Raw genomic sequence first — 57,671 nt, forward strand, 5'->3', positions numbered from 1 at the left:
CGCGTCACGAATCTCCCCAAGAATCTCTTCCCTCCCCGTAAAAAACGGATTCCTCTCAAGCGGAATGTTCCAGACTGTATTTCGCTGTTCACTGGGTCTCTGATTAGCGGAAGTGTTGGCGTCGGAGAAAGTTCTTGGACGACCAGACGAATGCCTTTAGCTACGTCGGTCCAGGCTTCATCTTCTATATTCCAACTGGTAACTGGTTTCCCGTCTTGAGGCAGGGCCTGGATCTTAGCGAATGGGGCTGTGCTCCAGTCAACCGAACGAATGATAATGGGGATGATCCGGGCTTCCCCATTATGATGTTTTTCCAAGGCCCGAGACATTTCTTTGTCGTAGCAATAATCCGAGGCCAGAAAGTCAGAACTGATTAGCAGTAGAATAATCGATGCCTGTTCCAGGTTTTTATCTATTTGAGGAGCCCATTCCTGCCCTGCCATAATTTTTCGGTCGTGCCAGACTTCAATAACCCCATCTCGCTTCAGCTGAGCCAAATGGGAAACCAAGTTGTTCCGATGACCCTCGTCCTTATGGGAATAGGAGATGAAAACTTTCATATGGGTTTTGAGGAGGTTGAACTCGTATGTTTAATTCTTGCTCCATCAGATGTAAGACTTTTTGAATGGCCTTTGAGCATCCCAAGAATTTCCTAAATGTTCAAGAGGTTCTTGCGAATGGGCTGACAGATCCATACTGTGGAAGTTTTTTAATTGAGGTCTTTCTTCCTTAACATATTGCTGGAACCCGATGGAAAGGCTATCATTTCTTTTTTGATCCAACCGCTGGTTCAATTTTTCCTCTTCTTTATAGATTCATAGAAAGGATTCTGCATGGCTCAAAAGAAATCTGTTCGTCGCGTGGCTTCAAAGCCTTCTTCGAAGAAACCATCCGTAACCAAAAAAAAGACCGTGGCTTCTAAATCTGCTGCAATGAAAAAGTCGGCAAAAACCGGGTCAGCGCTAGGGAAGAAAAAGACTTCCCTCAAGGGCCCTTCTGTAAAAAAGCCGGTTGTCGCTAAAAAATCACTACCAACGAAAGCCAAATTAGCTTCCTCTAAAAGCGTTTCTGCAAAAAAGACGGGTACGCCAAAAAAACCTGTGGTGAAGAATACTAAGACCCGTACCCCCACAAAAAGGAACGTGGTGAAAGCCGTTTCCACCCCCACAGCCAAAAAGCCCGCTGCTCCAAAACGGTCGCCTCTCAAGAAGAAGGCTCCGGTTGTGAAGAACACAATCGTTGCCCCACGGCCTTCCGCCACGAAATCTGTGGTCACCAAGAAGGAGCCTTCGCTTTCTCAAAAGAAGGTTGTGACGGCACAAACGAAGAATCCACAGGCCAGGACTCCAAGTCGATCAGCTCCATCCCCTACCCGTTCAACCGGGACAAAGACCGGAGGAGAACTCCTTTCTTCCACGGAACGCTATAATCTGGGTGGTCTGTTCGTCTGCGCGATTGAACGAGTGAACGATCCCGAATTCAAACGGCTTCGTGCCGTCTTTCGTCATTTGGATCTTCCCTCCCAAGAAAAAGATAACCTTCTTCGCCTGTCCCAAGGATTGACGATACCGAAATTGTTTGCGGATGGCGTAGGACAGGACAAGGTCAGTGGAATCCTGTCGAGTTTAATTTTGTTTGCGTCGGCTGAAGGGGGCTATGAGAAGAAATGGCGGGATGAAATCAAACAGGTTGGGATATGGTTGGGGTATTTTCCCCAGCAGTTCGAACAGATTGAAACGAAGGTTTTAGCGAAACGGTAACGGGGTGCTGGGGCTACCCGAGATCGCGGCGCCCTTCAATGGATTTGAGTAGAGTGACCTCATCGGCATATTCGATATCCATGCCGACCGGAATGCCATAGGCGATACGGGAGACTTTGACCCCCAAGGGTTTTAATCGCTTGGTTAGGTAAATGGCGGTGGCCTCTCCTTCAATCGTGGGGTTGGTGGCCACGATGACTTCCTTGAATTCACCGTTCTGGACCCGGTTTTCCAGGTCATGGGTGCGGATATCTGCCGGCCCAATGCCGTCCAGCGGTGAAAGCGCCCCATAGAGCACGTGATAGAGGCCTCGAAAGGCCCGGCTTTGTTCGATCGCATGGAGGGTGCTGGGTTCTTCCACCACGAGGATGGTCGTGGTGTCCCGTTTCGGGTCCAGGCAAATTTCGCAGAGGGGACCTTCGGCAATATTCCGGCATTGGGTGCAGAAGGAGACCCCTTCTTTCACGTCACGAATGGCATCGGCCAGGCGAAGCGCCTCTTCCTTGTCCGTTTTCATGAGATGAAAGGCCAACCGTTGAGCTGTTTTTTGCCCAATACCGGGCAACCGCACGAGTTCCCGGCTGAGACGAGCGACCAGCCCCTGAGGTTGGCTATTGGCCCTGGTATGTTTGGTCGGAGTGGTTTCCAGCATGATAAACCTCGTTTGATGATTAGAACATGCCCGGAATGCCCATCCCTCCCGTGAGAGATTTCATTTCTTCAGCCATGAGTTCTTTCGCCTTTCGCAAGGCTTCATTGGATGCGGCGACGATTAAGTCTTGCAACATGTCATGGTCACCGGATTTCAGCACTTCCGGATCGATGGTCAGCTTGGTTAATTGCATGGCGCCGTTGGCTTCCACGGTCACCATCCCGCCTCCGGCTGAAGCCTCGACGGATTTCGTGGCCGCTTCCTCTTGAATCTTTCCCATTTTTTCCTGCATGGCCTGGGCTTGCTTTAAAAGATTGCCCATATTAGAGAATGGATTTTTAGACATTAGCGTACCTCCTCCTTTTGCGGGGTTCTTTCTGCCGATACGACTTCCCCCCCGAATAGTTCCAATGCTTGTTTCACCAAAGGGTGGGCCTTCACGTTTTCAATCAGATCCTGGTCCTGCTCAAGTTTTTTTTTTGCTCGTAATTCACTGGTTGACGGCGGGTAAGCCTGCCCTTCTTGAAATTCAATGACTTGGACTTTTACCGGGCGGCCGGCGAATTCCTCGCATATTTGACCGATCAGCACGCGATTTTCCGGTTTGTCCGTCCGCCAGCGAGCAATCGAATCTTTTTTGGAATAACCCAGGACAATGGAGCCTGCGCTCATGGACACGACACTTCCCTTCTCCAGGAAACTCCCGATATTCGGATGGTCGTTAATCATGCGCTCCACGACGAGTTCCCAATTTAACGTCATAGGTGAGTCTGACGAATGCTGGGCAGCCGAGTTGGGGCTGGCCTTGGGCTCGCCATTGTCAGATGACACTGTTGTTGAAGCCGCCTTTTCCGCACCAGGTGGTGTTGAGGAAGGAAACATCGTCGTGGCGCCGCCACTGGGCCTGGATCGGCTTGGAGGAGCCACCGTTTTTTCCGCAGGTACTTGGACCTTAGCCGGTTGTGCGGGAGACGGAGTCGATGCTGCAGTCGGCAATACTTTTGCGTGGGAAACAGATGGGGCGGGTGCATTGGCCTTCTGTTCTGTTGTGGTGGAAGTCACTGTCACAGGATCAAGAAGTGCTGCTCGTACTACTGCAGCTTCAATCAGGAACCGTGGATGAGAACTTCCTCGGAGTCCGTCCTCTGTTCGCGAGAAAATGGCAAACAGAGCCTGTAAATAAGGCTCGGAGAATTGTTGGGCTTGCGCGATGGCCTGATCGACTTCCTCATCTCCCAATTCAAGAAGGGTTTGCACTTGTGAGCGTGAGGGCACCACGCAAGCTACCAGCAGATTGCGGCAACGCTCCAACAGTTCCCGGCAATACACCCGAACATCAAACCCTTGGTCGACTAACTGACCCACGAGAGACATCGTTTGGGCAGCCTGGTGCCCAAGAATGGCGTCAATCATGAGCCGGACGAGTTCGTCCGGCACGGACCCAATCAGCATTTCCAAATCGCTATGCTGGATGCGTTCTCCACCGAAGGAGACGGCCTGATCCAGCAGACTCAACGCGTCTCGCATACTGCCTTCGCTGGCGCGAGCCAGGGCCGATAGGCTTCGATCTTCGACAGTCACGCCGGTTTGAGTGGCTACGTGGCGTAGTTGGGCGATGATTTCTAAGCGAGAAATGCGTCGAAAGGTGAAGTGCTGACAGCGCGAAAGAATGGTAGCGGGAATTTTATGAACTTCCGTTGTGGCAAAAATAAAGACACAATGATTCGGCGGTTCTTCCAGTGTTTTGAGGAGGGCGTTGAAGGCCGAGTTGGACAACATATGTACTTCGTCGATGATGTAGACCCGGTATGTGCCATGAAACGGGGCAAACTTGACGTTTTCCCGAAGTTCCCGAACATCGTCCACGCCGGTATTGGAAGCACCGTCAATTTCAATGACATCGACAGAATTGCCTCTGGTGATTTCCACGCAACTTGGGCAGGTTCCGCAGGCGTGGCTGGTCGGGCCCTGTTCACAATTAAGGGATTTGGCCAGGATGCGCGCAACGGTGGTTTTGCCGACTCCCCGCATGCCGGAAAAGACATAGGCGTGGGCTACCCGCTTGCGGTCGATCGCATTGGTAAGTGTTTGCACGACATGAGATTGCCCCAGGACTTCTTTGAAGTTAGTCGGGCGGTATTTCCGTGCTGAAACCTGAAATTCCATAATGTGCGTTAACCAGGAAAAGGGTTTTTCCTTGAGCACCCTCGAAGACTGACCTCTGGTATCAAGATACGGAGAGGCAGCCCATAAAGTTAGTCGGGGCCAGGTGATCCTGCGGCACACAGACTAGCCCACGTACCGTTGCTTCCTTCCGGACCTGGCGGGGTTTGCAGGATTCTGTCGCACAGGGCCCAGCCCCTAAATGCAGTCTCGATGGTCCATCGCCTCACGGACTGGCTCAATCCTCCTCTGAGGATTTCCTGATTCTCGCGACGGACCAAATATGGCGGAGAGGGTGGGTTTCGAACCCACGGTACCATTGCTGGCACACGTGATTTCCAGTCACGCCGATTCGGCCACTCTCGCACCTCTCCGCGAATGGGTATCTACTTTGCGGCGATTGAACCTCTGATGAAGCCGTTTGTCTTTTGGAGGGGATCTATCAACCCCATCTTTGTTGTCTTCTTCACCGAGGATCTGTTTGGTGAAAGGTTGCCATCTTACCATGGGGGTCTGAGAGCGACAAGCAAGTGAAGGGAATAGTTAGAGTAGAGCGAAGAGGGATAAAGAGCGCGTATCCACCCTGCCTCTGGCTCCTCACTCCTTATGTTTCATGCTATCTTCTTCCTTTCTTACTTAGGAGATTCGGGATTGGAACATCCGTTGGCGTCGGGAAGATCGATGCAGGGCGGCAAATAAATGGCCTCGAAAGAGGAGCGTGAATACCGTCACAATGGGAGTAAGTCCGAGGACGATAACAAAACTCACATCGGAAGACACCCCCAACAAAGAGAGCCACTCGGATAACACGGAAAATGGCAACGTGATGAGATGCCAGAAGTCTAACCCCCCACGCCTTCCCGCCTGACTGGACATTTGAAAGAAAAATGTCAGGCCGAATGGTCCGAAGACGATGGCCACGGGTAAAAACCATTCGATCCAATTTTCGACGACAAATTCATAACTTTCCCGGACAACCTCGAGGGCGGATCCGTTCCGGCTCTGGTAAATTACTTCCGGTACTGGATTGAGTAGCACAAAAATTAGGAAAAATACGGCTGTGGCAATCAGTGGTTGGTAGGGATTGGTCTGGAGACCCATTTCGAGGAATAACAAGGGAAACCACACCATAAATCCAACAGAAATGACTTCCCAAAAATATTGCCCCATACTTGGCAGGATATCCGGCCAACTCACACGACGCGCCCCCAGGACAGCCTGTTCGGTTAGACTAAGGGTAGATCCGATGACAAGGGCATTGAGGGCACCCAGGATAAACCCTCCGATCATTCCAAGGGGAGCAATGAGGGAGGTGACCAGAATGAGGCCTAGGGCATAGGCAAGGAGGACGGGGATCAAGATCCATGCGCGCGTGAGGGACTGGATCGAGGCGAACAGGGCTTGGTGGTAAAGGCGACCTGTGGCCTGAATGAAACTCTGCATGAAACGAGAAGATGCTCCGCGGATCTTACCGGTTGGCTGGAGGCGGGGATTGAATATTGATAATGTCCTGTTGCCGTTGATCTCGGTCTTGCCTGATTTTTTGTAGCCGACTGGGACGATTCAATGTCCACCATTTGATGGTATCCGCAAAAGTGGGTGACGGCGGAGTTGCGGACCCTACCGGGGACTCTTGAAAGTCATACCCCTGATGATCATCTTTTTTTTCAAGATATTTCTGATAAATATCTTGATAGAGCTGTTTTAAGTTCATAGAGTGTTACCTTACCCAACTCATTCGAGCCGATCAAGAGGGGTTATCCATAGGAGGGTTGGGAAATCACCTCTGTAGCGTTCGTTTCCTTTGAGGGTGCGCGGGTGGTCTTTTGTCTGTTCTAATATAATTATTGGGGCTATGATTTGGTTTGAGGGGGGTTCTGGTGAATCCTTCATCATCATATCCATCGGAATATTTCCCCGCTTGATCCGGGTGTAAGTTGCGGCGCTCTCCGGAGGACTGTGTTCTTTACCTGAATTTTAGGATGGCCTGAAGGAGATAGACGTTTTATAATAGGGAGGGTCCGTAGAAGACAGGATCTTATTTCCCCTGATCATTCCAGAGGAAGAACATCTTATAGAAGCTATGGAGTGAAGCAAAAACGGTTACGGGCGAGAGTGGCGGAATGGCAGACGCGCGAGACTTAGGATCTCGTGGGTAAACCGTGGGGGTTCAAGTCCCCCCTCTCGCACCAGTTCTTAACATCTATAATCTTTATTGTGCCCTTTTACAAGGATGAATGGTCTTATGAAGTTAGAAATGACAGAGCTCGGGCCGGTCAAGCGGTCGTTAAAAATCGAAGTTCCCGAAGAAGCCGTTAAAAGCGAATTTCAAAAGGTGTATGCCCAGTTGAGGCGTGAAGCCAAAATTCCTGGATTTCGACCAGGGAAAGCGCCAATAGCCTTATTAGAAAAACGGTATGCCGATCTCGTGGAGCAGGATGTCGTGCAACGGTTGGTGCCCGATTATTACCAGCGAGCGGTGAAGGAAGCCGGGGTAGTTCCTATCCTCGTTGATATTCCCCCACTGGAACGCATGAAAGTGAAGTCCAATAGTCCATTTACTTTTACGGCGACGGTGGAAATAAAGCCCACTATTCAATTAGGCGACTATCGACCACCGAATCCTATTTCCTTGAAACGGGATGCACGGACGGTCACAGATGATCAAGTTGATAAGGCTCTCCAGAGCCTACGGGAGCAACATGCCCAGCTTGACGTGGTTCCTGATGGAACGCCTCTTCGTGAAGGATTGCATGCGGTGTTGTCTATTGAGGGGTTTGTGGAGGACCAGCCTTTGGAAGGGACCCAGAAAAAGGGGCATCTTCTTCACATTGGGTCCAAGTCCCCGATTCTGGGTGTGGAGTTGGATGAGTCTCTCATCGGAAAACAGGCCGGGGATATGATTGAAATCCCGCAACCCTTTCCCGCCAATCATCCTGATTCGCACCTTGCCGGAAAGACGATGGTCCTCAAGGTGACTGTTGATGCCGTGAAAGAGCAGAAACTCCCGGAACTGGATGATGAATTCGCCAAGGATTGCGGCGACTACGATTCACTGGAACACCTCAAAACCACCATCAACACCCAATTGGATAATTTCCTGAAACAGGATCTTGAAGAAGGGTATAAAGATCAGGTGATTGAACGCTTGTTGCAGATGCATCACTTTGAAATTCCCGAGGTTTTGATTGAACGGGAGCTCCAGACGCTCATTCGTCAAAAAATGCTGAAAAACCATCGACATACTCATCGTGAAGATGATGTGGAAGAGCCATTACGATTACAAGAAGAGGCCAAGCGACTCCAACAAGAATTGCATCCGGAAGCCAAACGGCGTGTGAAGCTGAGTTTGGTTCTGGATGCGATCGTCCAGAAAGAAGGACTTCATGTGACTGAGGATGAGGTGAACGCCGAAATTCAAAAACTGGCAACCTCCTTAAAGCTCCCGGTTGGTGAAATTCAACGCATGGTCGAAGCTGGAGGGCAGGGGGCTCAGGAGGAATTTCGTGAGCGGATGAAGGCGGAAAAAGCCTTGCAGTTTGTCTATCAAAATGCAGTCATTCAGGGGTAACGCGTAGTGCGATCCTTCTGAATACACCTGTTTTTGATATCTGTATTTGATACCTATTTACAACACGAGGAGGTCTCAGGGAATGCTCATTCCGATGGTTATTGAACAAACGAATCGAGGTGAACGGTCATATGATATATATTCGCGCCTCTTAAAAGATCGGATCATTTTTGTTGGAGCGCCGATCGATGATATGTTTGCGAATGTCATCATCGCTCAACTGTTGTTCTTGGAATCCGAAGACCCGGAAAAGGACATTCATTTGTATGTCAATTCACCTGGCGGAAGTGTGACGGCTGGGATGGGTATCTATGATACGATGCAATATGTGAGATCGCCCATCAACACCATCTGTTTAGGCCAAGCGGCAAGCATGGGCGCCTTGTTATTAACAGCAGGGACTAAAGGTAAGCGTTTCGCTCTTCCCAATGCACGGGTCATGATTCATCAACCGATGGGAGGATTTCAGGGCCAAGCGACGGAGATTGATATTCATGCCCGGGAGATTTTAAAGATCCGCGAAAAATTGAATGAAATTATGGCCTTTCACACAGGGCAGCCTCTGGATAAAATTTCTGTAGACACGGAACGGGATTATTTTCTATCAGGGGAAGAAGCCAAGGCGTACGGATTAATTGATGAGGTCATCGTCCGAAGTCAGGAGAAGGGGCACAAGGACGACACGAAGTCAGGTTCAAAAAGTAAGGATTAAGGGCAAAGGAGGCACTTTTTATGGCGAGACAAGCGAAGTCCGAAGCCAATCTTCGTTGCTCCTTCTGCGGCAAGAACCGTGATCAGGTTCGAAAACTCATTGCGGGGCCGACGGTCTATATTTGTGATGAATGCGTTGGCTTGTGCAATGAGATTATTTCCGAGGATTGGCAGGAGTCTCGCCAGGAGATTTCCGCCAAGCTGTGCAAGCCGGTGGATATCCACCAACATCTTGATCAATACATAATCGGACAGGACAAGGCAAAAAAGGTTCTCTCGGTTGCGGTCTATAACCATTATAAACGTATTTCAGCAAATGAAATCGGGGATGTCGAACTTCAAAAAGGCAATATTCTGATTGTCGGGCCGACGGGGACGGGAAAAACCTTGTTTGCCCAGACATTAGCCCATTACCTGGATGTTCCGTTTACGATTGCGGATGCGACGACGCTGACAGAAGCCGGGTATGTCGGTGAAGATGTTGAAAATATTATCTTGAAACTTCTGCAGGCTGCCGACTATGAAGTTGAGCGTGCAGAACGGGGAATTGTGTACATTGATGAAATTGACAAAATTACCCGCAAGGCCGATAGCCCTTCAATTACGCGGGATGTCTCCGGTGAGGGTGTTCAGCAGGCGTTGCTAAAACTCATTGAAGGGACCGTAGCCAATGTTCCGCCTCAAGGGGGAAGAAAACACCCTCATCAGGAGTTTATTCAAGTCAATACGACCAATATTTTATTTATTTGTGGCGGGGCATTCGTAGGGTTGGATTCTATCATTGAGCGGAGGTTGAACCAAAAGCGGATGGGCTTTGGCGCCGATGTGCAGATACGCGGGCAACATAAAATTGGTGACTTATTCTCTAAAGTGGAACCGGAAGATTTGCTTCAATATGGGCTAATTCCTGAAATTATCGGTCGCCTGCCGATTATCGCGGCTCTTGATCAATTGGATGAACCGGCATTGGTCCGCATTCTAACGGAACCCAAAAACGCACTGATCAAGCAATATCAGAAGTTATTGTCCTTGGATAAAGTGAAATTGAAGTTTGCCGATGGGGCGCTATTGGCGATTGCCAAAAAAGCTCATCTACAAAAAACCGGGGCGCGTGGACTTCGGGCGGTCTTAGAGTCGGTGATGTTGGACTTGATGTATGAGCTGCCGTCGCAGGCCGAGGTGAAAGAGGTGTTGGTGACCGAAGAGTTTATTCACGGCAAAGGTGAGCCTATCAAAGTCTTTGAGCATCAGAAAGGGATCAAGCCCGCCGTCGGATCCTAAGCTGTCTGTCTTCTGGTTCTTCTCCGTTGTGCCGCTATCTCCTCATACCCCATTGTGACAGAGTATTTTACTTCCCGTTTGTTTCCTGATTTTTTCAATTAAAAATTGAGCCAGGTTGTAGTTTTGCATTCAGGGAAATGAGAGCAGGTCAGGAAGTTTCCAAATCGGCCGGGTTCCGCGATATTTCATCAGCGGGGCTTGAGTTTTTTGTCCGTACGAGCTGGTTTCTTAGCAGTTGATTTTTTTGCCGCCGGTTTCTTAGTCTTAGTCTCGGCATTCTTCTCGGCCAACTTTTTGCCGCTCGCGCCCTGATCGTCGCCGGCCTTGGGTTTACGGGCCTCAAATTCGAAGCCGACTTTCCCGTCATCCCCGCGTTTCAGGTAAGCCTTGAACTTGCGACGTGTTCGTGATGAAACAAAGCCGGTCAGCAATTCGGTTCTGCCTTCGCTCAGCAATTTTCTGATTTGAGGGGGTTCGATTTCCTGTTGCAGTATGACTTTGCCCGTTCGAAAGTCGCAAGTCTTGTTCGGGCCGACCGCCTTTTCACAGGTATAATTCATTCCATGTTCATAAACCGATGACTGACACTTCGGGCAACTGCCCAGTGATTCCTGGCCGTGAAAATCAATCGGTTCACTGTTTTCATCGTCATCATTTTGACCGAAGTCAAATTCAAGCTTGTGTTCATCGTTCAGTTTGAGGATTGCCGCAAACGGTCGGCCCAGCCGACTGCGAAATCCCTGCAACGGACCAATTTTGCGTTCGGCAATCAGAATTTCTGCTTCGGGTACTTCCAATTGACGACTGCCGGGAATTTTCGTAATTGAAAAATCGCACTGTGTGCAGGAAAACCGTTTGTAGTTTTCTTTGACCAGGCCGCCGCATTTGGGGCAGGGTGATTGCAATGTTGAGTAATCGCCTGGAACGGTTGTTGCGCCGTAGTTTTTGGCCCTCGCAACAATTTGTTCAACTATCTTGCTGATTTGTTGCATGAACGCTTTGCGGTCCAACTGCCCTCGTTCTATCTGCGAAAGCTTGCTTTCCCATTCGCCGGTTAGTTCCGGCATCGTAAGTTCGGTCACCCCCAGTCCGCGCAACAAGGTCAACAATTGAAAGGCCTTGGTGGTGGGCATCAGTGACTTGTCTATGCGCAATAGATAGTTCTCACTAATCAAGCCTTCGATGATTGCTGCGCGGGTTGCCGGTGTGCCCAAACCTTTCCCGGACATAGCTTCGCGCAAGTCATCATCATCAATCAGCTTCCCGGCGCCTTCCATCGCAGAAAGCAGTGTGGCTTCGGTATATCTGGCCGGTGGTTTGGTTGCCATGTCGCGAACCTCGATAGCGCTGGCCGTGGCTTTTTCATTCTCCCCAACCGCTACGAGTGTGCCCTCACCAGCAATGGCTTCACGGCCGTAAATTGCCAACCAACCCGGCTTGACCATCACCTTGCCTTCAGTCTTGAAGTGGTGCCTGCCAATTTGGGAAATGCGGGTGGTGTTTCGAAACTCTGCAGGTGGGAAAAAGGCCGCCATGAATCGACGCACGACCAGGTCGTATATCTTGGCTTCGGCTTCGCTAAGGTTCTTGGGTGCCTGCAATGTGGGAATAATGGCGAAGTGATCAGAAATTTTCGCGTCATTGAAAATGCGCTTGTTCGGTTGGACCCAGTCATTGCTCAGAATTTTTGCCGCATGCGGTCCTATCGGATTGCCGGCGCTGCCGCCGGTCATGGCTGACAAACGCTCACTCGACTCATCACGCAGAATGGCCAGTGTATCTTGCACGGTAGAGAGATAATCTTCCGGCAGCGCGCGCGAATCGGTTCTTGGATACGTCAACACTTTGTGGCGTTCATAGAGCGCTTGCGCCAGCGATAATGTTGTCTTGGCCGAAAAGCCAAACCTGGCGTTGCCTTCACGTTGCAGACTGGTCAGGTCAAACAGCATCGGTGCGCTTTGCGTCGTCGGCTTGGTTTCTTCAGTGACCACCGCCTGCTGATTCTGGCAGGCCTGCCTGATTGATTCAGCCTGATTGCGGTCCCAAAGTCTCTCTGCGCGCCGTTCCGCATCTTCGTCATTCTTTTTGAACTCCGTATCAAACCAGCGACCTGAATACTGTCCGGCCTCGACATCAAACTGGGCATGCACTTCAAAGTAGGGTCGCGAGACGAATTGCTTGATCTGTTCCTCGCGCTCCACGACGATGGTGAGAGTGGGTGTTTGAACCCGGCCAACGGTGGTGAGGTAAAACCCTCCGTCTTGGGAGTTGAACGCCGTCATAGCCCGGGTGCCGTTAATGCCAACCAGCCAGTCTGCTTCTGCTCGGCAGCGGGCGGCATCAGCGAGCGGCTTCATTTGTTCATCATCGCGCAGTTCCTCAAACGCTTCGCGAATGGCCTTGGGTGTCATGGACTGCAGCCAAAGCCGGCTTGTCGGTTGCTTGGCCTTCGTGTGCTGGACAATCAGCCTGAAGATCAACTCGCCTTCCCGCCCGGCGTCACAGGCGTTGATAATTCGGTCGATATCTTTGCGGCCGATCAACTTGGCAAGCAACTTTAGCCGGTCCTCGGTGCGGGCGATTGGGTTCAGGTCAAAGTGATCGGGAATGACCGGCAGGTTGGCAAAAGACCACTTGCCACGTTTGACCTCTACGTTGTCAGGCGCTTTGATTTCAAGTAGGTGTCCAACGGCTGAGGTGACAACATAGTCGTCATCTTCAAAATAATCCTTCTCACGTTTCAGTCCGCCAAGCGAATGCGCGATGTCGGCTGCAACAGAGGGCTTCTCGGCAATTATCAGCGATTTACTCATTAGCAACCCCTACCGGGGAAGGCTCCTTTGCATCTTTGATGTAAGGGTAACTGATACTCACACGTGTAAGATTCACTACAAACTCAGGGTAAAAATGGCGCCATCACAATCCACCTGCCGCGATGCGACAGGATTTTTCGCGTGCTCATCATAATGATGGCGTAGGGTAGAGGCAAGTTAGGCTGGGTGTTCAAGTCATTTTTTCCAGCGGGCGCAGCCGTTTCAGTCAGCCGCCAAGGCTAGCCTGCCGACGGTTCTGTCGCAAAAAATGTTTTTGATGGCGATAAGGGGTTGTAACTCCGTGTCTGACGGATAAAAGTTGCGAATTTTACTAGGGGTTTTTTAACTTGGTCCAACATGAAAATCAGTGGCATATCTTACAAATCTATTCTTTTCGAGAGCCCCGTCAAAATGGTGTTCGAGGTCAATGCCCGGTTTACACTTCCGTGCGCATGTAAGATGGGCCCCCACCGATGCCAATGCTTGGTTATGGCGTCCAAGATATTTGGATAGTGGTTTGATGGGCGATTCGACCATGACGAGTGATCTAGTCATAGACAGTGATGAAAATCATGAATCGTTTACGAGCACAATTGACCTGTTGAAGTACTATCCAATGCTCATCCTGAGATACTGTAGTCCCGGTATCTGCTTTATAAGCCCTTTGATCTCCAAAGACAAGAGAATGCTCATCACTTCAGGTGGGGCATAGGAACATTGATTAATTAAATCGTCCAGGGAAACAGGCTCCAGTGAAATGCAATCAAATAGATGTTGTTCCTCTGCTCCTAGTGCAGGCGTGGGCGGTTGAGGCTGAAACCCGCCTTGTTGTTTCTCGAGTTGATCCCGGAAGGAGGGTTCTAACATAGGAAGAATTTCTTCTACAACATCTAAAGAATTTTCGACTAATTTCGCTCCCTCTTTAATGAGGCGGTGAGGGCCACGAGTCAATGAATTTGTCACATTTCCTGGTACGGCAAAGACCTCACGATTTTGGTCTAAAGCCATTCGAGCGGTAATGAGGGACCCGCTCCGCGAGGTGGCTTCGGTGACGATCACACCAAGTGAGAGTCCACTGATAATCCGATTACGTTGAGGGAAATGGTAAGAATGTGGAGGGGTTCCCATCGGAAATTCAGAAAGAACGGCCCCATGTTGTTCAATGCGTTGTCGTAGCGGATCGTGCTCAGGCGGATAGGTTTGATCGATGCCACATCCAAGCACGGCCAGGGTTCTCCCGGATGTGGCCAGTGCTCCTTCGTGAGCTGCCGCATCAATTCCTCTTGCCATGCCGCTCACAATCGTAAAGCCCAGTGCAGCTAAATCGCCACTCAGTTGTCGCGTGAATGTCCGTCCGATGTGGGAGCCTTTTCTTGAGCCAACTATGGCAAGGGCCTGTTGATCGCGGTCCTGGAGTTGGCCTGTATACCAGAGTAACGGAGGAGGATCTGTAATGGTTTTTAATCGTGGCGGGTAGAGTGCGTCCATGAGTGTCAGGATGGAGAATCGCCCATCCTGAACGGCCTGCAATTCTTTGGCAATCTGATTTTGTGTATCGGTAGATATAGGCTGATGAAGAGCCCTGGCCAATGAGGGAGAAATTTCCCCGATTGATTCGAGTGTGTGGGCGGTCGAGGAGCGAATGGCTTCAGGCGAGCCGAACCGGTTGATGAGTCTGGTGTAAGTGACAGGGCCAAGTCCTTTGACTGCCAAAAGTTCCAACCATCCTTGTAAGGGTGAGGTCATTCAGATTCTCTGTGAGGATAGGGAGTATGCGTCTGGAGACCACCGTCAGATGGTTCGTCCGCATGGCTCTCTACCAAGAAATTATTCCACCTTCGACTCCGGATGATGGAGTGTTCCGGATTTTTCAAGAGTTGAAGGAGGGATTTGGGTCTCCTCTCCTTTCTGTGCATGGAGGCAAATGGTACAGTTAACAGAGTAGACTCCTAGGATGCGGTCCGAGATTCGGCGCGTGACGCCAATTTCCCTACTACAACAATGTCATATTGTTCAAGGTGCAGTAATGGATCTGCCTCAAATAATATTTGTTGTTGGAATTCCTGTTCGAGTTGCTCAATGCTACTGTGCTCGGTTTCGAAAATGAGCTCAATGACTTTGGGGTTGGCACCGACCACAATTTGTTGGGGTTGTCCCCGAGTAATTCCAATGCGCCGGATATCCCGAAAAATTTCATACGCAACGGTCATGGTAGATTTGGTGTACCCTCTTCCCTCGCAGTCACCACAAATTTCCGATAACGTCCGTAAGAGATCTTCACGGACTCGTTCACGGGAAATTTCAATGAGCCCAAGATCGGAAATACGTGAGATACGGGTTTGAGCCTTATCCCCCGCCAGAGCGTCCAATGTAGCCTGGTACACTTTTTCACGGTTCCGTTCCCGTTCCATGTCAATGAAATCAATAATGATAATGCCGCCAATGCCGCGTAATTTTATCTGGTAGCCAATCTCTTTCGCGGCCTCCAAATTGTTTTTTAAAATCGTTTCTTCCTGGTCGCGTTTCCCCACAAACCGTCCCGTATTGACGTCTACCACAGTCATGGCCTCTGTGTGGTCAATGACAATGTGCCCTCCGGATTTGAGCCAGACTTTCCGGCTTAGGGCTCGGGTAATTTCCAATTCGATCCCCAAGTGATCGAATAACCCTTCCTGCTTCTTGTCATAGAAATGTACGCGGGAGGCTTGTTCCGGAAGGTAACGCCGGACAAAGTCTTTGACTTCTTCAAAATCCGGTTTTGCGTCAACTAGCAGACGGTCGACTTTTTTGGTGAATAAGTCCCGTACCACCCGGAGCGGGAGGGAGAGATCCGTATGCAAGAGGGACGGGGCTGGTTGTTTACCGGCAGCTTTGAGCGTGTCTTCCCATAATGCTGTGAGGAATCTCACGTCGGTTTGGAGATCGTCCTCCGGTACATCTTCACACACGGTTCTGACAATATATCCATATTCGGGTTTCCGGATGCGCCGCATGAGGTCCTTCAAACGATGTCGCTCTTCTTCTTTTGTAATTCTTCGCGACACGCCAATATGGTCGACATTGGGCATGAGGACCAAGAATCGTCCGGGAAGGGAGACGTATGTGGTAATCCGAGGTCCCTTGGTACCGATGGGGCCTTTGGAAATTTGCACAAGAAGTTCCTGGCCTTCTGTCAACAGGTTTTCAATGGGGCGTGCAGTTTGGCGTCGTGGACGCGGGAGGTCTTGACTTCGTTCATCCTCTTCACTATCCACGAGGGTATCCCCGGGTTCGGTTCCGACCGAAAGATCGGATACGTGGATAAACGCGGCCCGATCCAGTCCAATATCGACAAAGGCCGCTTGCATACCAGGCAGAACTTTAATGACCTTGCCTTTGTAAATGTCTCCCACAAAGTCTTTTTTTCTTGGACGGTCGACATACAATTCTGTTACGACACGATTGTCGAGCACGGCAACCCGTGTTTCTTCACGAGTGACACTAATCGCAATTTCTACTCCCATAGTGATCTCCCTACATTCTCAGAAGGGACCAGAAGCTATTCCTCGACACCTCTTTGGTGAAGAGATGTTCCTGGTGTGGCGGAGCCAGTTTGTTGGATCTGCCTGTCAAAATCTGAGATAGCTTCGTGCCCCTTCTGGTAATAATTGTAATTGAGTACTGTATGGAACCAACTGAAGATGGTTCTGTGTATACACTTCCTTGTTCCTGCAAGTGTGGGAAAAATCCACGGATTTGGGATTTTCTGAATTGAATTATTCGCTGTTTTCCTCTTTATGCGATAATCAGTCCAACACTATCAAAATCAAAGCGCAGGGTACATGATACCTAAAGCAGAGACAGGCGTCTCCGTTTTACGTTGAGCAAGAGCCCCAAAGCTGTGAGATTCACCACCATGGCGCTGCCTCCATAGCTCATGAGGGGGAGTGGAATGCCCACTACAGGAGCCAGCCCTGATGTCATCGCAATATTTACCACAACTCCAAAGGCCAACATGGTCACCACTCCGACAGCCAGGAGTGCTCCGATGATGTCCTTGGCTTTGAACGCGATTTCTAAACCCATCAAAAACAAGAGAATATATAAGGATAGTAAGACCATTGATCCAATAAAGCCCCATTCTTCGGCAAAAACCGCAAAGACAAAATCTGTATGGCCTTCGGGAAGAAATTTAAATTGGGTTTGGGTGCCCCCATATAAGCCCTTTCCCAGTATTTGGCCGGAACCGATAGCGATGCGCGATTGAAGCCCGTGATAACCCTTGCCTCCCGGGTCAGAATTGGGATCGACAAAGCTGAGAATCCGATCCTGTTGGTACTCGTGAAGGGAGCCCCAGACCCCGCCCCAGGCAAACGGGAAAAGCATGAGGGCCGCCAATACGATAAACCCAAAGGCTTTGGATTTCATCCCCACCGTGAGAACGACGACAAGAAAAATGGCCAGAAAGCCCAGGCTGCTTCCTAGGTCTGGTTGCTTAAGGATGAGTAGGAAGCCAGGAAGCACGATGAGTCCGGGGATGATCAATCGACGCACCCAGCCTTCGCGGGTGGTTGTCCCATAATAGGTAGCCAGCATGAGTAGCAAAGGAATTTTAATGAATTCTGAAGGCTGCACCGCAAAGGGGCCAAGTGGAATCCATCTTTGAGATCCTCGACTGGTTTTGCCTGCGATTAACACGAAAATAAGTAAGATCAGCCCGATCCCATAGAGCAGATATGAAAAACGAGCGAGTTTGCGGTAGTCAATACCTACCGCGACCAAAAAGGCTAAGGAGCCGACGACCATCCATGTGGCTTGCTTGAGATAAATGGGGATTCCAGTTGCCTGGGTATTGGTGACGCTATAAATAGATATGATGCCCACAGAGATGATGGCCATAATGACACCCAGGAAGCACCAATCGAAGGTATCCAGGCCTCGGCGGTTTACATTGTCGTTCATCAATGACATAAGTTGAGTCGTTCTCCGTCCCTAAGGGATTGGGTTTCTGAGAGAGGGAGCAGGCTGTTGAGTGGTCTCATAGCCCATATAGGCTTCAATGAGGGTCTTGGCTAAGGGAGCGGACGCCGAGCCTCCATGCCCCATATGTTCAACTAATACCGCCACCGCAATCTTTGGATGTTCTACGGGTGCAAACGCCACAAACCAGGCATGGTCTCGAAATTCCTTTTGAGTCTCCTTGTTCTTATCTTTGTCCCCATCAGGTTTCAGTGCAACGACCTGAGCTGTTCCAGTTTTACCCGCAATGTTCACGAACTCTGATTGGGCCAGTTTGGCTGTTCCTCTGGTGACGACTGCAGCCAATCCCTCCTTGATATGCGCAAACGTTTGGGGAGAGATGGCTAATTGGCGAATGGGTGGCTCAGGAACTTCTTTAAGATTGCCGGTTCGTCGAAGTCGGGAGGCTTTGAGCAACCGGGGTTGGACCACTCGTCCATTGGTCGCGATGATGGAAGACACTTTCGCCATCTGAAGGGGGGTCACGGTTAAAAATCCTTGCCCGATGGAAATTGAAATGGTCTCTCCGGGGTACCATGGTTCCTGTTTGACTCTTTTTTTCCATTCCGTGGAAGGGACGAGGCCAGACCGTTCTGAAGGGAGCGCAATGCCTGTCTTTTCACCTAATCCGAACTGACGGGCAAAGGTGGAGATGGGATCAACCCCCAATTGATTGCCGGCCTTGTAAAAGTACACATCACAAGATTCCGCAATGGCTTTGGTTAAGTCGACTTGACCATGCCCTCCGGCTTTCCAATCACGAAAGACCCGCCTTCCAAAGGGAAATGTTCCATGGCAGGGGATCATTTCCTGTGCGCTGAGCGTTTGAGTCTCCAGGAGGGCTGCTGCCATAATGATTTTAAATACCGACCCCGGTGGATATTGGCCTTGAATGGCGCGATTAGTGAGGGGGTGGCGGGTATCTTTGAGAAATCGTTGCCAGTCTTTGGCGCTAATCCCTCCCGAGACATCATTGGGATTAAACCCAGGTTTGCTTGCCAGCGCCAGGACGTCTCCATTCCAGGGATCCAGGGCGACAATGGCTCCGGCCTCCCCTCCCAATAGGTCTTCTGCGAGGCGTTGAAGTCGAATGTCGAGAGTCAGGTATAGGTCATCCCCAGCCAGGGGACGGCGAACGGAAAGTGACCGTTTCGGATACCCCAGGGCATCGACTTCAATGACTTCTTCTCCAGTTTCTCCTAGAAGATATTCATCAAATGTCCGCTCCACTCCATTTTGCCCGATGATGCGTCCTCCCTGAAGATCGGAAAATCCCGGCTCCTTAAGCTGGGATTCGGAAATCTCACCCACATACCCCAGGACATGTGAGGCGTAATTCTCAAGTGGATAGTGACGTTGATATTCCGGCTGAATCACTACCCCGGGAAGTTCCAGCCGGTGCGATTCGATGAGCGATGCCTCTTTAAGGGTAATATCGGCTTTAATTTTAACTCGGCCTCTTCGACTCTTGAGTGCTAGTTTATGGGAAAGCTCTTGTTGGTCAATATCGACGAACTGAGGTAACTGAGCCAGAAGGGCTTCACGATCCTGTAGGTCTTCCAAAGAAAGATACAATTGGAAGCTGGGGATATTATTGGCAAGAAGTTCGCCGTTCCGATCATATAGAAGCCCGCGAGCCGGTTCTAAGACAATAGTTCGAGTGCGATTGTCGCGGGCGAGGTCTTGGTAGTGCAATCCGTCCCGAACCTGTAGTTGCCAAAGACGGAGCCCCAATAACACCAACAGCATCAGAAAGCCGATCTTGACGAAAATTAGTCGGTTTTGAATATCGGCAAGTTCATTGGCTTGGCGGGAAGTGTCCAACATTGTGTGGGTCTTATCGAGGTTTCTGGCCTAAGTGTACCATATTCACCGATTGGCCAATGAACTTGATTAACCAGAACATCACCAGGGTTAGTAGGCTGTTGTAGAGGCCTTGTGGGATCAGTCCTGAGGAGAAGGCATGTAAGAGGTCGAGGCTATTTAGTTCCGGGTATGCCACGACGAGAGAGGCTAATCCACACCCTAACGACAACGCGAAGGTGATGAGCAGAACTGAGGCACTGGTGACTGTGGAAAATGTGTGGGTTGTGATGCCGGCCAAGCCACCGGCAAGTGCCTTTATGACCATATTGAGCCCAATTCCGCCTGGAGTGAGTAAGTCTTGAAATAGTCCCACCGTCAGTCCGATCATCAGTCCTTTGTATTCGCCTGAAAGAAACCCGATTAAGCAGGCCAAGATGAAACATAAATCAGGGTAAATCCCTTTGACGGAAAGGATGGTGCTAAAGACGGCTTGGGCCAGAACCACTCCAAAGCACAGAACAATGTTGAGAAAAATCGCCACGTGATTACATCAGGGAGAAGGAGAGACCGCCGGTTTCGGTAATGATGGAGGGAGCGCAGGCTGAAATGAGGTAATCACCAGGACCGCTTCCAGTTTGGTGAAATCTACAATTGGCTCAATTTCCCCCAATTGAAATAAATCGGTATCGGCTTTGGTGACCTCGTGAATCCGGCCAATTTGGAGTCCACGAGGAAAATCATTTGTTAATCCAGATGTGACCACTGGATCTCCTGGTTGAACGGGGGAAAGAGGAGGCAGATATTTCATATGAATGGTTCCTTGAGGGGTTCCCTGTACCAGCCCCTCATCCCGGCTTTTTTGAATCATCCCGGTGATTGCGACATTGGGGTCGGAAAGAAGAAGCACGATGGATGTCGTGGGGTTGACTCGTACGACACGTCCTACCACTCCGGCATCAGTGATGACACCCATTTCCCGATGAATGCCGTCTTGACTGCCTTTATTGATGATTATGGACCGATACCAATTGGACACATTTCGGCCGATGATTCGAGCCGGAAGGGTCGTCATGGGCGTGGTTTCCTGATACGCCAGTAATTCTTGAAATTGCGTGGCAATAATGGCCTTTTCTCGAAGGAAATTCTTCTCTCCTTGTAGGCGCTGAACTTCCTGCCTTAGCAGTTGATTTTCTTCCCAGGCATCTTGTAGTGCGATGTAGTGGTCCCACGCTTGACGGATAGAATTCTGTACTGAGGCTACAGCATGCAGGGGGACCTCCAATATTCGTGCGAAAGGTCCTCCTACATGACTTAACCATTCCTGAGATTGTCGCGGCAGAAACAGCAGGAGTGCGAGGAATAGAATGAAGATAACTCCTAGAACTCGACGGATACTTGTAGGTATGGGAAAATTCGGCTCTGATCGAGGCATGCAAATAGAGGGAAGCTCAGGGATTCAGCCTGGAATGCGAAGAAATTTTCCGAAGGAGGCTAAATTCCTCGAGAGTTTTTCCTACTCCTAAGACGACCGAGGTTAAGGGGTCATCGACAGTAACAATGGGTAGGGACGTTTCTTCGCGTAGTCGATTATCCAGCCCTTGAAGCATTGATCCGCCTCCGGTCAGCACGATCCCTCGGTCAATTATATCTCCTGCCAATTCCGGCGGAGTGTTCTCCAAGGCTAGACGAATGGCTCGGATGATCGTGGTGAGGCAATCATGTAAAGCTTCTCGTATCTCATTGTCGTCGACAAGAATCGTTCTGGGGATGCCGGATACCACATCTCGCCCCTTGACGGCCATTTGCTTTTTTTCAGGCAGAGGGTAGGCTGAGCCGATTTCCATCTTGATGCGTTCTGCCATATGTTCGCCTATTAGCAAGCTGTATTCCCGCTTGAGATAGTTTGTGATGGCTCCATCTAATTGATCGCCCGCAACCCGGACTGATTCACTGTAAACGATCCCTCCCAGGGAGATCACGGCAATATCGGTTGTGCCTCCTCCGATATCCACCACCATGTTGCCGGAAGGCTCGGTAATCGGCAATCCCGCTCCGATTGCAGCGGCCACCGGTTCTTCGATGAGATAAACTTCCCGTGCACCAGCCAATTCGGCTGATTCCTTAACGGCACGTTGTTCGACTTGCGTGATTCTGGATGGGACGCCAATAATAATTCGTGGCCTGAGCAGAGTTCCCCCGCGATGAACTTTTTGGATAAAATGGCGCAACATGCGTTCTGTCATGTCAAAATCAGCAATAACACCTTCTCTCATGGGACGAATGGCAGTGAGATTGCCAGGGGTTCGCCCGATCATTCGCTTTGCTTCTTCCCCAACCGACAGAAGTTTTTTTGAGTTTGTCTCAACTGTCACCACGGAGGGCTCGTTCAAGACAATCCCTTTGCCCTTGATATAAATTAATGTGGAGGAAGTTCCTAAATCGATGGCCATGTCTTGGGAAAAATGGCTAATGAAATAATTGAATATACCCATGAGAAGTGTTGAGACCTATCAATTTCAGAGGGTGGGCGACAATGGCGGAGTCGGAAATAGGATTGTTAGAGTCTTTACGTGCTACAGGGGAAATAGATCAACTTTACTTTTCTATGTCTGATTTTCCGGTTAACCTTGATATTCGACGTTGAGTCGTTCTTCGCCGCTGGCCGGAAACCCTTTAGATTGGTTCGGGGCTGGATGAATGATAGCCGGTATCCACTTATTTCCACCTAAGTATCGAGAAGGTGAAAGTTTCAGATTGGATTGTTCACTGTCGTAGGGAAAAGTATATCAGAAGTCTTAAAAGACCACAAAGAAAAGGCGGATCTGAAACCAAATCTGGAAAAAGCTCCTCCTGGCACTTGCCAGAAGGGAGCAAATGTAGATAATTAGAGTCCGAAATTTTCAAAAAGAAAGAAGGATGTATTCCATGGCAAGCAAAACATTGTTTGAAAAGATTTGGGATCAGCATGTGGTTCGTGAAGAGCCAGATGGGACAACCTTATTGTATATTGACCGACACCTCGTGCATGAAGTGACTTCCCCGCAAGCCTTTGAGGGACTCCGGTTGGCTGGCAGGAGGCCAAGGCGTCCAACTGCGGCGCTCGCTGTTCCCGATCACAATGTTCCAACCACCGATCGGTCGCAGGGCATTGCCGATCCTATGAGTGCCTTGCAAATTTCAACCTTGGAAAGCAACTGTGCAGAGTTTGGAATTACCTATTATGGGATGGAGGATATCCGTCAAGGTATTGTCCATGTCATCGGACCTGAACAAGGGTTGACGCTACCGGGGATGACGATTGTGTGTGGAGATTCCCATACATCGACTCATGGGGCGTTTGGAGCCTTGGCGTTTGGCATTGGCACCTCAGAAGTCGAGCATGTGTTGGCGACGCAATGTTTGGTCCAGAAACGACCCAAGACTATGGAAATTCGGGTGGAGGGCACGCTTCCTGATTATTGTTCTTCCAAAGATGTCATACTGGCGATTATCGGGCAAATTGGTATTGGTGGTGGAACCGGGTATGTCGTGGAATATACGGGTTCGGTGATCCGATCGTTTTCAATGGAAGGCCGGATGACCCTTTGTAATATGTCTATTGAGGCGGGAGCGCGTGCTGGTCTGGTCAGTCCGGACGAATTGACGGTCGCATATGTGAAGAATCGGCCGCTTAGTCCGAAGGAGGAGGTGTTTCAGCAGGCGAAGTCGGATTGGTTGAAATTGAAAACAGACCCTGGAGCTCGGTTTGATAAGGTTGTTGAGCTGCGAGGGGAGGATATTTCACCTCAAGTGACTTGGGGGACCAATCCCGGAATGGTGACTGATGTGAATGGTCATGTGCCTGATCCGGCATCCATTCCGGATGAAAAACTGCGGATGGCAACAGAACGTGCCTTAGCGTATATGGGGTTGCCAGGTGGTATCCCTATATGTGACATCCGGGTCGATCGAGTTTTCATCGGGTCCTGCACCAACTCACGAATTGAGGATTTACGGGTGGCGGCACGGTATGCCAAAGGAAAGCACGTTGCCCAAAGCGTCAAAGCCATGGTGGTGCCTGGATCAGGGTTAGTCAAACATCAAGCGGAGGAGGAAGGTTTGGATCGGATTTTTCGCGACGCGGGTTTTGAATGGCGTGAACCAGGATGCAGTATGTGCCTCGCCATGAATGCGGACGTGCTCACACCGGGAGAACGATGTGCCTCAACCAGTAATCGAAACTTCGAGGGGCGTCAGGGAAAGGGTGGACGGACCCACTTAGTATCCCCTGCTATGGCTGCTGCTGCTGCTGTTGAGGGACATTTTGTTGATATTCGTGATTGGAAGATGTGAGATCAATAAGGGAATTCTTTTGCCTTCAAGAGATCATCTGCTTCCACTACATTTAAACGGGAGATAGATATGCAAGCGTTTACCATATTGACCGGAACGGTTGCTCCATTAAATCGTGGCAATGTTGATACGGATCAAATCATTCCGAAACAATATTTGAAAACGATCCATCGCACCGGCCTCAAAGAGGGGTTATTTGCCGATTGGCGGCGGCGTGCGGATGGGTCTCAGGATCCTGAGTTTTTTGTCAACCAATCGTGCTATCAACAGGCCACGATTCTATTGACCCGTGAAAATTTCGGATGTGGATCCTCAAGGGAGCACGCTCCATGGGCTTTGTTGGATTATGGCATTCGTTGTATTGTGGCTCCGAGTTTTGCCGATATTTTCTACAACAATTGTTTTCAGAATGGGATTCTCCCCGTCGAGCTTCCAGGAGAAGTCATCCAAACATTGTTTGACCGAGTAGCTCATACTGACCAATATCAGATCACAGTCGACTTAGCTCAGCAGATTGTCATTCTTCCCGAAGGGGAGAAGTATTCCTTTACCCTGGATCCTTTTCGCAAGGATTGTTTGTTGAAGGGATTGGACGGAATTGGACTCACGCTTCAACATGAATCCGCGATTACTGCCTATGAAAAGCGCCGGGCTCAGGAGGCTCCCTGGCTCTTTCAGGATTTTTCCTCTTCAGTCCACTCGTAAAAGGCTATTAATTTTCTCAATTGATCGGGATGGGTCTGGAATGCCCCATCTCGATTCTCCCCTTGATCCTTCTTCCTCCCCTATCCGTAATAGCATGGTTCTATCTCAGATGAGTGGGACAAAGCGAATAGTAGACATTTCCCTCGATCCGAGGGATGATGGGTGTTTGAAATCCACCCAAACTTCTTTATCGTGTCTATGTCAGGTATGGGGAATACGCTGAATCCCTGCCATCGCCGCCCACTCGACTTATGAGTGAAGTCCACATCCTACGAGATGTCCTCATTATTTTTTCTATCTCCGTTCTGGTTGTATTTGTTTTTCAAAAAATCCGGCTACCGGCAGTTGCGGGATTTTTAGTTTCTGGCACCTTAGTGGGTCCCCATGGGTTGAACCTCATTTCTGATCTGCACCAAGTCGAAACTCTTGCCGAAATCGGTGTGGTGTTGTTGTTGTTTACCATTGGCTTGGAAACCTCTCTTTCTCGCATACGGGCTTCCAGAAGGCTGTTATGGGTTGGTGGTCCCCTGCAGATTTTGAGCATGCTCAGTGGCGTAGTGCTTGGGGGATGGTTATTGGGTCGATCCTGGGAGGAATCGGTCTTCTGGGGTCTGTTGTTGTCGTTGAGCAGCACCGCCATTGTCCTCAAGATTCTGGGAGATCGAGGGGAAATGGATGCGCTACATGGGCAAGCAACTATGGCGATTCTTATTTTCCAGGATCTAGCCGTGGTGGCTATGATTTTACTGACTCCGGTACTGGGGACAGGTTCCCAAGGGGAGACAGGGGTTATTGTCGAAACGCTTGTGAAATCCGTCATGGTTGTGGGGTTAATTGTGCTGGCTGCACGGGTTTTGGTCCCTCATGTTCTTCATCTTATTGTGGGGACTCGAAGCCGAGAGCTATTTCTCTTGTCGATTATCGTGTTGGGGCTGGGAACGGCTTGGTTGACCTCTCTCGCGGGGCTGTCATTGGCTCTTGGTGCCTTTATCGCGGGCCTCGTGATTTCTGAATCTGAATATAGTCATCAGGCGCTCGCCGAAGTCATTCCCTTTCGGGATAGTTTTAATAGTTTATTTTTTGTCTCAGTGGGGATGCTAATGAATCCCTCGGTCATCTTTGAATTTCCCCTCCTGGTGATGGGGATGTTGGTGCTTGTAGTTTTGGGAAAATTCCTTACGGGAACCGGAGCAGTGTTCCTAGCTGGGGCTCCCGTGTCTTCTGCATTATTAACTGGGGTGGCCTTAGCGCAGGTGGGAGAGTTTGCTTTTATTCTTGCACGAGTGGGTCAGGGGGAAGGGTTATTGGACACGCAAGCCTATAATATTTTTCTTGCAGTATCGGTGTTGTCTATGACGATTACGCCCTTTTTGATTCAATGGGCTCCCCGTCTGGCTAGACGGACCGAGGCGCTTGACCGCCTGAAGCATTGGTTTCCTCGACGTCAGTCCCATGCGTCACAAAGCACCAAAATCAAAGTCAAAGATCATGTCATCATCGTGGGCTATGGTTTAAATGGGCGGAATCTTGCACGGGTCTTAGGTGATATGGAAATTCCATTTGTTGTGCTGGACGTTAATCCTGATGTCGTGCAGGCTGATCAAAAAGGCCGAGGCACCATTTTCTACGGGGATGGGACGAATCCCAGGGTGCTGACTCAGGCCGGGATCATATTGGCAAGAGTGCTCGTGGTCGCGACCTCTGACCCATTTGGAGCGCGCCGGATTGTCCAGCAAGCACGACAGCTGAATCCCACTCTTCATATTGTCGTACGAACACGATATTTAAAGGAATTGCAGGATCTCCAAGAGTTAGGAGCCAATGATGTCGTGCCGGAGGAATTCGAAACATCCATTGAGATTTTTGCCTTGGTTCTTCGTACCTACCAGACGCCGAAGGCCATGATCCAAGACAAAGTTGAACAAATTCGTAGGGAGGGTTATCTCCTGCTTCGGCGAGGGGAGCTACCTGAGTTAGCTCACCATCTACGTGCTGGAACATTGGCTGATGTGCAAGTCGATACCTGTCGGGTGGAAAACGATTCTCACGTGTTGGGGAAACCATTGAGACAGTTGCATATCCATGGACGGACGGGCGCTTCTGTGATTGCGATTACCCGGAATGGCGTAACACAATCAAATCCTTCTCGCGAAACGATTCTGGAGCCAGGTGATGTCCTCGTCCTTCTTGGTGCGCGTGAGCAAATCCGCAAGGCCATTGCCCTCCTTGTGGATGCTAAAATGTGAGAGGTGTAAGCTCGTCCAGGAGAATTTTGACGACCGGTAATCCGTTATTTGTATTTCTCAATAAATAAGTACACTCAATACCTATCGTTTTTTTCTTCAGGTATAGAACGTGGCTTGTCTGAATGTCCTATTTTCTTGAAATCAGGGTTGCCTGTCATGAGCGCTGCATGCTGGAAATAGCCTGAATCCCAGGTAGGCACGGAGCGCTACTTGGGAGGAAGGCTGCCATGCGTCTGAAAGAATGGCTTGCGACGGGGTCATTTCGGTTCCCAATCAAGAGGGCTGCGTCAAGAAAGGAGCGTGAATTTACTTACCGGTCACGGCGCCGGGCGCATGCAAAAAAAACCTGGCAATTGGCCCTTCAAGAACGATCATGAAGGGGCGTCAACTGCCATGAGCCTGCTCCAACCTCCCCTGCCTGCTTCCTGCCTAAAGGCTTTTGGGTATCCACCGATAAAAGCCCGTGAAGTCAAGAGAGCCGGTGTCTGCTCACATTCAAGAGAGAGTTTTCATTATTCAAAAGAAGATGGCATAACAGTTTGTAAAGCGGTGGCCTCTTTCCGATAAAGGCAAACCCATTGTGAAGTGGGGACGCAAAGCCACGGGTCAGAATTTCTGATAGCCGGGTTACCGAAGAAAGGGAGACGTGCGGGAATGGGGCCTCTGTATGTGTTCGAAGGAGGAGATCCCATGTCCGACGTTTGTACAGTGAGTCGTCTGAGAAGGTGTATTGCGTGGTGTGTGTTCGGCAGTTGCCTCCTTGTTCTTCCGACTGGGGCGCAATCTGCGACCAGTGATTCGGCCACCCTCCAATGGTCCCCAATCAAGAGACCAACTTAGCGGGGTATCGGATCTATCGAGGAACCAACCCGGGGGTCTATGGGGTTCCTACGACGGTCGGGAAGAAGATCACGACCTACCAATATGCCAACTTACTTACGGACAAAACGCACTATTTTACGATTACGGCGTTTGATGCCTCGGGCAATGAAAGTCTTCCCTCCCCCGGAGGTGAAGAAATATATCGCCAATGCTTCCACCTCTTCCGGGGCTTCTAATCCGCCGCCCCCTCCTCACTACTCATTTCGAACCTGACCGTGGCCAGTGGGTCAGCGTATGGGGTGTCGGCCATCGGTCTCCAAGCGGGGGATGGTGTATCGCGATCGCACCTATCGGTTTACGACGGTGCCCGCGAGCGTGCAGGGCGCGGCGTATATCCAAACCGCCAATAATGATAAAGCGGCGACGACGGCGGCCTTCCTGCGCTTTACGGTGAATCAACCGGTGTCCGTGTCAGTGGCCTATGATGTCCGGCTCACGCCGAAACCATCGTGGTTGAACCCCTTTACCGATACGGGCAAGAATCTGGTGACCTCGGATACGACCCTGCGGCTCTTTGCGCGGAGCTTCCCGGCCGGCACGATTACCCTTGGGGGCAATGCCAGCGGGGGCGGGAGTATGTATGCCGTCATCGTCCAGCCAACCGGCCCTTCTCCCGATATTACGCCCCCCACGGTCACTCTGGTATCTCCGCAAAATGGGACGTCTCTAAACGGTACAATTGCGCTATCCGCTACTGCCACGGATAATGTTGGGGTGGTGGGCGTCCAATTCCGACTCAATGGGAATAATCTGGGGGCGGAAGATACCACCGCCCCCTTCTCATTAACCTGGAACACTATTGGAGCGGCTCCCGGGAAATATACCTTTACGGCAGTTGCACGCGATGCAGCGGGCAATACGACAAGTTCAGCCCCAGTGACCGGGACGGTTCTACCACCTCCCGACCTCACGCCCCCCACGGTCACTCTGATATCTCCGCAAAATGGGACGTCTCTAAACGGTACAATTGCCCTATCCGCTACCGCCACGGATAATGTTGGGGTGGTGGGCGTCCAATTCCGACTCAATGGGAATAATCTGGGGGCGGAAGATACCACCGCCCCCTTCTCATTAACCTGGAACACTATTGGAGCGGCTCCCGGGAAATATACCTTTACGGCAGTTGCACGCGATGCAGCGGGCAATACGACAAGTTCAGCCCCAGTGACCGGGAGTGTCCCGAATCCAACCGTGTCCCCATTAACTATTTCGAACATGGTGGTTGCTAGTGGGCAAGGGTATGTGGTGCCTGTCTCTGGCCTCCGAACCGGGGGCACGGTGTATCGGGACCGCGCCTATCGATTTACGACGGTTCCCGCCAGCGTGCAGGGCGCGGCGTATATCCAAACTGCCAATAATGATAAAGCGGCGACGACGGCGGCCTTCCTGCGCTTTACGGTGAATCAACCGGTGTCCGTGTCAGTGGCCTATGATGTCCGGCTCACGCCGAAACCATCGTGGTTGAGCCCCTTTACCGATACGGGCAAGAATCTGGTGACCTCGGATACGACCCTGCGGCTCTTTGCGCGGAGCTTCCCGGCCGGGACGATAACCCTTGGAGGCAATGCCAGCGGGGGGGGCGGGAGTATGTATGCCGTCATCGTCCAGCCCTCAGCGGCCGGTACCAGCACGGTCCCTTATCCACCCACGCCTCCATTAAGCGTTTCGGACCTGACCGTGGCCAGTGGGTCAGTGTATGAGATGTCGGCCATCGGTCTGCAAGCCGGGGGCACGGTGTATCGGGACCGCGCCTATCGATTTACGACGGTGCCCGCCAGCGTGCAGGGCGCGGCGTATATCCAAACTGCCAATAATGATAAAGCGGCGACGACGGCGGCCTTCCTGCGCTTTACGGTGAATCAACCGGTGTCCGTGTCAGTGGCCTATGATGTCCGGCTCACGCCGAAACCATCGTGGTTGAGCCCCTTTACCGATACGGGCAAGAATCTGGTGACCTCGGATACGACCCTGCGGCTCTTTGCGCGGAGCTTCCCGGCCGGGACGATAACCCTTGGAGGCAATGCCAGCGGGGGGGGCGGGAGTATGTATGCCGTCATCGTCCAGCCCTCAGCGGCCGGTACCAGCACGGTCCCTTATCCACCCACGCCTCCATTAAGCGTTTCGGACCTGACCGTGGCCAGTGGGTCAGTGTATGAGATGTCGGCCATCGGTCTGCAAGCCGGGGGCACGGTGTATCGGGACCGCGCCTATCGATTTACGACGGTGCCCGCCAGCGTGCAGGGCGCGGCGTATATCCAAACTGCCAATAATGATAAAGCGGCGACGACGGCGGCCTTCCTGCGCTTTACGGTGAATCAACCGGTGTCCCTGTCAGTGGCCTATGATGTCCGGCTCACCTCGAAACCATCGTGGTTGAGCCCCTTTACCGATACGGGCAAGAATCTGGTGACCTCGGATACGACCCTGCGGCTCTTTGCGCGGAGCTTCCCGGCCGGGACGATAACCCTTGGAGGCAATGCCAGCGGGGGGGGCGGGAGTATGTATGCCGTCATCGTCCAACCTCTGGGCCAATGATGTTGTGCCGGAAGAATTCGATCCATCCATTGAGATTTTTGCCTTGGTTCTTCGTACCTAACAGACGCCGAAGTCCATGATCCAAGACTTGCATTGCAGGTGAGCCCTGGGGATGTCATGGGAGGCAGGCTGCCATGGGTCTGAAGGAACGGCTTGCGACGGGGTCATTTCGGTTCCCAATCAAGAGGGCTGCGTCAAGAAAGGAGCGTGAATTTACTTACCGGTCACGGCGCCGGGCGCATGCAAAAAAAACCTGGCAATTGGCCCTTCAAGAACGATCATGAAGGGGCGTCAACTGCCATGAGCCTGCTCCAACCTCCCCTGCCTGCTTCCTGCCTAAAGGCTTTTGGGTATCCACCGATAAAAGCCCGTGAAGTCAAGAGAGCCGGTGTCTGCTCACATTCAAGAGAGAGTTTTCATTATTCAAAAGAAGATGGCATAACAGTTTGTAAAGCGGTGGCCTCTTTCCGATAAAGGCAAACCCATTGTGAAGTGGGGACGCAAAGCCACGGGTCAGAATTTCTGATAGCCGGGTTACCGAAGAAAGGGAGACGTGCGGGAATGGGGCCTCTGTATGTGTTCGAAGGAGGAGATCCCATGTCCGACGTTTGTACAGTGAGTCGTCTGAGAAGGTGTATTGCGTGGTGTGTGTTCGGCAGTTGCCTCCTTGTTCTTCCGACTGGGGCGCAATCTGCGACCAGTGATTCGGCCACCCTCCAATGGTCCCCCAATCAAGAGACCAACTTAGCGGGGTATCGGATCTATCGAGGAACCAACCCGGGGGTCTATGGGGTTCCTACGACGGTCGGGAAGATCACGACCTACCAATATGCCAACTTACTTACGGACAAAACGCACTATTTTACGATTACGGCGTTTGATGCCTCGGGCAATGAAAGTCTTCCCTCCCCGGAGGTGAAGAAATATATCGCCAATGCTTCCACCTCTTCCGGGGCTTCTAATCCGCCGCCCCCCTCCTCACTACTCATTTCGAACCTGACCGTGGCCAGTGGGTCAGCGTATGGGGTGTCGGCCATCGGTCTCCAAGCGGGGGGGATGGTGTATCGCGATCGCACCTATCGGTTTACGACGGTGCCCGCGAGCGTGCAGGGCGCGGCGTATATCCAAACCGCCAATAATGATAAAGCGGCGACGACGGCGGCCTTCCTGCGCTTTACGGTGAATCAACCGGTGTCCGTGTCAGTGGCCTATGATGTCCGGCTCACGCCGAAACCATCGTGGTTGAACCCCTTTACCGATACGGGCAAGAATCTGGTGACCTCGGATACGACCCTGCGGCTCTTTGCGCGGAGCTTCCCGGCCGGCACGATTACCCTTGGGGGCAATGCCAGCGGGGGGGGCGGGAGTATGTATGCCGTCATCGTCCAGCCAACCGGCCCTTCTCCCGATATTACGCCCCCGACTACCAATGTGCTTTGGCGCAATACGAGTAGTGGCGAAGTGGCTGTTTGGCGGATGAATGGGTTGACCATTATGTCGGTCGGTTTCCCTGGAAGTACCTCAACCGAATGGAAGATTAGGCAGGTGGGAGATATCAATGGTGATGGTGAAGGAGACATCCTATGGCAGAACACCGTAAGTGGGGTTGTGGGTATTTGGCTTATCAAGGAGGGGAAAATACAGTCATCTGGCTTTCTCGGAGGTGTTTCAGGCGAATGGGTAGTAAAGGGAATTGGGGATGTCAATGGTGATGGCCAAGGGGATGTGATCTGGCGCAATTCTGATAATGGAATGGTGACTGTATGGTTTATGGATGGGCTGTCGATCAACTCAGTTGGACATCTTGGAGGCACTCCCACAGTGTGGGAAATAGAGCAGGTGGGTGATATCAATGGAGATGGCAAGGCCGACCTGGTTTGGCAGAATCGGACGAATGGCACAGTGGCGGTTTGGTTAATGAATGGGTTGACCATTACGTCGGTGGGATTTCCCGCAAGCACTTCGCTGGATTGGGAAATTCAAATTCTTGGAGATGTCAATGGAGACAGTAGGAGGGATGTGATTTGGCGTAATAGGAAAAGTGGCATGGTGTCGGTGTGGCTAATGAACGGGGCGATGACACCTTTGTCAGGTTTTATAGGAGGTATACCCCCCGAATGGGAAATTAAGCAGGTGAGTGATGCGGATGGCGATGGGAAGGGAGACGTGATCTTGCAAAATCGGACGAATGGCAAGGTTGCGGTGTGGCTGATGAATGGGTTGAAAATCAATTCTGTGGGGTTTCCGGGCAGTACCCCGGTGAACTGGGAAATTCAAAAATAGGATGGGTTGTTAAAACATCACAAGTCGCGTCAAATTACAAAGAGTGTCGAAGTAAATGAAACAAGAAATGCTTCAGCCCCTGAACCCATAAGGGCGAAACGAATGCTTTCACCAGCGTCTTGCATTTATCGGCAGGCCAGACTGCTCTAAATTTCAGGGAGAAAAGGCAGGACTATTACACAAGAGTATTGAGCAGTGAGTTCGTTAAATTCAGGGAATGATTCATGCTGATTAGGGCGGACCTCTCCTATTGAGAATTTCCTATGGCTACAGGCAAAGCCTGCTTTCTCTTCCTGCCATGTCGAAATTCTGACTTTGAGTATGAGTTCGTGCTGCTCTGGGCCAACTCCCTTTTCCCTTTAAAGAAGTCTTGAAAATTCTGTAAGTAGTGTTCTGGCCACCTAGACCTGCTCACGTACTCCTCAGAATTCTCAGTTTGTCCCATCAGACGTAGTCTTGCTGGACTTGCCACTTTGAACCCTCCATCTTTCTCTTCTGGTTGGATTTCGAATACGTTCTGTCTATGCTTCGGAAAAGTCAGGGGCAAAGTTGATTGGAGGAAAGAGGGAAGTTCTGAGTTCTCAGGGAATGATGCTCACCAGCAACATGGCGGAAGTCTGGCCGTATTGGGTTTGAAAAGAAGAGGTGTTAATTTGCTGGTTGTGGGCGATTTTGAGGCTGAGAGTTTGCTGGCGATGGTTTAGATGCAAGTAGTCACGCACGTCTTTTTTGAATAACAGCGAAACGTCGTAGATTTGAGGATTGACAGGGGTATTAGAGCGTTGGTTGAGAATATATTGCCCGAGAATGGAAACATCCAGGGAGTCATCCATAGCAAGGTAAGCATACCCAAGTTTGGCGGCAAGCGTGTCAGTACGAAGAGCGGCATATCGATTTAGGTCTCGGGCGAATTCAACTCCCGGTTTAAGAGTCGAAGTTGGGGAAACTCGAAAGCTCGAACCAAGCTTGGCAAAAAAGCGATCGTTTGCCATAGTCCCTCGGGAATTGACTCGCCGAGTAAACCCCCACTGTGGTGTGAGATCGACCGGCTCCAATAAATTCAAGGTGCCACTCATTCTTGTTCCGATTTCTTCTTCCGATCCATTGTCTACAAACTCACTTTGAGAGGTTTTATAATACGAGGACCAATCCCCTTTACCCGCGCCGTGTAGAAACGACAGATTCGCCGAAACAGATTCTGTGGTAATGGCATCGGAGAGAGGGCCCTCAGGTCGAGTAAAGATGTCTGTCTGCCGCCGGGCATACCCAAGGGATAGGCTGGGCCAATTGGGAGGAGCCAGAAGCAAAGAAAATTTTTGCTGGTTAGCGACAGTTTGAGAACGAGACAGATCTCCCTCCACATTACTCGTGAATCGGCTGAGTTCAATTTGGGGAGTCACGAACGGAAGGTTCCATTCCCACGCCAGTTTTCCTCCTACACGATCATTGGGTGTGGTAATGGAAGTGTTCCCGGTTTCTTGCCCGGAGTAGCCATACTGAGCCTGGTACTTCATGCTGCCTGTTGTCCCCTTGAGGACGATTTGAGCTCCCATGCGGTTGGTAAAGGGTGTCGCGGAGTTGTCCGTTTCCCATGGATCTCGATACACCATCTGGATTCCAGCGGTCAGGGCTTCATGAAATAGAGGAATAACATTTGATGCTTCATAAATATTACTGCCACCTTGCCTCGCAAGCGAAGGTATATCTCGAGCGCCCTGAAGGTTGAAAGGTTCACGTTTTTGGGTAAAGTTGAAACGAGTGAGAGAATATTCACCCGTGGATTCATTACAGGGAGTGCTTTGAGAGAAAAAATGGGAAGAACGTCCTAATGAGGAAGAGGTAGGGGAACCACATACATTGGAATGTGAGCCCGTTCGCAGACCTAGGCGATCACCCAGCGGGATCGAATCCGCAGAAAAGGCTGAGCCACTCACGAATGGGAGAAGCAAACTTCCAACAACCAACCAGAGAACAGTCCGCACCATCACCTGCCCCCTTATTTATGATTTTTTCTACTATTCCTTATCGGTAAGCAACCTAGATGCCGTAGTGCAAAACGGGCAAAAATTTCCTCCATAATTGTTGATTTTTTTCAGAAGAAAAAGAAAAGAGTTGATCTCATTACTAATATTCCCGATGGTAACAATCTCAGGAGCTGGAGGAATTTTCCTATGTGGAAAAATCTTGAGTGAATCTGCGTGATTCCAAGCACAGGTTCCCTGTGCGTTTATAACCACAGAGGAATTGTGGTGAAATAAGAACTAAATAAGGTGTTGGCAGGCAGCCGACCCATCTGAAACTCAGTAACTCCGGTGCCTATTTCTGATGAGCAAGTGTTGAAATTATCGAATATCAGTATCCAAAAGTCACAAAGGATACCCAAAATGATACAAGTGAGGACTGTGGCCATTCACTAGGAATCAGGCCATGTAACGCAATTCAGTGTATTGAGACTAAGGAGTAATCCTATCTTCATGGGAATAAAGATATTTTGCTTAACTAAGAGGCCGATAATTCTTGAACGAAGGGGTGAAAATCTGGAGGTACTAATGAAGCGGGTACTATCTCATTTATTCAGTCTAGGATTGGTGGCACTGTTGATAGGGGGAATGACAGTCATCCATCATGGAAATCTTGCCGCCGAGGAAAGTCAATATGCCAAGGCTACATTTGCAGGAGGTTGCTTCTGGTGCATGGAAGAAGTGTATGAAAAAGTTGATGGCGTGGTATCGGTTGTTTCAGGGTATACGGGAGGGCAGTTGTCCAATCCAACATATGAACAAGTTTCGGCCGGAGGAACGGGTCATACTGAATCCGTTGAAGTGACCTACGATCCTACCAAGGTCACGTATCAACATTTATTGGAGGTGTTTTGGCATAATGTTGATCCTACAACCCCGAATGCCCAGTTCTGTGATCATGGTAATCAATATCGGACCGCAATATTCTACCATGACGAAGGGCAAAAAATGTTAATTGATGAATCCAAAAAGGCGTTAGAAAGTTCAAAGTCCTTTCCCCAACCAATTGTGACCGAGATTGTTCCAGTTTCGGTCTTCTTCTCCGCTGAAGCCTATCATCAGGATTTTTATAAAAAGAATCCGGTCCGCTACAAATTTTATAAATGGAATTGTGGTCGTTCACAGCGTTTGGAAGAGTTATGGGGAAAGTCATAATCTTTTTGTAGTCATCCCGCCCCACCCCCTTTCTGGACATTGTTTTATAGTCTTGGGACTGAAAGGGGGCTAGGCTGCCTTTTGATTCAGGGGACTCTTCGCAAGAGTACTGCCAAAACTCCATGAGACTCCTCCCCCCTCGTCGTTTTGTCCTAAAACCACTCTTTAGTTATTTTCTTCTATGGGATAATGGGGAGGAGGTAGAGGGGATGAAAATGTCATTTTCTCGTTGGGCTGTTTGATCGGGGTTCTTCCACCCTCGTCATTGCCACAGAAACGATTCCTGTCCGACATCTTCTGATGTGGTCTGATATATTCCATCACTGTATGAAGATTCGATTGCATTGTTCCTGCCTAAGCATTGCATCTATGAAAAACTCTTTCAGTAATCCAGGATCGAAAAAATTATGTCTCTTTACCCGTGTGGGCCGGATGATGTTTGTGTTGAGGTGGGTGGGAGTGGTGGTTTCTCTGTCTATTTTGGGTTGTCAGATGAAAGAGATACAAACAACATTTAAGGATGAATGTGGGATTCTTCGTTCCAACGTTGATTGGTCTAATCGGATTAAGGTGTTGAATCTCTTAAGTCTGGCCTTTTCCCAAAAATGCGATGCCGCAGTCATTGAGTACACGGAACAAGCCCAATCTGGTTTTCGCGATAAGACTTTTTCTTTTTCTCGGGAAATGGCCGGGGTTTTTTTATCAGATGGGGTACTTACGGAGTATGTATTGGAATCATATGAACGGGCGTATTTAAGTGTTTTGCTTGCTGCGAGTTATCTGAGGTCGGGACATGTTGAGGAGGCCAAAGTGGAATTACGGCGATTGGACCATGAACTATTCGCCCCGTTGTATAATTTTGGGGAAGACCCCGTCAATCTTGTGCTTTCCGCTGTGCTATGGGAAGTCCTGGGTGAACCAGGAGATGCCAGAACCGATTGGTTCAGGCTGGCGGAGCCCACCAGTTCTTTTCTTCTGCATGTACCTCCTGCTCTTCAATCGTTTGCCCAAAAGCAGGTGATCAGGCTGGATCAGGGTGCTCGTCCGACCACCCGGTGGGAGGTCTATGGGATTGGTCGCTTTCCTGAGGTCGATTGGGATTTCAAATTGTTTGGCGCTCCGAATGGATACTTTGTGATTCAACCCAAGCCGCCTTTTCAGGGGTTGTGTGTTTCTGAAACGGGCCTACGTCTTTCAACGGAAAGTTGGTTTGCAAAAATCGCGCACAGGCATGACCATGCTTACCACCCTCTTTTGAACATTCAGAGTTGGATTCGTTTGCCTGTCGGCGTGGTTTATGGATTAGTGCCCTTTTCTCTGGGGGTCGGTGTGGCTATTGGTGGCTGTGCGGGTGCAGCGTCACTTGGAGGAAGAGGCAGCGATGATTTGTGTGCCTTGTCCATTCTGGGTGGCGCGCAGTTAATGCAAGTTGCTCCCACAGTGTTTCAGAATACCGTACGTCCGGATTTGCGTCATTGGGAACTTCTCCCTGAAGCGATTGTTGTCACTCAGGAGTCCGATTTGGGATCTGAGCCCTGTGATAGTCATCAGGCGAGGTTGCACCATTTGGTGACTCGTGCTCCTGCCCTCCTTTAAGTTTTTAGAAATTGGAATTTTCTTCAGAACCCTTTCATTCAGACGGGATTGCCTCCTTCCGGGTTAGTGGTCCATGCCAGTCCAAGTAAAATGGATAAGGGCGAGATTTATTTAATTGGTCATGAGGCATACGGAAATTTTGAGAGCCAATGGTCCAAAGGAAAATGGCCCCCGAATGAATTGGTTACTAGGGATTTTATCCAATTAGATACAATGTGTATCGAAAAGGGAGAATGGAGAAATAGCCAAGGATAAGGTGACAGATCGGCAAAGAAGAATCCGCGTTGGATATTCCCTAGGTTTTTTCTTCGCCCCCCGTGTATGTCATACTGCATTATCATGGGAATAGGTCTTGCTTTATGAAAGGAATAGGTTATGACATACACACCATCGGAGGATGCTCGACTGTTTCCTTTTAGGCGAATCGGATCAATTGGGTCTCTTAGACTTGTCCTGACACTGTTGGTGATGGGGGTCATGATGATGGGGGGCAGCAAGGGATGTGCAGAGGCTAAGCCTCCGGAAGCCCTAGCTCCTGCCCCACAAAGTATTTCTGTTTATGCTCTTTCCCGCGGGAAAGGGGTACCTGATCAGGCCAGGGAAGTGCTAGCCCAATCTCGCACCCTTCTCAAGTCTGCCCAGGAACGCGGGGAGGTCCGGCGGATGGTTGAGCAACTTATTGGCATAGAAGGAGAGACCAGGCTCTGCGCGGAATTTTCTGATACGGAATCGGCTCATTCAATGATTGAACAAATTCAGCTATTAGGTCAGGGAGTGGATTTGATCAACGTAAAAGTTGAGCCGTGTTCCCCATGACCAAATTCTATACCCCACGAATTTGTTTTGCGGTATATGCCATCTAATGGTTTCCCAGGCTCCCGTGTTAATCAGCAGGGAGGTTCATCATTACATTCAAAGGAGCTGAATTATGAAAAGTTATCGATGGTATTTCACGCGGGCATTCATGGCGGTAGGAATGGTCATCGGATTTGCTGCCTGTTCACAACTCCATACAACTCGCCTGCCAGTGGTTGACAATGGGCCAAAAAATTCACCAGACCAGGGCAAACAAATTTTGTCGGATAACGCAAAACAAAAACGGGACGAGTGGAACATCAAACCCTTTGAGGAGTTTAAAGCCCAGACGTATAAAGAACCATTTGAAGGCGGGAAATATATTGTGAATGGAGATACACCGATTCTCAATGAAAAACTCCTACAGGAATTTTTTGAAACCAGGATAAAGGAGTCGATCAACTCTCGCGAAGGGGTTCGAACGAAATTAACCGTTCATCAAGTCAATGGTCAGGACGCAGTTTGGAATTCAGTAGAAAAACGACAACTGACCTACTGTGTCAGTAAAACTTTTGGCGCGAATTATGAGAAGATGAAATCCGACATAGAGGCGGCCGGCAATGCATGGGAGGCGGTGGCTGCGGTTGATTTCATTTATGTAGGGGGAGAGGATGACTCTTGCACGGCGTCTAACCAGAATGTGGTTTTTGATGTGCGCCCGGTTAACGTGAATGGCCAATACCTGGCCCGAGCCTTTTTCCCCAATGAACCACGCTCCTCACGAAATGTCTTGGTGGATAATAGTTCATTTCAATTGGATCCAAATGGCAAGCTATCGTTACAAGGAATATTGCGGCATGAATTAGGACATACGCTTGGGTTCCGGCATGAACATACCCGCCCGGATTCGGGTGCGTGTTTCGAAGATAATAATTGGCGGCCGTTAACCAGTTACGATGCCTTCTCGGTCATGCATTATCCGCAATGTAACGGCAAAGGGGATTGGGCGTTGACCCTGACCAACATCGATAATAATGGGGCAGCGTGTTTGTATGGCCCTGCGCAGGGATTCACCATGGATGCCTCGATTTGTCAGGGGCCCGACGAACCGTCGGGGCCCATAGCCTGCGGACCCAAAACGGAAACTGTTGTCGGACAAAGTGTGGCCAAGAATGCAGAGCAAATCTATGGTCCCTTTGGGGTGGTTCCGGGAACATTAGTGGAAGTGGTTATGCATGGAGAGGCAAACCCTGGTGATCCAGATCTCTATGTTCGGTTCAATCAGGATCCGACAACGACTGCTTATGATTGCCGTCCCTATCTGTCGGGTGCGGAAGAAAAGTGCGTCCTGGATGTGCCAACCAACGGGACTGCGGTTCATGTTAAGGTGCGGGGATATTCAGCCGCGCATTTCAATCTTACCGTGACTCATACGCCAGCACATTAATAGCGCACTCAATTTGATTTAGGGCAGAGAGGCTTTTGTCTCCCTGCCCTGATTCTGTTGAAAATCTAGATTGACCAGGCTTCTGGGAAATTGATGAGGAAATGAACTGTGTTAGGGGTGGGACTGAGCACAGCGGAAACCGATGTTCGCAGAACGTTCTTCTGGAAAGGCCCCTCCTCGAGTCGCTGCACGCAACATGACGGGCCGGCTTTTCCATGAGCCCCCGCGCACAACCTTATAGCGCCCCATTTTAGGACCAGGCGGATTCTTTTCTGGCATGATGGGGTAATAATCTGGTCCCAGCCAATCATTAACCCATTCCGCGATATTGCCAGCCAAATGCAATACTTTATAAATACTTTGGCCATCCTCGAAGCTATCCACGGCAGCAACCAGAGGAATTTCATGGACGTGGTATTGCCCGAATACGGCTAAGTCCGCTGTCGGGTCCATCTCACCCCAAGGAAAGATGCGGGCAGATTCCCCTCTTGCGGCTTTCTCCCATTCAGCTTCCGACGGCAGTCTCTTGTTATGATGTTCGCAAAATGCATTGGCTTCCTCCCATGTGATGTAGAGGGCCGGCCATGAAGCGAGTGCCTGATCCGGGATGAAATGCACGCTATGGAGGTGCCAAATGAGTTCCCGTAATTCCTGAGAGACCTGCCTGTTGGTTGTGAGTAGAAATGCCAAGTATTCGCCTAAGTTGACTTCATAGCGATCCATGGAAAATCCATCTACCCAAATGGGACGTTGAGGAAATTCTGTGTCATCATAATGCATTTCAAGGCTATGGCGAATATCGTCTCGACGATTGGTTCCCATCAAAAACATCCCTTCTGGAATCGGAACTTGTGGAGAGGGTTTGGCCAAGTCGGCGATATGTGCAATATGCTCATCAACTTCGTCGGGAGGTGGGTGAGTCTCTCCAATTGCCAAACAGGACAGTCCAAAGAGAAGCCCTATGGCAAGGAAGACAATCAAAAAACGATAATGGGAGAGTCGAACTGCTGTGACCGGCAGGAAGAATATGTGGAGCATGTTTTTTGTCGTTTCTGAGGACAGAAAGGAAGTCAGTCTACGTGAAGGGCACTTTGGGAGCAAGCCGACAATAGCGGGGGATGCAATAGGATGATAGAGTTTTGGGGATGATAATATTCAGAATTCCCCTGTTAGCAGGGTTAGGGCAATCAGAGATCCGGGCAATGACCACAGCTCATCCTTGTGGAGGGAAGCAATGTAGTGAACTGCAGGCGTGAGATACGAGCATGACAGAAATTGCGATGGGAGAGGCCAAGGCATCAGTCGTATAGGAATCAATACCCCAGGCATTTTGATGGCTTGGCAATATGGCGAAAGTCGTCCGCACGTCGGCAGCAAGGCTCGCGACAATCCCGTAAATCAAGTATTTATAAACGAACATTATTGTTAATTGGGTTGTTAATAGTCCGCTTACATGTTCCTGCATGACCTTTATTAAATCCTGATGATGGGGTCATTGTATTTGGGCTGTATTATGGCGATCACCTGAGTACATTTCAGGCATCCGCCATTGCGCCCCGGTTGATTTTTTAAAGTCAGGAGTGAGAGTTGCAGATTTTATGAGGAGTAAAAGAAGCGTTGACTGATCGAATCATAGCCTTAGTCGTCAATAATCGCGGCAATCCATCCGGCAAAGTTTGAACTGGGTAAGACGTGGAGAGTCTTGTGGTCTTCGCCAAATAGTAAGACTTGCTGATTTTTACGGACGAGATCCTATCGAGGATGCCTGTTGGAGGGGGGAAAAATAAGGTGACCATTGTTGTATCTGCGAGGAAAACATGAACAACGATATTTCCAATTCTGGTTCTGGCATGAAGAGGCGTGTCTGGTTGAAAATGTTCTGTGCCCTACTCATGGTAAGTACCCTTTCCGCATGCACAGGAGACAGGTATCAGCAACAGGCGGATGTCATTAAAGGCCATGTGGAAATGTTCTATGGCCATTTGCAATCCCATCAGCCTGCCCAGGCTGTGGCAGATAATGAACAGATCGAGGTACTGGCACTAAGAAGTGAAGAGCGCTTGCTCCGTCGTGTGGGCCAGATGAGGCAGGGTGAGAGAACGCAGGAATGGAAAATTATCAAAACAGCAAAAGAGACAGCTGCGGAGAATTGGTTAGCCTTGGCCCGTTACTTTTCGGAATCCCAACAGTACAACAAAGCCCTGGGTACCTACCAACGGATTATTGAAACCTACCAAGGCTTGGCCTACCAATTATATGTCGATCGTGCGAAAACGGGAATGCAAGATGTGGAAGCCATCCTGGATTCCGGAACTCGGCCTGTTGGGCCTGCAAGGTAGCCTTCCCTAATACTGAGAATTTTTTAAATTTCCCTTAATGTATAGAGTAACTCCTGCTGTGGAATAGACAGGTTTTCTTATAATGTATTTACTAAATGTTTTTATGTAGCATGAAAATAGATGGGTGTTTCTGGGAAGACAAAGGATGGTGAAGATTTATTGTGCATAGAAACTTTCTCCTTCTAGTGGTGGGCACCAAGCCTTTACGATTTGAATATTCTCAATTGTACAAGGGGAAAAACTGGTGCAATATACTTGAGGAGCCACAGCAGTCATATGTGACCCCACTTTGGAATCAGATGCAGGCCCCTCAGGCCACGGAGCGATACCAAAGGCCCACTCTCCTTCCAGGCTTCTCGTGTCTTCATAATACACGTTAAAGCCAATGTACCCTCTCCCAGATGTTGTACAATAAACATTGTAGGGCGGTAATTGAATGTCCACATGGAAAATGTAGCCATCTTCCACCCAGGAATTCCCAAACTCGATATGTAGTTCATTTGCCGAGACTGAGTTTACCAGGCTCAGGGAACAGAAAAGGACCAGAAAAACGACATTCCTCAGGGATAAATACTTCAATGATAGGGAGGTCTTTCTGTAAAAAAAATAAATTGATGATAAGGCGCGTATATTCATTAGGAAATCCCCTCACTTTCGTATAAATGGATAAGACAGAACAGGTTCATTTCATCTGACTCATGGCCTGTTTGTCAGTTTTCCCTACTATACCGATTATTTTTCGGATACCGTCAATACAGCAAAGGAAGGGGAGGGAGGGGTCGGTTATTTTTTTACAAACGTGGGAGAGGGAAAGTGAAAGTTGTATAGATTAAAGGTAGGAGGGAAGATCTGGTCAGATGCCCATCGAAAAGAGATTAGGATTTTCTCCAAAATGTTGCAAAGCTTTTGAGGTGATTTGTCGGCCTCGGGCCGTTCGATCCAGATATCCGGATTGAAGTAGAAAAGGTTCGTACACATCTTCTATGGTGGATTTTTCTTCTTGGATCGCTGCGGCCAAGGCGTCGATGCCAACCGGTCCCCCTTTAAACTTTTTAATTATGGTCAATAGTATTTTGCGGTCCATTTCATCAAAGCCCGCATGGTCGACGCCTAGCCATTGTAAAGCTTCCTGTGCGACCGATCTCGTGATACGTCCTTGGGCTTTGACTTCCGCGAAGTCACGCACACGCTTGATTAACCGATTAGCAATACGGGGAGTCCCACGAGCCCGGCAGGAAATTTCCCCTGCCCCCTCATCATCAATGTGGACGCCGAGCAGTCTAGCGGAACGCACAATGATGACCTGCAGCTCTTCAGGTAAATAATAATCCAATCGATAAACTAGTCCAAAGCGTTCTCGCAGAGGAGAGGTGAGTGAGCCCGCTCGTGTGGTGGCTCCAATGAGTGTAAAAGGCGGGAGATCTAATTTCATGGTGCGCAGTGAGGGGCCCTGTCCAATCACCAAATCGATTTGGTAATCCTCCATGGCGGGATATAAGACCTCTTCGGCTGCTGGCGGTAATCGATGAATTTCATCGATAAACAGAACATCCCGTGGTTGAAGATTAGCCAAAATGGCGGCTAGGTCTCCCGCATGGGTGAGCACCAGCCCGGAGGTAGAACGAATCGTGCCTCCCATTTCTTTGGCGATGATGTGAGCGATGGTGGTTTTACCCAATCCCGGAGGCCCATAGAAAATGGCATGGTCTAAGGCTTCTCCTCTTCCCGTCGCCGCGTCAATACAGACCCGAAGCGATTCTTTCATCCGCTCCTGTCCGATATATTCCGTTAAGCGTTGAGGCCTAAGAGTCCCCTCAAGGCCTTGCTCTTCTTCTATGAGATGGGTGGTAAGAATTCGGTCGTCCATAAAGGGAATCAGTCTAAACAGAAAAATTAAAAGAACGGCATTCTTGACGACGTTGGGAAAACAGAAGAGGGAGGACGAATTCCTCCTTTGGGAAATGACTTAAAAATTGAAAGCAGATTGAGACTTAGGAAGTGAGATGAAACTGCAGCCCCCAACAGGGTTCCTAGAATCCTGAAAATAGATCCTGACAGCCAAGACAGAATTCAACATTTACTTGCCGTTCAAGGAAATTCACGAGAAACCCTTGCTTTTCATACAAGAGTTTGGCGCCCATTAGTGTTTCATTGGGGAAATCCTCTGGTCCCAGCAGGTCACGGATTTCTTTTGTGGATTTGGCCCCGAGGATGTGTCGGAAAATCCCACGGACTTTATGGGCAAACCGATTGTTTATAAAAATTAAATCTACTTTCCCGTCCGTGATACGGACTCCTGCCATTGCACCAGTTGGATTTTCCTTGTCCCAAAGAAGAATAAAGGTACCTTCTTGCTCTGCCCGAACGCCAGAAATCCTTGCTTCCACGAGGGCTTCAACGGCGATAGCTTCAGCATCTCCGAGTTTTACGCGGAATAGGGAAATGTCTCCGGCATCCACATCCTTGGCATCCTCAATGCTGTTTCGGGTGAGTTCGTATTTGGCGGCCCATGCTGGTGGAGCAAGCGAAAAAAGACTCGTCAGAATAATAGTGGCAGTCAAGATACATGCTGTTTTCAGATTCTTCATGAAATTCCTCATCAAGGGAAATGAAAGTAAGGTTGGGGAAAAGAATACGATTCCGTCTATTCAAAATGATACATGAAGCCTGCCAGATTGTATCCGACCTTTTGTGTAAGGGTCAATTCCATTGTTCAAAGAGAAGCCACAGTCAAGGGGATTCGTATGATATACTCGCCTCCCATGAACAACTCAATCGTGATTAGGGGCGCTCGTCAACATAACCTCAAGAATCTCGACCTGGAGTTTCCTCGGGATCAGTTGGTGGTAATTACGGGCCTAAGTGGATCAGGTAAGTCGTCTTTGGCATTTGACACGGTTTATGCTGAAGGCCAGCGGCGATACGTCGAATCACTCTCCGCCTATGCCAGGCAATTCCTTGATCAAATGACGAAACCTGATGTGGATTCCATTGAAGGGCTTTCACCTGCCATTTCCATCGAACAAAAGACCACAAGTCACAATCCCCGTTCCACGGTGGGGACGGTGACAGAGATCTATGATTATTTTCGTCTGTTGTTTGCCAGAATCGGCCAGCCCTTTTGCTACCTCTGTGGGAATGCCATTGCAGCGCAAACGGTCCAACAAATGGTGGATGCCATTCACGGGCTTCCTCTAGGCACAAAAATCCATATTCTGGCACCCATTGTGCGAGGACGCAAAGGCGAATATCGCAAGGAATTATTGGCAGCTCGCAAGGCAGGATTTGTTCGGGCTCGCATTGATGGAGCCATTCGGGATCTCGGGGAGTCTATTCATTTACATAAACAACGTAAACATACAATAGAGATTGTGATTGATCGACTCATCGTCAAGTCAGAGCCCGGGGTGTCGCGTCGTTTGGCAGATTCGGTAGAAACGGCCCTCAAGTTGGCGCACGGCCTCGTTGGGGTGCTGACAGAAGATGATCAAGTCCGTGTCTATAGCGAACACCTGGCATGTATTCAGTGTGGTGTCAGCTATTCAGAAATTTCCCCAAGAATTTTTTCATTTAACAGTCCCCATGGTGCTTGTGATGGATGCGATGGGATTGGGTATGAAGCTTCAACTCATTCGGATTGGGAGGAATGGACCTTCGATACCCCATGTGAGAAGTGTGGCGGAGGCCGACTGAAGAAGGAAAGCCTTGCCATAAAAATTGGAGGGCAGTCTATTGCTGAACTGACGCATCTGTCTGTGCGGAATACCTTGGCATTTATGAATGCGTTGAACCTCACTGATCGCGAACAGATGATTGGGGAGCGAGTGCTGAAAGAGATTCGGGAGAGGCTGGAGTTTTTACTCAACGTCGGATTGGGCTACCTCACGCTAGATCGTCCCTCTGCCACTTTGTCCGGAGGGGAAGGGCAACGGATTCGATTGGCCACGCAAATCGGATCGGGATTGGTAGGTGTGTTGTATATTCTGGATGAACCCAGTATCGGGTTGCATCAGCGGGATCACCGACGGTTACTCAAAACGTTGTTACGATTGCGTGATATGGGGAATACTGTCGTGGTGGTGGAGCACGACGCCGAGACCATGCGCGCTGCCGATTATGTATTGGATTTAGGGCCAGGAGCTGGCGTGGAGGGTGGAGAATTAGTTGCCCATGGATCTCCCGCGGTGGTAATGGCTCACCCCACCTCCCTGACCGGACAATATCTAAAAGGGAGTCGCCGAGTTTCCTTGCCTCATCGTGCACGGCTCGCCAAAGGATTTTTGACCGTCGTGGGCGCGGAAAAGCACAATCTTCGGGATCTGACCGTAAATTTTCCATTGGGCCTCTTGACCTGTGTCACCGGTGTGTCAGGATCCGGAAAAAGCACTTTGGTCGTAGATGTGTTGTTCCGGTCGCTGGGACAGGGTTTTTCCCAGAAGAAGCCGGTGTTTGAGGGATGCCGGGAAATACGTGGGCTTGATCAGCTGGATAAACTTATTGATATTGATCAGTCCCCAATTGGACGGACCCCGCGTTCGAATCCCGCCACCTATACCGGCCTCTTTAGTTTTATTCGTGATCTGTTCGCGCAATTACCGGAGTCTCGAGTGCGAGGCTACAAGCCAGGCCGCTACAGTTTCAATGTCAAGGGTGGGCGATGCGAGGCTTGTCAGGGTGATGGCCTCATAAAAATTGAAATGCATTTTCTCCCAGATATTTATGTAACCTGTGAGGCCTGTAATGGCCAACGGTACAATCGCGAAACCTTGGATGTGACCTACAGGGGGCGAACAATCGCAGATGTCTTAAACATGACCGTGGCTGAAGCCCTGGAGTTTTTCGTGAACATTCCGCCACTGCGGATTCGACTGCAAACTTTATCAGATGTGGGTCTGCATTACATTAAACTCGGGCAATCGGCGACCACTTTGTCCGGGGGAGAAGCCCAGCGGGTCAAGCTTTCCAAGGAGCTCTCGAAACGACCCACTGGTCGTACGCTCTATATTCTGGATGAACCGACGACGGGACTACATTTTGTAGATATTCAACGGTTGTTGGATGTGCTTGACCGGTTAGTGGAGACGGGGAATACGGTCCTCGTGATTGAGCATAATGTGGATGTGATTCAGAACGCGGATTGGGTCATTGATTTGGGGCCGGAAGGTGGAGATCAAGGAGGATGTGTGGTGGCGGAGGGTACTCCGCAAGCCGTGATGAAAGTCAAGGAATCGTGGACAGGGCAGGTGTTACTAGAAGATTCTAAAAGCCGAGCTTGCTGAAAAAGTCTAGGATTTTTTCTTGTAAATATTCAGCCCGATTTTTTCTTCTCGATCGGGAATCGAAACATTGCCTTCGGTTGAGGCAATGATCGTCGTTTTCCCAGATGAAGAAGGACCAAAATCCTTCGACAGGTCTACCGTAATAGTTAGCATGGTTCCATTGACAGTCAATTCCACATTTTTCATGGTTGGATCCTCTCTAGAAGTGCAGATCAATACAGGTTCAAGGGTATTGGCAGAAAAGCTGCCCTATTCTCACAGGCCCGCAAGGACCAAGAGTGTTCCTGCTCCTATTATATAGGGAACAGCACAGGTATAGAAGACCGATTCAAAGGAAGAATATTTCCATGTGGAAGTAGGAGGTGAGGACTGGTTTTTATAAATGAATTCATAGGAAAAAATAAGCATACCAATGGTCAGGACAAATACCCGACTGGTTCGAGGCCACGTGTAGAGACCGACGAAGAGATAGCTGGCAGTATGAAAGCCACTAAATGCGCAGAGGATGGGAGCCAGAAAAAAATGGAGAAATGATGCCGAGAGTCGAGGAGAACCCATAGCAGGTCGGGTTGAAAGCCCTGGATGTTCCATTATTTGACTTCGGCAGGCACCGAAGGCGTGGACATGGCAGGTTGGGTGAAAGTCTGCTGGTCCGCACAAGTTTTGCACACACGCGGGCGTCTTTTCAGATAGGAAACCTTCCCGCTGGCCAGACAACTATAATGGACGAAATGTTCACAAATGCTGCAACGGGACCATCCTCCACGGAGCATGGTAAGGTTCCGGTATAGGCCTTCGTGACACACCCCGCACATTTCGGGTTCAATACCCAACAAAAGGGGTTCCCAATCTCCGGCTCGGTTTCGAATGCTCATGGCACAAAAGTATACTGAGTAATTCAGGTGAAAACAATGAAGAAGTTTTTTGGGAACCGTTTCCTGAGCTTATGCTCCCAAGTTATAGACACATCATTTGACACTCCAAAAATCCATTTGATAGGGTCACGAACTATTTTTTCTATCCTTCCACAGCGTCTATTCGTTCCTTTGTGAACATTCAAGCCTACTTAGACCAGCAGCGCCAACGGGTTGACCAGTTTCTGGAGCGGAGCGTCCCTCTGCTTTCGGTCCATCCTCAACGACTGTATGAATCCATGCGATATAGCCTCCTGGGTGGAGGTAAACGCATTCGTCCGATTTTGACCATTGCCACTGCCCAAGCCCTGGGATATGACCGCGATGCCATGTTGCCGTTCGCCGCTTCCTTGGAGTTCGTTCATACGTATTCTCTTATTCATGATGATCTCCCGGCGATGGATAACGATGACTATCGGCGAGGCCGATTAACCAACCACAAAGTTTTTGGTGATGGTATGGCGATATTGGCAGGAGATGCATTGTTGACCATGGCGTTTGAGTTATGCAGTCAAGTTGATGGCACAGAGGCTTTCTCTGCTGCTCAGCAGTTAGACATTGTGCGGGAACTGGCACATGGTTCTGGGCATCAGGGAATGGTGGGGGGGCAGGTAATGGATATTCAGGCCGAAAACCAGGAGATTGACTTACCTCACCTCCAGCAAATCCACACCTGTAAAACGGGACGTCTGATTCGCGCTGCAGTGCGGATCGGCGGTATTATTGGTGAGGCCAAGACACAGCAAATGCAGTGCCTAACGGACTATTCAGAGGATATTGGGCTGGCTTTTCAGATTGCCGATGATGTGTTGGATATGGTGGGGACACGGGAGGAATTGGGAAAGGACGCAGGGACTGATGAAAGAAGAGGGAAGCAGACCTATCCCTCTTTTTTTGGGGTTGAAGGTGCCAGGCAACTGGGAGAGGAATGTGTCAAGCGGGCGATAACCCGATTAGATGCCTTTGATAAGCAGGCCGACCCCCTACGAGACATTGCCACCTATATAATGGCGCGACGGTCTTGAAGCGACTTTAGGTTTTTTCCCAACCCTTCTCATTTACAACAGTTTTGTCGGTGTAGGTCATGTTGGGTTGCTATTAAACTCCTTGGCAACACCCGAATTTTATGAAAGTACTCATTACAGGTTCTTCCGGCTTCATTGGGGCTGCGGTGACACGGGCAGTTGTTGCGAAAGGCGATGAGGTCCGTGTCCTGGTTCGACCCACCAGCAATCTGAAAAATCTTGAAGGGTTACCAGTCGAAACCGTTTATGGGGATTTGCAGGATTACTTGTCCCTCAAGAAAGCCATTGCCGGCTGCGAAGGGCTCTATCACGTGGCGGCGCATTATGCGTTGTGGGATCAAAACCCTTCTGTTTTTTATGCCATCAATGTCGAAGGGACCAAAAATTTGTTTCGTGCCGCAAGTGAGGCAGGTGTTCAACGAATCGTCTACACGAGTACGATTGGTGCGATCGGGTTGCCCGATCAACGAGGCCTTGGGAATGAAACGCTCTTTCCAACGTTGGCCCAACTGGCAGGGGATTATAAGAGATCTAAGTTTTTGGCAGAGCAAGAGGTCCTCCGTATGGCTCAAGAGGGATTGCCTGTGGTTATTGTCAATCCAACGGCCCCAGTGGGGGAACGGGACGTCAAGCCCACTCCAACCGGCCAAATTATTGTGGATTTTATGCGTGGTCGAATGTTGGCGTATATAGAAACCGGGATGAATTTGGTGGATGTTGAGGATGTGGCCATCGGGCATATCAGGGCGATGGAGTGCGGGCGAGTGGGGGAGCGGTATATTTTGGGCAATCAGAATCTTACACTGAAAGAAGTGTGTCAAATACTCAGTCGACTAACCGGAGTGCCTGCTCCACGTCTTCGATTGCCTTGGAGGCTGGTGCTTCCCCTAGCGCATCTGAATCAGTGGGTTGCCAATTTGGTGACCCATCGTTCACCAAGGATTCCTTTGGAAGGGGTGCGGATGGCCAAATATCACATGCATTATGATTGCACGAAAGCGCGCCAGGAGTTGGCTCTTCCCCAAACGTCCGTGGAAACGGCTTTGAATAAGGCGGTAGAGTGGTTTCGCCAACATGGATATGCCTGATCCCCCTTCTCAAGTTTTAGCCATTTCCCATCGACAAATCTAAGCTTTGGAATACGTTTATCTTCTCACAAACACGTTCATACTCAGGCCCTATGTCTTTGTCTTTTTAGGGGTCTCCCTATATAGCGGACAACAGCTTTTAGGATGGCGGCGGGCCGGCAGATTTTTTGGCCTCACGTGGGCAATTGCTTTTATTTGTGAATATGCCTCGACCCGGATCGGGATCCCCTTTGGCGATTATTTTTATACGGGTTCAACCCAGGACCATGAGTTGTATCTTTCTAATATCCCGTTCATGGACTCCATCTCATTCTCATTTTTATTATATGCCAGTTACTGCCTGGCTCTCATTTTCGTGTTAACTCCTGCAAAAGGGGTGAACCAACAGGGATGGCTATTCGATCCGGAATTAAGAAACTCATGGCCTGTTGTGGGATTAACGGTGGTGTTATTTACCTTTTCGGATGTGGTGATTGATCCAGTAGCCCTTCAGGGTGAACGATGGTTTCTGGGAAATATTTACGGTTACCACCAGGAGGGGATTTATTTTGGTGTTCCCCTCGCGAATTTTGCAGGATGGGCCGTGGTCGGATTTCTCTCCCTTCTCGGCTACCGCTTGATGGAGCGGGGCACAAATGCCACAGACCCCATTCCCCGAATGGTAGTGAAATGGGAATTGATACTAGGAATTGGCCTTTATTACGGTGTCCTGGCCTTTAACTTGGGGATGACCTTCTGGATTGGTGAAATGCTGATGGGTATCGTGGGAAGCTTTATTTTTGTACCCCTGACTGCGGTTCTTCTTAATACTTTGTGGCGAGGATTGTTCGCTTACAGAGTCAAGGAATCTTCAGAATGAATCCCCTGTCCCAAAGAGGTGTTCCCTACTATTGGTGGCCACGGCTTGAGGCCACGACCGCAGGGCCGGTATGATGCAGCCATGAAGGGTTTTCTTATTCGTTGCGGGATCACGGGGTTTGCGGTTTTGTTGGCAAGCCAGATTATCCCAGGCATTGAAATCACGGGGGTAGCGTCGGGGATCGCGGCAGTGATTATCCTCGCCTTTCTTAATGCCATCATCCGCCCCGTGCTTTATCTGCTTTCAGCTCCATTTATTTTCGTTACGTTGGGGCTGTTCATGCTTCTCATCAATGGATTTCTCCTTTATCTAGTCTCAATCCTGGTCAAGGGATTCATTATCTCAGGATTTTGGCCAGCGGTGGGTGGCGCGCTCATTATTAGTTTGGTCAGTGGAGTATTAAATCTCTGGATTTCCGAGCAAGGCCGAATCGAAATTGTCACTCATCCTTCATCCGGTCGAAAAATTCGCCATATTAATTAACGGGACAACCACTTGGAGGTTCCATTCTGGCGTTGATGAGAGATTTAGGAATATATAGAGGGTTTGGGAAAGAACCTTTTCCCCTTAACCATCGGCATATCCCACACTGTCATTGTGCGCAAATATTCTGAGAGGAAACGCATGCATGTCCAATCGTCTTGAACCCACACTAGCAGCCAAGCAACAAAGTACCCTTCAAAAGATTCTGACCTCTGTGGTTAATGAGGTCGGGATGGAAGCGGTCTTAGTTGCGATTATGACTCATGATGGTGGACCATTAGTCGAGCAGGTTTCCCGGGGGTTTTCTCCAAGGGAAGTCCGCGCAATTCTTCGTGCGCTTTCAATGGAGGATTTGAAAAGTGTCGCTGTCCGTAACGGGGGTGGCGGGGAGTTGGAGAGCGTACTCAGAGTTCGCATGGTCACTCCTGGGAGCAAGGTCGCGTTAGTCCTACCGCTAAAGTTTGGGGGCCGGGTATATGGCACGCTGGTGCTGGCCAGGAGAGAAAACTCCGCGCTGACCAAAAGGGAAAAGACGACTCTCTCAACCAATGTCTCGCATATTTCTACAGAATTAAAGAAAGCGGGGCTATTTGGTTCTTCACTGATTTTGAGTAAGCCATTCGTGGGTAATGAACCTGTGTCATTGGCTGTGGAAGAGGGTCATGCCACGGTGGCTCGAACCTATTCAACTGCGGAGGTTCAAGAGCGGATAGGGAGTATTTTGACAGAAGACGTGGATGGGGGCCTGTCTTTTGATCGTGGCTGGGTCAGCATTTATGACCCTCTTGCCGCGACGCTGGAAGTGTTGGGTGTATTCGGAACCCAGAAACGGGATGTGACCCCGGGGCAGCTTCTCTCTCTAGATGATTCGGCGTCCGGGTGGTCTGTTCGCCATCGAAAGCCTCGCTGTGACAATAATCTGGCTTCGACCCAAGGGCGGTTTCATGACTATAAGCAGCTGTATCGTGATCGCTTCGCGTCGACAATCGTCGTTCCTTTTTACGTCAGGGGACGAGTGGCGGGTACCGTCACGTTAGCGTCAAAAACTCCTAATAATTTTGATCAAACTGGGAGCGATTCCAAAAGTCTCGATGCCATTACGACCAAATTGGTGGAATTGTTTGAAGACCCATCGTGTCACCTTTCCGTCATGGATGTCGCCCCGGTTCAACCGGAAAAACCTGTACTCAAGGGGCAGGTGATTGTTGCTCCACCGGAGGGAGGGGATGTGCGTAAGGAAGAGCGACGTGCCGCACTCCATGAAGTGAGTTCGTTTTTGGCCACAGAAATTCGTGAACCTATCGGGTTTATCAGGGCTCAACTAGAAGAAATTACGACTGACGCCGACCTAGATTTCGATTCGCAAACCCGGGTGGAAAGTGCCATGCGGGATATGATTCGTATTGAAACCGTGTTGAATGAAATTCTAGATTTTGCCAAACCCTTGGAACTTGACCGAAAGATGTGCCGGGTTCAGGATCTATTGGATAAGGCTTTTTCATTGGTGTCGACGGACATTCGTGTAAATCGCATTGAGGTTATCAAAAAGGTGCCGGCTCGGTTAGCCCAAGTCCGGTGGGATGAAGTGAAAATGCAACATGTATTCCTGTGTATTTTCAAAAATGCCATTGAAGCCATGTCTCCGGGAGGTCATTTACGGGTGGAAGTCATGCTCACCCGGGCTCGAAAGCCGGAACTTCAGATAATTATTGCCAATGATGGAGTGCCCATTCCAGCCGAGTTTGTGGATAAGGTGTTTGAACCCTATTTCACCACAAAGCGATCAGGGACCGGGTTGGGTTTGGCGACCGTGAAAAAAGTCGTTGAAGAGCACCAGGGGCAGATTAGTATCGCTAGTGAGCCAGATAAGGGAACGACCGTCACTATTCTCATGCCAGCCCCACGACCGAGAACTCCGTATCGGCCTCGCCGTCCGGTTTAATTGAAAAAGTAAGTCCCTGAAGCGACGGCATTTCGCAAATTTTTCCATTTTGGTTGAGTAAACTTGACACTACCGGCCAATCTGAATAAGATCGCCTTTTCTATCTGAATAAATTAGGGCATGTACATATCCAGACCATTTTCTATTGTTAACCAGTCATAACCAACAAAGGAGCGGTCTTATGAAAGGGATTGGAATTTTTCTTGGAACGGTGGGTGCTAGCACCTTCGCCCTATCAATGGCCTTTGCCAATCCAGGGTTGTTACCAGCTCACCCGGGGTATCCGGCTGCTGGGAAGTCTCCAGTGACGGGTCAAGCTACCGCCAATGATCCTGGTCAAACGAATGCAGGAGGAGAGACGAGTCTGTTGTCTTCTCAAGGATTTGGCAGCAAAGCTGCTATGAATGATGTTAATGATCCAAATCGGGCTCGGATCCAAAAGTCGGCTGGTGCCGGTCGTTTGCCTGAAGTTGAAGGCCCGATCAACAAAATTACTCCGAATCCAGCTGGGGCTAAATCGACTGTAATTAAGTAATTTACTTTTTGTCGGTTTGAATACTTAGGAAAAGGGTGCCAGCAATGGCACCCTTTTTTTGTATGGCCACTTTCCCTCGCATAATTTTTATGACCTATCTACTCCTCATTCCATGATTCTTTTAATTCTGACCATCAACAAATTAGCCTGGACATGCCTTGAACCGGATTGATACGGAACTTGGCAACGCCTTGAAGGGCAAGATTCGAACGCAAGGGCCAATAACCTTCAGGGACTTTATGGCTGCGGCCTTATATGATGAAAATATGGGGTTTTATGCAAAGGCACCCAAAATTGGGAGTCCTGATGGGCCGTTTGACACCAATGCAAGATTTCCGGCCTTTGGATATGCCATTGCCAAAGCCATCACGTATGCAGAGAAGGCGGTAGATGTTCCCCTACGGGTCTTGGAATTAGGTGGAGGAACAGGTCAGTTAGGGAGCAATATAATGGCTTGTCTTGAAAACGATCATGAATACGTAGTTCTAGAACCAAGCCAAGGGTTGCGAGCCAACCAACAGCAAAGAGGATTGCAGGCCATCCAAAATATTGAATCTTTACCCCCAAAACCGACATTTGTATTCGGAAATGAAGTGCTTGATGCATTGCCCGTTCATCGTGTGATGGGAATGGGACATGAGGAAGTTTTGGAATTGTATGTGGACCTGGATGAGGATGGAGAGTTTTGTGAGCAACCGAGGCCTCTTTCAACCATGGCTTTAGCAGAGCGGTTGAGTGGCGAGAGGGTGCAGCTTGGGCGAGGGCAAGTCGCAGAAATTTGTCTGGAGTTGAAACCATTCCTTAAAAGCATATGGAAAGTTGTGGATCCAGGGTATGTGATTTTTATCGATTATGGCGATTGTGCGAAAAATTTATATTCACATCGACATAGAAACGGGACTCTTCGTTCTTACTATCACCAGAGACAAATATACGACCAGTTTTTTGCTGTGGGCCAACAAGATTTGACGGCTGATGTGGATTATACCGCTGCTTGTTTCCTTGCAGAAGAGGTCGGTTTTGAAGTGGATGGGCTTATCCCGCAAGGAAGATGGCTGCGCAATCTTGGAATTCTGGATTATAAAGGCTCAGCAGGTGATAGGGAATCTGATCAAGAAGAGATTGATGTGCTCACTGGGCCTACTAGCTTGGGGAGTACCTTTGACGTTCTCATATTCAAAACCAAGGGTCTTTCTAATGGACCAGGCCTACAACCAGCCTCATGAGGGATCCTGTCAAAAATTCCACTAGCCCGCCAAATCTCACCATATTTTTGATTGAACTGACATAGGTCGATAAATGCGGAGAGCAAAGTCAAAAAATATATTTTTCAAGAAGAGCCGGATGCCTGAATTATAGTCAATATTTCTATGACCCACAAAATGTGTGTTTGCTCTTTTTTTTTATCACAAAATATTGTAGACTCCAAAAATTCATTCGATTGTCCAGTGTTCTCCATTCATTTTCCGCATTCATACACACCTAATTAGTTGGTGCTTTTCGAGATATCACGTGATGCGTGGCACGCGTGATGCAATGACTCACCCGTTGAGAAGAGTGGGAAGCAGGAGGCTTTCAAAGGAGGTAGAGTTATGACGTGTGTACGATGTAATGGGCTGATGGTGGTTGATGATTGTCTGGACATTAAGGGAGCAATGGGGGAACTGTGGATTAAAGCGTATCGATGTATTATGTGCGGGAACCTGATGGACCCCGTCATTAATCATCATCGCACTGATGGTCCTGTTCAGGCCCAGGTAATTCCATTTCGGAAGCGGCTGCGGAGAGCTCCACGGACTCCTGTTGCTCGGTTGACGGCCTGAAAAGCTTAAAAGACCCGTTGTGTTCTGGGAAGGACCACGCTCCCAGGGACCGATTGATTCATGGTTCAGGATGAGGTTCGAATGCTGTGTTGCGGCGAGGACCTATCAATCTAATAGATTAATTTCCTGGTTCTTCTGACGTTTCAGAAGCGGGTTCCTTTAGAGGAAAACCTTCTTGGCCATACGGCTTTGGCATGGTACTTTCCTCGATATTTTACCGTATTTTCACCTGTGACTATTCCGGCGTGATTGCTTGAGGTTTTCTGACAAGTCCTACTTGAATTATTGACTGAGCATGTCCGAGGGGATGGGGGAGAAATCTCCACGACGGCATTCAGCCCTGCATCCCCGGTATCCCGCATGAGCATTCCAATCTAGTCCGTAACTACCATTTTTATCCTGCTGGATTGAAATGGTGGAACATTCCTTTCCCAACCTTGATACACTAAGAGGGTTCCATTAGTCTCCGAATGATCGGAGGAGGCAGGGGTGCATAGTTTTTTTAAGATCTGATCTTGGAGTGTTTTGGCAATTTCCTTCCGGTTCCCGACCACAACATCGATGCCATGAATAAAAGGATTCTTTTCGTTCGTGAACAGTGACCATCTCTTTTTCCTGGGCCTAATGGGAATCATGTTGGTGTTCTTTATCTGGGAACGATGGCGTTACGACTTGGTCGCCCTCAGTGCATTGCTTCTCTCAACACTTTTGGGGTTCGTTCCTTCCGAAGAGGCATTTCTAGGATTTGGTCATCCTGCGGTTGTCACCGTGGCGGCTGTGTTGATTATCAGTCGTGGGTTGAGTAATGCCGGAGCCGTGGAAATTCTCACGCGCTATGTCAATGTTGCCACGTCTTCTTCCCCGTCCATCCATGTGGCTGTTTTATCTTCTCTGGGTGGATTGATTTCAACCGTCATGAATAATGTCGGTGCCCTGGCATTACTGATGCCAGTGGCTATTCAGTCGTCCGTCGAGGCCAAGCGTTCTCCGGCCGTAGTATTAATGCCCCTGGCTTTTGGAACGATTTTGGGTGGAATGGTTACGCTTATTGGAACACCTCCCAATATCATCGTGGCCCATTATCGGGCAGAGGTGGCCGGGGAGCCATTTGGAATGTTCGATTTCACGCCGGTGGGAGGAATCATGGCGCTGGTGGGAATTCTCTTTGTGGCGTTAGTGGGTTGGCGCTTTATTCCCATTGCCCGACGATCTCAAAATGCGCCACAGGACCTGTTTTCTATACAGGAATATTTAACAGAAGTTGAAGTGCCGGAAAATTCAAAGGCAATAGGAAAGTCTTTGTCAGAACTGGAAATGGCCACTGAGGATTCCGACGCCTTAATTATTGGATTGGTGCGAGGTGACCAATCTATTCGGGGGGCGGCTTGGAGGGAACACATTCAGGTCGGCGATGTCCTCGTCCTGGAGGCGGGACCACAAGGCATTAATAAATTTGTGTCCACATTGGGTTTGAAGTTAACGGGGACCCAGCCAAAGGAAGAAATTCAGGATTCTAAAAAAGCGCCACCCGCAAAAAGGGATGAAGATATGTTATTGGAGGCCGTGGTGCCTCCGGATCGTTCCTGGTTGGTTGGGCGGCTGGCGGGGTCTCTCAAGTTGCGAAGCCGGTTC

Annotated in this window: 48 protein-coding genes, 2 tRNA genes, 1 other RNA gene and 2 riboswitches (3 of these 53 cut by a window edge); of the genes, 27 read left to right on the forward strand and 24 right to left on the reverse strand. The window is 49.7% G+C overall.

Annotated features, from left to right (window positions below; translation table 11 throughout):
- On the reverse strand, nt 1–66 hold the 5' end (the start) of the coding sequence (fxsT, locus tag ACWHYD_RS00535; protein ID WP_447965911.1) for an FxSxx-COOH system tetratricopeptide repeat protein. It extends 1,797 nt beyond the left edge of the window; the window shows 66 of its 1,863 coding nt (coding positions 1–66); it begins with the start codon at nt 64–66; its stop codon lies beyond the left edge, outside the window.
- A protein-coding gene (locus tag ACWHYD_RS00540; protein WP_447963997.1) for a toll/interleukin-1 receptor domain-containing protein crosses the window boundary here: on the reverse strand, nt 1–560 show its 5' portion. 46 nt of this gene lie to the left of the window's left edge; the window shows 560 of its 606 coding nt (coding positions 1–560); its start codon is at nt 558–560; its stop codon lies off the left edge, out of view. The genes fxsT and ACWHYD_RS00540 overlap by 112 nt, the downstream gene beginning before the upstream one ends.
- A 278-nt stretch (nt 561–838) precedes the next feature.
- Nucleotides 839–1,279 (reverse strand): hypothetical protein, encoded by a 441-nt coding sequence (locus ACWHYD_RS00545; protein WP_447963998.1) that lies wholly within the window; start codon nt 1,277–1,279, stop codon nt 839–841.
- A 31-nt stretch (nt 1,280–1,310) separates the two neighbouring features.
- On the opposite strand from ACWHYD_RS00545, the gene ACWHYD_RS00550 reads away from it, so the two are divergent.
- Nucleotides 1,311–1,760: a hypothetical protein gene (locus tag ACWHYD_RS00550; RefSeq protein ID WP_447963999.1), complete on the forward strand. Its 450-nt coding sequence runs from the start codon at nt 1,311–1,313 to the stop codon at nt 1,758–1,760.
- A 13-nt stretch (nt 1,761–1,773) separates the two neighbouring features.
- Here ACWHYD_RS00550 and recR read toward each other — a convergent pair whose 3' ends face one another.
- The 7 genes from recR to ACWHYD_RS00585 form a co-directional block, all read right to left on the reverse strand.
- Nucleotides 1,774–2,412: a recombination mediator RecR gene (gene recR, locus ACWHYD_RS00555; RefSeq protein WP_447964000.1), complete on the reverse strand. Its 639-nt coding sequence runs from the start codon at nt 2,410–2,412 to the stop codon at nt 1,774–1,776.
- 19 nt (nt 2,413–2,431) lie between these two features.
- On the reverse strand, nt 2,432–2,758 hold the full coding sequence (locus tag ACWHYD_RS00560) for a YbaB/EbfC family nucleoid-associated protein (protein WP_447964001.1): 327 nt from the start codon (nt 2,756–2,758) through the stop codon (nt 2,432–2,434).
- Nucleotides 2,758–4,617 carry a DNA polymerase III subunit gamma/tau gene (dnaX, locus tag ACWHYD_RS00565; protein ID WP_447964002.1) on the reverse strand — a complete coding sequence of 620 codons (1,860 nt, stop codon included), beginning with the start codon at nt 4,615–4,617 and terminating at the stop codon, nt 2,758–2,760. The genes ACWHYD_RS00560 and dnaX overlap by 1 nt, the downstream gene beginning before the upstream one ends.
- Nucleotides 4,618–4,672: 55 nt before the next feature.
- An RNA gene (gene ffs, locus ACWHYD_RS00570) (signal recognition particle sRNA small type) lies at nt 4,673–4,772 on the reverse strand.
- Nucleotides 4,773–4,859: 87 nt separating this feature from the next.
- Nucleotides 4,860–4,949 (reverse strand) — tRNA-Ser (locus ACWHYD_RS00575).
- A gap of 262 nt (nt 4,950–5,211) precedes the next feature.
- Complete coding sequence (locus tag ACWHYD_RS00580) at nt 5,212–6,018, reverse strand: hypothetical protein (RefSeq protein WP_447964003.1); 807 nt, start codon at nt 6,016–6,018, stop codon at nt 5,212–5,214.
- A gap of 25 nt (nt 6,019–6,043) precedes the next feature.
- Nucleotides 6,044–6,289 (reverse strand): hypothetical protein, encoded by a 246-nt coding sequence (locus tag ACWHYD_RS00585; RefSeq protein ID WP_447964004.1) that lies wholly within the window; start codon nt 6,287–6,289, stop codon nt 6,044–6,046.
- A gap of 395 nt (nt 6,290–6,684) precedes the next feature.
- Here ACWHYD_RS00585 and ACWHYD_RS00590 point away from each other — a divergent pair.
- The 4 genes from ACWHYD_RS00590 to clpX all read left to right on the forward strand — a co-directional run bounded on the left by ACWHYD_RS00590 (nt 6,685) and on the right by clpX (nt 10,138).
- A tRNA-Leu gene (locus ACWHYD_RS00590) sits at nt 6,685–6,767 on the forward strand.
- Between the two features lie 53 nt (nt 6,768–6,820).
- Entirely contained in the window at nt 6,821–8,146 is a 1,326-nt protein-coding gene (tig, locus tag ACWHYD_RS00595) for a trigger factor (protein ID WP_447964005.1), read from the forward strand.
- Between the two features lie 82 nt (nt 8,147–8,228).
- A complete protein-coding gene (clpP, locus tag ACWHYD_RS00600) occupies nt 8,229–8,858 on the forward strand; it encodes an ATP-dependent Clp endopeptidase proteolytic subunit ClpP (RefSeq protein ID WP_447964006.1) in 630 nt (209 codons plus the stop codon).
- A 20-nt stretch (nt 8,859–8,878) separates the two neighbouring features.
- Nucleotides 8,879–10,138 carry an ATP-dependent Clp protease ATP-binding subunit ClpX gene (gene clpX, locus ACWHYD_RS00605; protein ID WP_447964007.1) on the forward strand — a complete coding sequence of 420 codons (1,260 nt, stop codon included), beginning with the start codon at nt 8,879–8,881 and terminating at the stop codon, nt 10,136–10,138.
- 98 nt (nt 10,139–10,236) lie between these two features.
- On the opposite strand, the gene ACWHYD_RS00610 is transcribed toward clpX, so the two are convergent.
- The 3 genes from ACWHYD_RS00610 to dprA form a co-directional block, all read right to left on the reverse strand.
- Nucleotides 10,237–10,320 carry a topoisomerase DNA-binding C4 zinc finger domain-containing protein gene (locus tag ACWHYD_RS00610; protein ID WP_447965800.1) on the reverse strand — a complete coding sequence of 28 codons (84 nt, stop codon included), beginning with the start codon at nt 10,318–10,320 and terminating at the stop codon, nt 10,237–10,239.
- Nucleotides 10,321–10,326: 6 nt separating this feature from the next.
- Nucleotides 10,327–12,951 carry a DNA topoisomerase III gene (locus ACWHYD_RS00615; RefSeq protein WP_447964008.1) on the reverse strand — a complete coding sequence of 875 codons (2,625 nt, stop codon included), beginning with the start codon at nt 12,949–12,951 and terminating at the stop codon, nt 10,327–10,329.
- 609 nt (nt 12,952–13,560) lie between these two features.
- Nucleotides 13,561–14,697 carry a DNA-processing protein DprA gene (gene dprA, locus ACWHYD_RS00620; RefSeq protein ID WP_447964009.1) on the reverse strand — a complete coding sequence of 379 codons (1,137 nt, stop codon included), beginning with the start codon at nt 14,695–14,697 and terminating at the stop codon, nt 13,561–13,563.
- A gap of 26 nt (nt 14,698–14,723) precedes the next feature.
- Between dprA and ACWHYD_RS00625 the strand changes: the two genes are divergently transcribed.
- A complete protein-coding gene (locus ACWHYD_RS00625; RefSeq protein ID WP_447964010.1) occupies nt 14,724–14,888 on the forward strand; it encodes a hypothetical protein in 165 nt (54 codons plus the stop codon).
- Nucleotides 14,889–14,900: 12 nt separating this feature from the next.
- On the opposite strand, the gene ACWHYD_RS00630 is transcribed toward ACWHYD_RS00625, so the two are convergent.
- From ACWHYD_RS00630 to ACWHYD_RS00655, 6 genes are all read right to left on the reverse strand, one after another.
- On the reverse strand, nt 14,901–16,454 hold the full coding sequence (locus ACWHYD_RS00630; protein ID WP_447964011.1) for an Rne/Rng family ribonuclease: 1,554 nt from the start codon (nt 16,452–16,454) through the stop codon (nt 14,901–14,903).
- A 325-nt stretch (nt 16,455–16,779) separates the two neighbouring features.
- On the reverse strand, nt 16,780–17,901 hold the full coding sequence (rodA, locus tag ACWHYD_RS00635) for a rod shape-determining protein RodA (RefSeq protein ID WP_447964012.1): 1,122 nt from the start codon (nt 17,899–17,901) through the stop codon (nt 16,780–16,782).
- 21 nt (nt 17,902–17,922) lie between these two features.
- The gene (mrdA, locus tag ACWHYD_RS00640; RefSeq protein WP_447964013.1) at nt 17,923–19,776 is read right to left on the reverse strand and encodes a penicillin-binding protein 2; all 1,854 of its coding nucleotides are present in this window, start codon (nt 19,774–19,776) and stop codon (nt 17,923–17,925) included.
- 10 nt (nt 19,777–19,786) lie between these two features.
- Nucleotides 19,787–20,296 (reverse strand): rod shape-determining protein MreD, encoded by a 510-nt coding sequence (gene mreD / locus ACWHYD_RS00645; RefSeq protein ID WP_447964014.1) that lies wholly within the window; start codon nt 20,294–20,296, stop codon nt 19,787–19,789.
- Between the two features lie 9 nt (nt 20,297–20,305).
- Nucleotides 20,306–21,187: a rod shape-determining protein MreC gene (gene mreC / locus ACWHYD_RS00650; protein WP_447964015.1), complete on the reverse strand. Its 882-nt coding sequence runs from the start codon at nt 21,185–21,187 to the stop codon at nt 20,306–20,308.
- A 16-nt stretch (nt 21,188–21,203) separates the two neighbouring features.
- The gene (locus ACWHYD_RS00655) at nt 21,204–22,247 is read right to left on the reverse strand and encodes a rod shape-determining protein (RefSeq protein ID WP_447964016.1); all 1,044 of its coding nucleotides are present in this window, start codon (nt 22,245–22,247) and stop codon (nt 21,204–21,206) included.
- 433 nt (nt 22,248–22,680) lie between these two features.
- Between ACWHYD_RS00655 and leuC the strand changes: the two genes are divergently transcribed.
- From leuC to ACWHYD_RS00685, 6 genes are all read left to right on the forward strand, one after another.
- Nucleotides 22,681–24,087, forward strand: a complete 1,407-nt coding sequence (gene leuC / locus ACWHYD_RS00660; protein ID WP_447964017.1) for a 3-isopropylmalate dehydratase large subunit — start codon at nt 22,681–22,683, stop codon at nt 24,085–24,087.
- A 69-nt stretch (nt 24,088–24,156) separates the two neighbouring features.
- Nucleotides 24,157–24,792 carry a 3-isopropylmalate dehydratase small subunit gene (gene leuD / locus ACWHYD_RS00665; protein ID WP_447964018.1) on the forward strand — a complete coding sequence of 212 codons (636 nt, stop codon included), beginning with the start codon at nt 24,157–24,159 and terminating at the stop codon, nt 24,790–24,792.
- Nucleotides 24,793–25,043: 251 nt separating this feature from the next.
- A complete protein-coding gene (locus ACWHYD_RS00670) occupies nt 25,044–27,038 on the forward strand; it encodes a cation:proton antiporter domain-containing protein (protein WP_447964019.1) in 1,995 nt (664 codons plus the stop codon).
- A 558-nt stretch (nt 27,039–27,596) separates the two neighbouring features.
- Nucleotides 27,597–27,673, forward strand: a riboswitch (cyclic di-GMP riboswitch).
- A 177-nt stretch (nt 27,674–27,850) separates the two neighbouring features.
- Nucleotides 27,851–28,096 carry a hypothetical protein gene (locus tag ACWHYD_RS00675; protein WP_447964020.1) on the forward strand — a complete coding sequence of 82 codons (246 nt, stop codon included), beginning with the start codon at nt 27,851–27,853 and terminating at the stop codon, nt 28,094–28,096.
- Nucleotides 28,097–28,154: 58 nt separating this feature from the next.
- The gene (locus tag ACWHYD_RS00680) at nt 28,155–30,455 is read left to right on the forward strand and encodes an Ig-like domain-containing protein (RefSeq protein ID WP_447964021.1); all 2,301 of its coding nucleotides are present in this window, start codon (nt 28,155–28,157) and stop codon (nt 30,453–30,455) included.
- Between the two features lie 465 nt (nt 30,456–30,920).
- Nucleotides 30,921–30,997: riboswitch (cyclic di-GMP riboswitch) on the forward strand.
- Nucleotides 30,998–31,052: 55 nt separating this feature from the next.
- Nucleotides 31,053–32,738: an FG-GAP-like repeat-containing protein gene (locus tag ACWHYD_RS00685; protein WP_447964022.1), complete on the forward strand. Its 1,686-nt coding sequence runs from the start codon at nt 31,053–31,055 to the stop codon at nt 32,736–32,738.
- Between the two features lie 581 nt (nt 32,739–33,319).
- On the opposite strand, the gene ACWHYD_RS00690 is transcribed toward ACWHYD_RS00685, so the two are convergent.
- Nucleotides 33,320–34,723 carry a hypothetical protein gene (locus ACWHYD_RS00690; protein WP_447964023.1) on the reverse strand — a complete coding sequence of 468 codons (1,404 nt, stop codon included), beginning with the start codon at nt 34,721–34,723 and terminating at the stop codon, nt 33,320–33,322.
- A gap of 564 nt (nt 34,724–35,287) precedes the next feature.
- Between ACWHYD_RS00690 and msrA the strand changes: the two genes are divergently transcribed.
- The 4 genes from msrA to ACWHYD_RS00710 all read left to right on the forward strand — a co-directional run bounded on the left by msrA (nt 35,288) and on the right by ACWHYD_RS00710 (nt 39,752).
- Entirely contained in the window at nt 35,288–35,914 is a 627-nt protein-coding gene (gene msrA, locus ACWHYD_RS00695) for a peptide-methionine (S)-S-oxide reductase MsrA (protein ID WP_447964024.1), read from the forward strand.
- Between the two features lie 369 nt (nt 35,915–36,283).
- On the forward strand, nt 36,284–37,510 hold the full coding sequence (locus ACWHYD_RS00700; RefSeq protein WP_447964025.1) for a hypothetical protein: 1,227 nt from the start codon (nt 36,284–36,286) through the stop codon (nt 37,508–37,510).
- A gap of 375 nt (nt 37,511–37,885) precedes the next feature.
- The gene (locus tag ACWHYD_RS00705) at nt 37,886–38,326 is read left to right on the forward strand and encodes a hypothetical protein (RefSeq protein ID WP_447964026.1); all 441 of its coding nucleotides are present in this window, start codon (nt 37,886–37,888) and stop codon (nt 38,324–38,326) included.
- A gap of 112 nt (nt 38,327–38,438) precedes the next feature.
- Nucleotides 38,439–39,752: a matrixin family metalloprotease gene (locus tag ACWHYD_RS00710; protein ID WP_447964027.1), complete on the forward strand. Its 1,314-nt coding sequence runs from the start codon at nt 38,439–38,441 to the stop codon at nt 39,750–39,752.
- Between the two features lie 111 nt (nt 39,753–39,863).
- Here the strand turns inward: ACWHYD_RS00710 and ACWHYD_RS00715 are convergent, their stop codons facing one another.
- Nucleotides 39,864–40,790 (reverse strand): formylglycine-generating enzyme family protein, encoded by a 927-nt coding sequence (locus tag ACWHYD_RS00715; RefSeq protein WP_447964028.1) that lies wholly within the window; start codon nt 40,788–40,790, stop codon nt 39,864–39,866.
- 779 nt (nt 40,791–41,569) lie between these two features.
- Here ACWHYD_RS00715 and ACWHYD_RS00720 point away from each other — a divergent pair.
- Nucleotides 41,570–42,091, forward strand: coding sequence for a hypothetical protein (locus tag ACWHYD_RS00720; RefSeq protein WP_447964029.1), 522 nt, complete (start codon nt 41,570–41,572; stop codon nt 42,089–42,091).
- Nucleotides 42,092–42,944: 853 nt separating this feature from the next.
- Here the strand turns inward: ACWHYD_RS00720 and ruvB are convergent.
- Nucleotides 42,945–43,958 carry a Holliday junction branch migration DNA helicase RuvB gene (gene ruvB / locus ACWHYD_RS00725; protein WP_447964030.1) on the reverse strand — a complete coding sequence of 338 codons (1,014 nt, stop codon included), beginning with the start codon at nt 43,956–43,958 and terminating at the stop codon, nt 42,945–42,947.
- 163 nt (nt 43,959–44,121) lie between these two features.
- On the reverse strand, nt 44,122–44,679 hold the full coding sequence (locus ACWHYD_RS00730) for a hypothetical protein (RefSeq protein ID WP_447964031.1): 558 nt from the start codon (nt 44,677–44,679) through the stop codon (nt 44,122–44,124).
- Between the two features lie 174 nt (nt 44,680–44,853).
- Between ACWHYD_RS00730 and uvrA the strand changes: the two genes are divergently transcribed.
- Nucleotides 44,854–47,370 (forward strand): excinuclease ABC subunit UvrA, encoded by a 2,517-nt coding sequence (gene uvrA / locus ACWHYD_RS00735; protein WP_447964032.1) that lies wholly within the window; start codon nt 44,854–44,856, stop codon nt 47,368–47,370.
- A gap of 6 nt (nt 47,371–47,376) precedes the next feature.
- Here uvrA and ACWHYD_RS00740 read toward each other — a convergent pair whose 3' ends face one another.
- Nucleotides 47,377–47,556, reverse strand: a complete 180-nt coding sequence (locus tag ACWHYD_RS00740; protein WP_447964033.1) for a hypothetical protein — start codon at nt 47,554–47,556, stop codon at nt 47,377–47,379.
- A gap of 862 nt (nt 47,557–48,418) precedes the next feature.
- On the opposite strand from ACWHYD_RS00740, the gene ACWHYD_RS00745 reads away from it, so the two are divergent.
- The 9 genes from ACWHYD_RS00745 to ACWHYD_RS00785 form a co-directional block, all read left to right on the forward strand.
- Entirely contained in the window at nt 48,419–49,309 is an 891-nt protein-coding gene (locus tag ACWHYD_RS00745) for a polyprenyl synthetase family protein (protein WP_447964034.1), read from the forward strand.
- A 101-nt stretch (nt 49,310–49,410) separates the two neighbouring features.
- On the forward strand, nt 49,411–50,397 hold the full coding sequence (hpnA, locus tag ACWHYD_RS00750; RefSeq protein ID WP_447964035.1) for a hopanoid-associated sugar epimerase: 987 nt from the start codon (nt 49,411–49,413) through the stop codon (nt 50,395–50,397).
- Between the two features lie 46 nt (nt 50,398–50,443).
- A complete protein-coding gene (locus ACWHYD_RS00755; RefSeq protein WP_447964036.1) occupies nt 50,444–51,256 on the forward strand; it encodes a carotenoid biosynthesis protein in 813 nt (270 codons plus the stop codon).
- Nucleotides 51,257–51,337: 81 nt separating this feature from the next.
- Complete coding sequence (locus ACWHYD_RS00760) at nt 51,338–51,739, forward strand: phage holin family protein (RefSeq protein WP_447964037.1); 402 nt, start codon at nt 51,338–51,340, stop codon at nt 51,737–51,739.
- A 145-nt stretch (nt 51,740–51,884) separates the two neighbouring features.
- Nucleotides 51,885–53,681, forward strand: coding sequence for an ATP-binding protein (locus tag ACWHYD_RS00765; RefSeq protein ID WP_447964038.1), 1,797 nt, complete (start codon nt 51,885–51,887; stop codon nt 53,679–53,681).
- A 181-nt stretch (nt 53,682–53,862) separates the two neighbouring features.
- Entirely contained in the window at nt 53,863–54,216 is a 354-nt protein-coding gene (locus ACWHYD_RS00770) for a hypothetical protein (RefSeq protein WP_447964039.1), read from the forward strand.
- Nucleotides 54,217–54,374: 158 nt separating this feature from the next.
- Nucleotides 54,375–55,442 carry an SAM-dependent methyltransferase gene (locus tag ACWHYD_RS00775; protein WP_447964040.1) on the forward strand — a complete coding sequence of 356 codons (1,068 nt, stop codon included), beginning with the start codon at nt 54,375–54,377 and terminating at the stop codon, nt 55,440–55,442.
- Between the two features lie 366 nt (nt 55,443–55,808).
- On the forward strand, nt 55,809–56,039 hold the full coding sequence (locus tag ACWHYD_RS00780; RefSeq protein WP_447964041.1) for a hypothetical protein: 231 nt from the start codon (nt 55,809–55,811) through the stop codon (nt 56,037–56,039).
- A gap of 591 nt (nt 56,040–56,630) precedes the next feature.
- Nucleotides 56,631–57,671, forward strand: partial view of an SLC13 family permease gene (locus tag ACWHYD_RS00785; RefSeq protein ID WP_447964042.1) — the 5' portion only. It continues 780 nt past the right edge of the window; the window shows 1,041 of its 1,821 coding nt (coding positions 1–1,041); the start codon lies at nt 56,631–56,633; its stop codon lies off the right edge, out of view.

It is taken from the genome of Nitrospira sp. Ecomares 2.1, from assembly GCF_965152585.1.

Excerpts from the sequence above, each read along its gene's own strand:
- recR (WP_447964000.1), bottom strand. The coding sequence starts at position 2,412 with ATGCTGGAAACCACTCCGACCAAACATACCAGGGCCAATAGCCAACCT.
- ACWHYD_RS00560 (WP_447964001.1), bottom strand. The coding sequence starts at position 2,758 with ATGTCTAAAAATCCATTCTCTAATATGGGCAATCTTTTAAAGCAAGCC.
- ACWHYD_RS00580 (WP_447964003.1), bottom strand. The coding sequence starts at position 6,018 with ATGCAGAGTTTCATTCAGGCCACAGGTCGCCTTTACCACCAAGCCCTG.
- ACWHYD_RS00585 (WP_447964004.1), bottom strand. The coding sequence starts at position 6,289 with ATGAACTTAAAACAGCTCTATCAAGATATTTATCAGAAATATCTTGAA.
- tig (WP_447964005.1), top strand. The coding sequence starts at position 6,821 with ATGAAGTTAGAAATGACAGAGCTCGGGCCGGTCAAGCGGTCGTTAAAA.
- clpP (WP_447964006.1), top strand. The coding sequence starts at position 8,229 with ATGCTCATTCCGATGGTTATTGAACAAACGAATCGAGGTGAACGGTCA.
- clpX (WP_447964007.1), top strand. The coding sequence starts at position 8,879 with ATGGCGAGACAAGCGAAGTCCGAAGCCAATCTTCGTTGCTCCTTCTGC.
- ACWHYD_RS00615 (WP_447964008.1), bottom strand. The coding sequence starts at position 12,951 with ATGAGTAAATCGCTGATAATTGCCGAGAAGCCCTCTGTTGCAGCCGAC.
- dprA (WP_447964009.1), bottom strand. The coding sequence starts at position 14,697 with ATGACCTCACCCTTACAAGGATGGTTGGAACTTTTGGCAGTCAAAGGA.
- ACWHYD_RS00625 (WP_447964010.1), top strand. The coding sequence starts at position 14,724 with ATGCGTCTGGAGACCACCGTCAGATGGTTCGTCCGCATGGCTCTCTAC.
- ACWHYD_RS00630 (WP_447964011.1), bottom strand. The coding sequence starts at position 16,454 with ATGGGAGTAGAAATTGCGATTAGTGTCACTCGTGAAGAAACACGGGTT.
- rodA (WP_447964012.1), bottom strand. The coding sequence starts at position 17,901 with ATGTCATTGATGAACGACAATGTAAACCGCCGAGGCCTGGATACCTTC.
- mrdA (WP_447964013.1), bottom strand. The coding sequence starts at position 19,776 with ATGTTGGACACTTCCCGCCAAGCCAATGAACTTGCCGATATTCAAAAC.
- mreC (WP_447964015.1), bottom strand. The coding sequence starts at position 21,187 with ATGCCTCGATCAGAGCCGAATTTTCCCATACCTACAAGTATCCGTCGA.
- ACWHYD_RS00655 (WP_447964016.1), bottom strand. The coding sequence starts at position 22,247 with ATGGGTATATTCAATTATTTCATTAGCCATTTTTCCCAAGACATGGCC.
- leuC (WP_447964017.1), top strand. The coding sequence starts at position 22,681 with ATGGCAAGCAAAACATTGTTTGAAAAGATTTGGGATCAGCATGTGGTT.
- leuD (WP_447964018.1), top strand. The coding sequence starts at position 24,157 with ATGCAAGCGTTTACCATATTGACCGGAACGGTTGCTCCATTAAATCGT.
- ACWHYD_RS00670 (WP_447964019.1), top strand. The coding sequence starts at position 25,044 with ATGAGTGAAGTCCACATCCTACGAGATGTCCTCATTATTTTTTCTATC.
- ACWHYD_RS00675 (WP_447964020.1), top strand. The coding sequence starts at position 27,851 with ATGGTCCCCAATCAAGAGACCAACTTAGCGGGGTATCGGATCTATCGA.
- ACWHYD_RS00680 (WP_447964021.1), top strand. The coding sequence starts at position 28,155 with ATGGGGTGTCGGCCATCGGTCTCCAAGCGGGGGATGGTGTATCGCGAT.
- ACWHYD_RS00685 (WP_447964022.1), top strand. The coding sequence starts at position 31,053 with ATGTCCGACGTTTGTACAGTGAGTCGTCTGAGAAGGTGTATTGCGTGG.
- ACWHYD_RS00690 (WP_447964023.1), bottom strand. The coding sequence starts at position 34,723 with ATGGTGCGGACTGTTCTCTGGTTGGTTGTTGGAAGTTTGCTTCTCCCA.
- msrA (WP_447964024.1), top strand. The coding sequence starts at position 35,288 with ATGAAGCGGGTACTATCTCATTTATTCAGTCTAGGATTGGTGGCACTG.
- ACWHYD_RS00700 (WP_447964025.1), top strand. The coding sequence starts at position 36,284 with ATGAAAAACTCTTTCAGTAATCCAGGATCGAAAAAATTATGTCTCTTT.
- ACWHYD_RS00705 (WP_447964026.1), top strand. The coding sequence starts at position 37,886 with ATGACATACACACCATCGGAGGATGCTCGACTGTTTCCTTTTAGGCGA.
- ACWHYD_RS00710 (WP_447964027.1), top strand. The coding sequence starts at position 38,439 with ATGAAAAGTTATCGATGGTATTTCACGCGGGCATTCATGGCGGTAGGA.
- ACWHYD_RS00715 (WP_447964028.1), bottom strand. The coding sequence starts at position 40,790 with ATGCTCCACATATTCTTCCTGCCGGTCACAGCAGTTCGACTCTCCCAT.
- ACWHYD_RS00720 (WP_447964029.1), top strand. The coding sequence starts at position 41,570 with ATGAACAACGATATTTCCAATTCTGGTTCTGGCATGAAGAGGCGTGTC.
- ruvB (WP_447964030.1), bottom strand. The coding sequence starts at position 43,958 with ATGGACGACCGAATTCTTACCACCCATCTCATAGAAGAAGAGCAAGGC.
- ACWHYD_RS00730 (WP_447964031.1), bottom strand. The coding sequence starts at position 44,679 with ATGAAGAATCTGAAAACAGCATGTATCTTGACTGCCACTATTATTCTG.
- uvrA (WP_447964032.1), top strand. The coding sequence starts at position 44,854 with ATGAACAACTCAATCGTGATTAGGGGCGCTCGTCAACATAACCTCAAG.
- ACWHYD_RS00740 (WP_447964033.1), bottom strand. The coding sequence starts at position 47,556 with ATGAAAAATGTGGAATTGACTGTCAATGGAACCATGCTAACTATTACG.
- hpnA (WP_447964035.1), top strand. The coding sequence starts at position 49,411 with ATGAAAGTACTCATTACAGGTTCTTCCGGCTTCATTGGGGCTGCGGTG.
- ACWHYD_RS00760 (WP_447964037.1), top strand. The coding sequence starts at position 51,338 with ATGAAGGGTTTTCTTATTCGTTGCGGGATCACGGGGTTTGCGGTTTTG.
- ACWHYD_RS00765 (WP_447964038.1), top strand. The coding sequence starts at position 51,885 with ATGTCCAATCGTCTTGAACCCACACTAGCAGCCAAGCAACAAAGTACC.
- ACWHYD_RS00770 (WP_447964039.1), top strand. The coding sequence starts at position 53,863 with ATGAAAGGGATTGGAATTTTTCTTGGAACGGTGGGTGCTAGCACCTTC.
- ACWHYD_RS00780 (WP_447964041.1), top strand. The coding sequence starts at position 55,809 with ATGACGTGTGTACGATGTAATGGGCTGATGGTGGTTGATGATTGTCTG.